Here is a 57,246-nt window from a genome sequence, read left to right on the forward strand (position 1 = left end):
TGGGTTTTGCGTACAAGCCTGCGGCTGAGATCGCATCAGGATCATATGAAGAGCTCTTTCTGAGGGCGAAACACGCCGCAGAAGTCTTAGAAACAAAGCCGTCTGCGGCGAAAGCAATTGTCGGGCTGGTCGATTTTCCTAACCCTCGCATCTCAAATGTCTGGCAGATGTATGAAAAATTCAACCAGTCCGGATTATCAGGACTGTCTGAAGGCCAGATGTCCAAACACAAGGTCTCTCGCGAACGCGCGATTAAATATGCCAGCGAACTGCTCGATGATCTTCGATTAAGCGAAACTACGCGCGCTGACGTGCTTCGATATCGCCAATGGTGGACAGATAAAATTGCGACGGAGAAGCTTAAAGCGTACAGCGCCAACCGCAGCTTTAGTGACTTGAAAGGCATGCTGTCTGTCATCGACGATGCGCTTCAAACTAACTTTCGCGCACCATGGTCGGGGATTCGCCTAAAAGAAACTAACGCCACAAAACTGGATAAGCGGCCGCCGTTTTCGGTCGAATGGGTGCAAGATCGCTTATTACAGTCAGGAGCGCTTGACGATATCAATCAAGACGCGCGGCTCATTATATATACGATGATTGAAACAGGGATGCGTCTAGGGGAGGTGTGTAACCTTCGTTCCGAGGACATTCGGCTAAACGATGAAGTGCCTCATGTTGAGGTCGCTGAACGCGAAGACAGGCGACAGAAGACCGATTACTCGGTGCGTCGTATCCCTTTGGTAGGAGTTGCACTCTGGGCAATGAAGCAAGCTCCGGATGGGTTCGCTCGTTACGCTGACAAGTCAGATTCAGCGTCGGCTGCTATCAACAAGTTTTTGAGGTCAAAAGATTTATTCCCGTCACCGAAGCACACGATCTATTCGCTCCGACATACCTTCCAGGATCGAATTGAGAACGTGGGCGCTTCCGATCGCATGCAAGCGGATCTAATGGGGCATGAATTCGGACGCCCTAAATACGGCGATGGCGCCGAGATGAAGCGGCGCCGTGATCTGCTGGAGTCCATTAAGTTGAAATGGGAAGGCTAGGCCGCGCGAAGTATCGCCTGAGCTCGAGCTAGAGCGCTGTCTCGGCTTGTAGCGGCTGTAAGCTCAGCTTCCGCGCGCTCTAACAAAGGAATGGCCGCGTCTCCGAATTTTACGACGAGCTTAGCTGTATTCCGAACGCATTCTTCGTATTCGGCCATGCTGAAAGTCTGGCTCATGCTTGGTGCCGAGTAAATATAATCGGAACGAGGGCTGATTTAATCGTCAAAGGATGGAACATTCGATTCCTGTCCACGTTATTGCGGCAAATTCCCCTCCTAAGGATATGGAAATGTGGCCCGTAAACAGCACGATTCATAATTTTTACTACCTCTCAGAACAGTCGAATGGTCTTTGGGCCGTAAAGGAAACCGTCAGTCAGAATCCGGTTTCACTCAATGGGCAGCTATGCTGCTCGCTTAAGAAGCGCGATGCCGAAGAACTGATTGAGTACCTCAACGGATTGGATGAGGCGCTAGCGGCTTAGTGGGCTATGGCGATGATCTACCCTTTCCAAATTGATTTGTTTCGGTTTCGTTCCTGTTGTAATTGCCGCCTGACAGGGGAGCCACATGCACATCCACAGTACGAACCGAACGATTGGCGACTGTATCCGCTCCCGCCGTCGGTTCGATCCATACGAGTTGCGCGCCCTTGATACGGGCGTTGAGGCAGTTGGGGAGTTTTTGCAGTCCATACAGAAAACCGACCTTGCGGAATGCGACGAGTTAGAAGCGCGCATGCTGGTGAAGGCCGCATGGGAAGGCTGCGGGCGAGGGATGCGGGAAGCTTTGAAAGCTGCGCCGTTTTGAAGGGAACAAGATGAAGCACGACAATGATAATAGCCTCGGTCTCGTCGTCCTATTGTGCAATCTAACAGATGCGATGTCTCAACCGTGGGTGGATGGGGCTTCGCATTCTTTACGGACGCGTCAATATCGATCCCGGCCCAGATGACCTCTACGAAATCCCCGATTTAGGCGCTCCTGTTTATGGAAGATTGCGGGAAGGTATCAAGATGGTGCTTAACGCTATGATCTTCTCTAAGAAACCACTTAGTCGGATGCCCAAGGGGACACGTCAGCTCTTTCCGAAGGGGGCAACAATCGGAAGCATTACGTCAGCGATTGAGAACCGACACCCTGCCATAAGGCATCTCTTCTATAAAGGCATTGGTCACCGTGACCAGTTCACCGAAAGTCAGATCATGGTGGATTTGCTGTTACGGCTGATGGACGAAGGTGTCGTCGCCTTGCAGCTTCATGACGCCGTATTGGTTGCAGAGAGCAAGGCCCGGAAGACGGAGGTAGTGATGCTGGAAACTTTCATGACGCATGTCGGTATCGCCGGAAAGGTCACCCGCGAATAGAGTATTGCCCCCGAAGTTTCTCGCAGGTGGACCGCTTGGCAGACCTTTCATCCTTACCGAAATCATACAACAGGTTCATGTATTAAGAGGGAAAGGTTGTCCAAGCTTGTTTCTTGACCGTTCCTGTAATCTGTATGGTCTTCAACAATCAGAATGGCGAAGCCATCAGCAAGGATGACAACTTAGGCGATCCTCTGGTTGCACGTTAAGCCAACTTCGCAGGAACCTTGCATGTGGACAGTTCGCAGGAACCTTGCATGTGGACAGGGGGTCAGCCTAAGGTGATAACCTATGGTATTGATCTACTCTGAGGAGGAGGATCATTGAGCCTTAAGAGCAACCTAAGCTAACATGTACAGCTACAACGTTCAGGTGAACCTAAGGTACAGCAGTTGAAGGCGAGGGGATAAGTCATCTGACGGCAGGTCTTCAATGCTCCATCTGATCGGGCACGTGGCAGTGCGTGGGATCACCTTATATCTAGAACGGATGCTGCCATGCGCAGGGTTCGAAGGGATTAGGAGGAGGATTACCTCACCTTGGCAATGTGTTCTTCTACAGATACCTTCGAATATCCGAGAAGAAATCCATCTATCCGTTCGCGGTCTAACCTATCGAAAACCCCTTCTATGTTGCCTGCCCAAGAGAGCCGAGAAATAAGGTCCTTGAGCTTGCAACGCCATTCCTCGGAAGGCAAGCAATAGGTGCGCAACTCGAAAGCCAGCTCTTCGTTACGTGTGACGAATTTCTTAATTTTCCCACTGTCGACATAGGGTTGAAATTCAGCATCTCCTACGAGTTCAGAAGGAACGGCATCGTCTGCAAGAAAGCTGGCCATAGGCTTCGCACCGGCAAGCATCAATTCCAACTCTCGACCGTTGTGTGACCCTGGCTTGTCCAGATCAATTTTCTCATTCTGCATTGTATCACCCTTAATCAGCTCGATCACCTATGACAGCCAGCCTCGCAAGACGGAGCACCGCCGCCGCCCCCACTGAAACTCGGAGGGATGTACCCCCCTCGGTCATTATCCCATACTCAGTTGTTAATTCCAAAGTTCCGGTCAAAGCAATCCTGACAAATCGTATTCCCGTGCCCGTCCATGAACGTGCCGCCCGTAGGAGCACCACAGTCTGCACTTGTGCAATTCCAAGTGGGGGACCGTTTGTCATCGGCCGCGTAAGCGTGCCATAAGGCTGGCATAAATGATAAAGCTATTACTACCAAAATCCTGAAATAATACATGAATTCTCTCCTCATATTTGTACTGTAGACGAGGTGAAGAGTGGTCAAAATCGCAGTTCATTGGGTGCAATAAGCTGTTGGATAGACTGCTGATGTCCCTGAGGGCGTATCAATCCTTGTCCTCTGCTCCATCTTGGGACTGAACGTTTCGTGGCTGGATACCCGGATTGTAATCGTGGTGGAACGGCGATGGCATCAGCGCAGCATCCTCGTCAGGTTCTATAGCTGCAGGTGAATTCCTCACGGGTGCTTTCAGCTTCGCAGCACAGATCTTCGATCGTCTTGACATCGAAGTACTGCTGTCGAGCGAGAACGTCGACGATTTCGAAAAGAAAATGTTCACGATCCGCGTGGAAGAGCGACTGGCGTTCTCTGTCTATCGTCCAGAGTCATTCGCGACCGGCGACGTCGAAGGCGCTTAATTGAGGGTGGGGAGACATTCGCCCGAAAGGCCGGGATGCAGGAACAGACCTCGCAGATCATGCGCGCCGTCGAAAGCGTTACACACCGCATCGACGGGCTTACCGAGCGCATGGATTGTGTGTTTGAACAGAAGACGACGCGGGCGAGGGGTAGGGCAGTAACGCGACAGGGTGGAAACAAACTGGCGCGAACGCGAAACGATTGCAAAACCCGGCTATGTCGGTTTTCAAAATGCGCTTATGAGTTCGCGTTGTGGATGGTGAGCGATCGATTGTGGGAGTGTGTTTGTGATCCCTGATGTGATTTCTTTGCTCTCTTCTTTTTCGCAACTGGCTGAACAATAGTTTGTTCATATTCCATCCGAGCATTTCTAAGCCGGAGAGTCTTTGCAATTCGAGCGTCCATCTCGACCTGTTGTATGGCGCGCGCAGTGCGATCTATTCTGGCTGCGATTGATTCTTTAACAGATGAGGTTGGCTTAAAGAGTGTCTCTTTGGTGAAGATTGGTTGCGTTTCAATTGACATAAATGAATTCCCTTAAAAATAAAAAAGGTCAGGCAACGCCTGACCTTAAAAGTAATCTTCTTTCAACAGTGCCAGTACATCCGTGGTCAAAGCAAAGAAGAGAACCTATTTATGCAGCCTGCAGGTTGCACGCAGACATTTTGCCCGACTTCATGTCGCGCTCCAAATCATAGCCAATCTTCTGGCCTTCGACGATTTCGCGCATTCCGGCGCGCTCGACAGCAGATATGTGAACAAACGCATGGAGGCCGCCATTATCAGGCTGAATGAAGCCGAAGCCCTTGGTGGAATCGAACCATTTAACTGTGCCAGTGGTCATAAAGAACCCTTTCATAGCAATAAAGATAGCAGCACGCATTTGCGTGACGCAAAGTGATAACGATTTTTAAAAGGGGGTTCGTTCAGGGCGCGATGCTAAACGCGCAATAAGCAAAACACATCAAAAAATATCGATAAACAATACATAAATAGTTATTTTGATTTTGTCAAATTGTATATATTTTTTTTATTTAAAATGGGAATCTTAGATAGCTTTTTTACCATATTTATTTAATATTTATTTTAATAATTACAGCAGCCGAACTCTCGAAACGGTCGGTTGACTGAATTATTCGTCAGTGGGCGAAATAGGGAATTTCAGGCGCTATTTCGGCACAAACTTGTTGACGCCCCTTTCACTTCCACCACAATGACAAATTGCGGGCCACCAACCCGCAAACAAACCAACACGAGGAGACTGTATGTCTGAACAGTCACAGAGCACGGCGGCGCGCGTAAACACGGGTGGGCATGCAAATCCATTCCTTACTTGGCAAAATCCTCAAGGGTTCAATATTGCCAGCCTGCATGAAGGCCTGACAATACGTGATCATTTGCTGGGCAAGCACTGACTGGCCTTATTGGCGGATCGCACCATGAGATGGCGACCGTCGCAGAGATGGACAATACAACAATCATCAAGGTAGCTTCCTCGCTGGCTTACGCTTACGCCGACGCCATGATCGCTGCCAGAGGTGAGGCGAGAAGAAGCAGAAGAAAAAGCCACACGTGCAACTGTTGAGGGGCGGCATGGCAACATCAGGTTACGTGAGATCTATGTGGATGTTGATGTGCCAAATACAGACAATCCAGATGAAGTGGGTTGGAAGGTCGGAAGCAAGATAGTGTTCACGGCTGACAAGTTCTATTTCGGCGATGAGCCATGGCCTCATACTATTCCTCGCACTAATCATCCTGCCGACCTCGTCATAATCGAAACTCCATACAGTGGCGACGTGGAAGCAAACACAGCCTATGCTAGAGCTGAGACATGGATGGCGTGGATGGCGGTGCTCATAGTTATAGGATCAATTCTTGCGGAATGGTTCGGCGTCCCAACTGAATTTACTATACTAGCGGCACTGATCGGTATGGTGATTTGGGCACCTTTTTATTGGAGGTCGATACTATGGACAGGATCGACGAGACCACCGATCAGTTTGATGCTCGTGTGACCGGATACTGTTTAACTGTGATCGCTGCAATTGTCGTTTTGTGCGCTATTGGAGACCTAATAAAATGAACCAATTCCACGTCGGCCAAAAAGTGGTCTGCATCGATTCAGTCGTTGGGTTTGAGCAATACCTCGAGGTAAAGGAAGGCGAGATTTACGAGATCGAGTGGATCGGACCGTTCGAGCATTATACTCATGGCTCCTACATCGGAGTACGGCTTAAAGGCGTTGATCGTGGAACGTGCCCTCAGTTTGGTTATGAAAACCCGCCTTTTGCCGCGAGACGCTTCCGGCCGCTTGTGGAAGATAAGTTGTCAGCGTTGCGCGGCTTGCTTGCTGGCGGGCCAGTGACTGAGAAGTTTGAAGGACCAAAGCGGAAGGTGGAGGAGGGTGTGTGATGGTGCCAGATGCAAGAATTGACCGTGAGACACTCCCAGGTGATCTGGATAACTAGTCTCTATGAAGCAGATTATGCCGAAGCCGGTGCACTTGACTGATCTCGGCCTTTGATCCAATAGCGCGATCAAATCAGACGGCGGCTCGACCAGCTATTACGAGCTCCCGAAGGCGGCGAGCGAGCTAAACGATCTTATTGAACACAAAGGCATGTCCTTTGCGCTCGGCAACATCTTTAAGGCTTGCTATCGTTTCGGAGAGAAGGACGCCGCCAGCCGGCTGTATGATCTGAACAAGAACATATTCTTTGCTGAGAGATTGGAGGCGATCGAACTGCGCTCGAATGATCAACACTGGACAGCATAGACTAAACTCTAAATAATCTTTATCGCACGTTAACGTTAATCGCATTTACTAAGTTGGCTGGCTAATCCAATCCGTACCGATCCCTCCCGCCAGCTAAAGCCCAAAAAAACCGCTCAGATCAATCACTGGACGGGCTTTTGTATTAGCGCAATAGAAAAACCCCGCCGAAGCGGGGCCATCTTAAACGGATTACTTTTTCGGCGGACCGACGCGATCGAGCAGCTTGTAAACGATCTCAGCACAGTCGTCTGTTGACTGATCTTCAGCGCACTTCACATCTACCTTAAATCCCTTATCCTCAACGCGGATGTGTGCTGACTTTTCGGGAGGAGGCGGACCTCTATGTGGCGGAGGTGGTGGTGGCGTACCCGGCGCTTCGGCAGATGAAGGTGCCGGTGGCTTAGGCGGCTCCTGCGCAAGTGCAGAGCTTGAAATCATAGCGAGTGCAGCTGCAGCAATAAGGACGATCTTCATTGCATTACTCCTAGCAGTGTTTGCGCAGAAGAAACATGCGGACGAACCTTTGGTTCCTAGGCAGGTTGATCATATTTTTATGATTGATGCCTGCAACAGAAAAGCCCCGGCACGTCTTCAACGTCACGGGGCTGCGCATGCGCTTGGACCCAGCTTCCTGACACGATGCGTGGCAAAAATTTTATCAAAATGAATTTTCATTGAAAAGTGTGTTTTGTTCGTTCGTGCCTATCCCACGTTCGCCTATATGAATAGCGGTAGCGGCTTCGACGAGGGCCTCGGCCGCTTCCAACCTATCCAATCCTGCCGTTTTTGGCTTCGTCTAAGGCCTCGACCAGCAAATGCGAAATACGAAATACGACATATGCCTTATGGCACTGTAACTGAGTTTGCGGTCATCTGCCTTTTGGATCGTGCATGACGCTTGCACGGTCGATTTTGTTTTCAGCTTAATGACTGGCTAGGCCAGTAGAGGAGGGCATAATGAAAATCGTTGCCATTTTAGCAATCGGATCAATCATGGCATCGGGGGCTGCGTTCGCAGCAGCTCCGGTCACTTCGGATAGCAAGCAAACCGTCACGCAGGATCGAGCATCTGGGCCGGTACTCGCTGGCGGGCCAGGCAGAATGCTTTCCCCATCCATCCCTCGTGGTGGCAAAGGGATTTACATAAGATAAGCGTCTGAAGTCTGCCTCGTTTTTGCGTGGCAGACTTTCCACCTTACCGCCGTCCAGCCAACGCGTCTTCGCCAAGCTGCCGGTGTTCGTAGCAGAACCAAAGCTGGCCATACTTTGTCTTGTAGCCGTAGCTGACGAACTGAACAATATCATATTCTCAGCTGAGCGATTGAAGGCGATCGAACTGTGTGCAAAGAATCCAGGTCCGAGGCTTAGATGACATTTTAAGTAGTTTTAGCTGCACATTGGCCTTGATTGCATTTACTAGGCCCGCTGGCTGATCAAATCCGTACGGCTTCCTCCCGCCGGCGAAGAACCAAAAAAAACGCTCCGATCTATTACTGGGTGGTTTTTATCCGCGCGATGATAAAAACGCCGAAGATTGGGAATACCGAACGGATTACTTTTTTGGCGGCCCTACGCGACCAAGCAGCTTGTAGACAATCTAAGCACAGTCGTTTGTCGACTCGTCTTCAGCGCACTTCACGCCTAACTTAAAGCCCTTATCCTCAACGCGAATGTATGTATGCGGTGGTGGCATACTCGGCACTTCGGCTGAAGGAGGTGATGGTGGTTTAGGCGACTCCTGCGCGAGCGCAGATCTGGAAATAATAGTGAGTGCAGCGGCAGCAATAAGAACGATCTACATTGCATTAATTCTAGCGGTTTCTGCGCGACCGAAACATGCAGACCAAAATTTAGGTTCCGCGGCGGAACTATCATTTTGGGTTCGAAATCTACAAAAAAATCCCCGCTTTGGCGGGGCTCTCTATTTCAAGCAATCGGTTATTCCATTTCCGGAATTTCACCAAATTGGAAATCAATGCGGCTTAGCGAACAATAATTCGTTCCCAGTTACCCTCGCCAAAAGGCTTGCCTCCATGACGCCGTATAAAAGCGCTCATCCGTCTTGCTGATGGAAAACTAAACACGCAAAAGTCAATTCCTGACTTACGTGCCATGCGGTGAGGCAGGAGTGCGCCAAGGCGCCCTGCGTCCCGGTGAACTTCACGCCGAGCGCACTTCAAGGCATAGGCTTCAGGAAGCGCTGCTTGAAAGTTCCTCATCACGCAGCCCTCAGAAAAGGGCTTGGCCGGCGTCCATGGGAGATTGCAAGGCTGGCATACTTTACTTCTTTGATTAGATATTCACGATCCTTGAGCAAAGATTCGATTGCCCCGCGCACGTCGCCCTTATGGTAGGCTAATACCAAATCAATCTCAGCGTCGTAGTTTTCCAAAACTCCATTCATGATGCTCTCCATAGCTCTATTTGTTCTTGTTATGTTCCATTTTCGATTAACAGTCAATAGGATTGATTCGCCACGGGCGAGGGAACCGCTTTCAATTCTAACTACCTGAAAGTATAACTCGTTGACTTTGAATGATTGATCGTTCGAGAAAATTTCAAGTATGTTTCCATCAAATCATGAATCTAATCTGATTATTCACCCCGCTTCGATTGTTTTTTGCGTTTGATTCCACCCAAAAGGCATCTTCGAGAATCTGGAGATCACTCTCCCTTCGGGAACCAGTTTGGCTCCTATGCATTGTTATTCTTGTCCGTAGAGGAGAGAAATATGCTGACAGCTGGTGTCATGTGGCTTTTCGGTGTCCCGCTAATCGTAGTGATCCTTATTTATTTTCTTGTGCTCCGAAGGCGGTAGTTAAATACATAACTGCAGGAACCATCAATCTATTGGGCATATTGGAAAAACAACGTGATGACCCATCGATGTTTTCTTCGTTTATGTTCCTAACATCGTTTGTTTTTTAGAATGGAGGAAGGCATGAGGCTCTCAGTAATTTCACTGGCGGCAGCGATGGCTATGTTTTCATTTGGTGCACAGGCCGCACCGGTTTCAATGCCAGAGCCAGCCAATCAAACGGGCTTGACCCACAGCGTCGATTATCGCTGCGGACCCGGGCGCGTGACGGACCGAAGAGGACGTTGTGTGCGTGTTCGGCGCCATGCCCCACCGCCACCTCGTTGGGATCGCGAACGACCATCTCGCGATTGGAGAGGTAAGCGCCATTATCGGTCTGAGAGGCATTATCGCGGAAGGGACAATCGTCACTTCTGGCCCAGAAAGCGCGAATCTCATAACTAATCTTAATGTGCGATTTATAATCTAAAACGGCTCTGTCAATTCAAGAATTGACAGAGCTTTTTCTTGCGCTTGACTTATAATTGGATCGCTTCATTAATATAAGAAGGCTCAATAGGGTGTATTTTATGAAAAGAGCGCTTCTAGCCGCGATAATCACTGTATCTGCCACTCCAGTTCTGGCAGATAAAATCTACGATAAATGCATCAGTAAATCAGACGGGAGCAATAGTGCCTGGTCGCAGTGTGGTGGCGACTGGCTGAAGCGTGCCGATGATAAGCTGAATGCGACGTGGAAAAAAGCGTACAGTAAGGCTGACGGACAATCCAAAACCGATTTGCTTGCAGAACAGCGTCTATGGAACAGTTATAAGGAATCGTCGTGTAATCTTTATGCGAACGGAGACTGGGGTAGGGAAGGTCAAATTCTCAACTATCCCAACTGTCGGGCAAGCGTGATTGAAACGCGCACTAAGCAATTGCAGGAATACAACGCCTTCATGGCCGGTCAGTAATCAGGCAAGCAGTTCCCGGTCGACGCTTCTATGGCAGGAAACTCGTCTTTTGAGACGATGGCGATAGGCTTTAATAAAGCAACCATAGCCATTTCGGCTTGTGATCCTGGGGCTTGGAATGAAAACCCTGATGGCAGATAAGCGTCGTCCAAGATGTCAGGGCGACGTCCGATACACTACAAGCCAATCAATCGGAAGAAGGCAATCATGCGACTTGGCTGACGGCCTCTGCTGATCTTCCGGCTCCTTCTATTTTACGATGAACCAGCTTGCTCGGCGTCCGCGCATATCGGAATCTTCCGTTGGCGGACGCTGCTTATTTTTTCTCATTGTTGTCATGCCTCCGCGAACGCCGAAAATGAACGGGCTCAATCGGCAGACCTATCTAGGCGAGATGCTCGGAATTTTTCACATTAATTGAACCAAATCGGAATACCTGCGTTCTTAATCTATCATTAACCATGACGGAGTTTGCTATGCTGTTATATTCGAAGATTGAAACAGGTATTGCAGCGGCGTTTCTCGTTCTTATTCCCCTGATGCTCTATATGGCATGACGAGATGAGACGTTTGTTACTCGGGCGGCATTAAAGATTATAATCTTTTTTGCCGCCATTTTATGTTTCGATCACATTGATTTTATTTAATGTTTGGAAAGCCCTTCATTCATCTCTTGTTCACTCCGGCGGCGATAAATTCGGTCCAACACAAAAGGAGTGTCCCATGATTAAGAAAGCCTTTCTCGCCGCCATTGCTCTCTCGTTCGCTGGAGCGCCTCTTGCACAAGCTCAAGATTATCATCAACCACGTAAGCCTGGATACAATCGCGTAGAGCCATCCCGTCCGTCGCATGGGAAGGAATTCCAGCGTCATGACCGCCGTGATCAGGGCCACAAACGGTGGTCGCGTGGCGAGCGCTACGGTGACTGGCGCCGTCATCAGGAAATCCGCGACTACAAGCGTTATGGCCTGCGCAAACCAGGTCGCGGTCAGCATTGGGTAAAGGTTGATAACCAATACCTACTCATCACAGCTGCAACCGGCCTTATCGCAGGGATTCTCGCTGCTCGGTAGGCTTCGCGAAAATCGAGATATTCTAAGCTTGAAGGCGGCATCAGCCGCCTTTTTGCATTTTCAGCATTTCAATCTGGATAAGCAAATACGCGATAAAACAAGGAACGGGGAAGAAAGCACTGCTTGCCCAAATAATCCCGAGTCTGCAATGTAAGGTCGCGTGACACCCCCGTCACATATGCAGGCACGACGCGCAGATACTAACGCGTTAAGCGGAGAATTCTATATGAGCGGCTTTCTTGCCCTTCTGGATGACGTTGCAGCTATCGCAAAAATTGCTGCGGCTTCGGTCGATGATATATCCGCAAATGCTGCGAAAGCTGGCAGCAAAACCATTGGCGTCCTGATCGACGACGCTGCTGTTACACCGAATTATGTTGTTGGGATAGCTGCTGCGCGTGAATTGCCAATGATAGGCAAAATCGCGATAGGTAGTCTTCGAAATAAAGGCCTGCTTATACCGGTACTCTTGGCGCTGGATTATTTTTTGCCGATCGCCATCACCGCGCTTTTAATGATCGGTGGCGCTTATCTTTGCTTCGAAGGCGCAGAGAAAGTCTGGCACAAACTATTCCCAAGCAAGGACGATCATGAGGATGGAGGTTCAAAAGAAAAAGATCCAACTGCATTGGAAGAAAAGCGCGTTGCAGGTGCAATCAAGACCGATCTCATCCTATCCGCTGAAATCATGACACTAGCGCTTTCCATGATTGAAACTAATTCAATCTGGATCGAGCTTTTTACGCTGATTGTTGTCGGCATTATGATCACGGTTTTGGTCTATGGCGTCGTTGCTGTCATCGTAAAGCTTGATGATTTCGGCGTCCTAATGGCTAGGAAAGGACGGCTTTCGGTGACACGCGCATTGGGCCGATGGACAGTCCGCGCCGTACCTCAGCTCCTGCTTCTTCTCACCATAATTGGAACAGCCGCAATGTTATGGGTGGGCGGCAATATCTTTATTCATGGCCTTCATGAACTTGGCGTCCATCAGCCATTTGCATGGATTTCCGAAACAGCCGGCAATCTGGCTGCGTTCGTGTCGGCCGGCCTCTCGGGAACTGTTAACTGGTTCGCCACGGCCTTTGCTGATGGTGTCTTCGGCTTTGCTCTCGGTTCAGCAATAGTGATTATTATAGCCAAAGTTGTAGAACCACTTTGGAATACCGTTGGCCAAAAATCCTGATTATGCAGAATGGGCGAGGAACGGAACTTCCTCGCCCATTGTTATCTTAGATCATGCCACCATTGGCACGCAGAACCTGTCCATTTATCCAGCGACCATCTTCGCCGACAAGGAAATCCACTAAAGATGCGATGTCCTCCGGAGTTCCAAGGCGCTCCAACGGGTTCATTTTTGCCATCCGCTCAATCAGTTCGTCAGATTTGCCATTTAAAAACAAATCAGTTGCCGTCGGTCCCGGTGCAACCGCGTTCACTGTGATATTTCGACCGCGCAATTCCTTGGCAAGTATTCCTGTGAGGGTTTCGACTGCAGCCTTGGTTGCTGCATAAACACCATAGTTTTCAAGCTTCAGACCAACCACACTTGTTGAGAAGTTGACGATACGACCACCATCACGCAAGCGCTGGGCAGCCTCTCTCATCGTGTAAATGCTGCCCTTCAGATTAATCGCAATCTGGCTATCAATGACTGAGTCATCGCCGTCCTTTACGGAAGCAAGTTTCATAATACCAGCATTGTTGACCAACACATCAACTCCACCAAAGGCGGATTCGGCACTTTCAAACATATGCTTAACGGCCGCAGCAACGCTCACGTCTGCTTGATGAGCGACGGCCCGACCGCCTGACTGGATAATTTCTGCGACTAATTTTTCAGCAGCATTTTTGTTACCAGCATAATTCACGATTACGGTAAAGCCATCAGAGGCTAACCGACGTGCGATAGCAGCCCCGATACCACGCGATGCGCCCGTAACGATTGAAACTTTGTCCTTGTTTGCTGACATGAGCCTAATTTCCTTAAGATACGCGTTTAAAAAATCCATCAGATTGCGGCGCATTGCGAATGCGCTTTTCACCTTTGAGACGAAACATAGCGCTTCTATAATTCCGAATAATCATCCATAATTCGGCATCACTATCCGAAAATGGCGAATAGTATCATGGACCGATTTGATGCCATGCGGGTTTTTACTCGTGTAGCGGAACGACGCAGTTTCACGCTCGCAGCAGAAGATTTAGGCCTGCCGCGCTCAACTGTAACAGATGCAATTAAGCAGCTAGAGAAACGTCTGGGTGTATGCCTTCTACAGCGAACTACGCGCCACGTTAGTCCAACACTAGACGGTGAGGCCTATTACCGCCGCTGCATTTCTATCCTTGAGGAGCTGGAAGACGCGGAGGGTGCGTTTGCCGGTGCAAAGCCTAAGGGTCTATTGCGTATCGATGTGCATGGAACATTAGCCCGGCATTTCCTGATGCCTGCATTGCCGCGTTTCTTTCAAACATACCCCGATATCGAAATTTATATGAGCGAAGGTGATCGCTTTGTCGATCTTGTTCGCGAAGGCATCGATTGTGTTCTGAGGGCAGGCGTTCTGCAGGACAGTGATATGATCGCTCGTCGTGTCGCTTTATTGAAAGAGGTCACATTGGCTTCCCCGACCTATCTCGAGCGTCACGGTATGCCCGCACATCCAGACGAGCTAACAAATGGCCATCACATGGTCGGTTTTCATTCGACATCGACAGGCGGGTTGCTCCCGCTTGAATTTACCGTCGCAGGCAGGGTGGTGGAGTTTGGTCTGCCCGCGCCAATGTCAGTTAATGCTGCTGAAAGTTACGTATCAGCCGCTTGTCTTGGTCTCGGACTTATTCAGGTTCCCATTTATCACGTACAGAAATCGCTTGAAGCTGGTGAATTGCTTGAGGTTCTAGCTGATTTTCCTCCAAAACCGACACCAGTATCTTTGCTCTATAGGCGAGAGAGGCAGCTTTCTCCGCGCGTGCGTGTTTTCATGGACTGGTTGCAACGTGAGTTCAAAGAAGCGCAGGCCTCTGACACAGACCTTGCATTCGTGCAGTCTTAGCGTATGTCAGTGTCCGGGGATGTTTTGAAACATGGTGCGATTGCAATCATTCATGCGAAATATGCGATATGCAGCAATCCGAAGAGGATTGGATGCAATTGCATTTTCCGGTCTGGGTAAGTTGTTTCCATCCAGCGGTGGGCGAGGTGTAATCTTTACTTTGCATCATATCGGCGCGGATAAAACTGATGAGTTTCGCCCAAACTCCATTTTATCGGTTACACCTGAGTTTCTGACAGATACAATCGATATTGCGTTTGCTGCCGGTCTTGTGCCTGTTCATCTGCACGATCTTCCCGCGTTACTTTCAAATAAGTCAGATAATCGAAAATTCGTAGCTTTCACTTTTGATGACGGCTATCGCAACAACGCTGAGATTGCTGCTCCGATCTTCCACAAATTCGGAATCCCCTACACGGTTTTTCCGACGATGGGCTTTGTCGATCGCACCCACACAATCTGGTGGGAAACGACGGAAGCACTCTTGAGAAAGACAACGGAGATTAGCTTCGACTTTGGTAGAGGGCCTGAGACCTTATGCACCAAAACGGTCGCGCAAAAATATGTGGCTTTTGACCGACTAGCCGCTTTCGTTCGCACTTTCGATGAAGACGAAGCTGTCCGCCAAATTGATGATCTAGCCGTTAGCCAATGCGATATTGATCCGCGAGCCATCGTTGATAGCTTGGTTATGAATCAGACCGAACTTAAAGCACTGGCTACTGATCCGCTCGCTCATATTGGCGGACACACGATCACGCATGTCAATCTTCGGCGCGTAAGCGAAGAACGCCTCACAAATGAAATAAAGGCATCTCAAGCCGCAATAGAGCAGGTCGTGGGCTATCGGCCAAAATCGTTTTCCTATCCATACGGCTGGTGTTCCGCGGTTGGAGAACGTGAAATCGAGATGGTCGCAAAAGCTGGCTTTCAGGTAGCGGTCACAACACAGCCAGCGGTCCTCCAACATTCTGACGCGTTGAGACCGACGGCCATAAAACGAATATCGCTAAATGGCGATTTTCAAAAGCAACGCTACGTCAAAGCTTTGATCTCAGGTCTTGCCTTCAAGTTTTTATAAGTTCGGGTGGGACTCGAGCAGTTCCATGCATAATGCTTTGCTGGCCGCTGAAATATCGGGATTGAAAACTAGCCAATAGCCTTTTTTGCTCTTGAGGGTGACGTCGCAAGCCGGAACGAGTTGCCCTCGCTTGATCGCACCATCAATCAGACCGGCCCAACCAAGAGCCACGCCCTGTTCCGCAATTGCTGCTTCGAGCACCAAATTATAGGTATTAAACACCAAACCGTAATTTCCGTCCTCAATTTCCTCACCAATAGAGTCAAGCCAGGTCTGCCAAGTGTACCATCGATCACCTTGGAGAGTATCGAGGTGCAAAAGTGCTGTCGAACTTAAACCTTTTCCATTCGGAAATGGGCCATTACGTTCCAGAAAGCCGGGAGAGCAGACCGGCACAACGGATTCCCCGACAAAAGAGACAGCATCTTTGGGAAAATCCTCGCGCGATCCGAACAGAACAGAGATGTCCGCCTCCCTATGATCGAGAGGCTGCAGCATCGAAGACGCTGTAATGCGAACGTCAACATCGGGATACTTTGGTCGAAAATTTGCAACACGCGGCATCAACCAGAAGGCAGCAAAGCCATAATCCGTAGCAATCCGAAGCCCCGGCATGCGCTGTTTACGCTTGATCTGCTGGATAGCCTCGTCGATTCCATTCAACCCTTGCCGCACAGCCTCATAAAGTATGCGTCCTTCGGCCAAGATTTCGACCCCGCGCGCCCGTCTGGCGAAGAGTGAGACGCCCAGACGTTCCTCCATGCGTTTTATTTGATAGCTAACAGCAGGTTGCGTCATCCCCAATTCACGCGCTGCAAGGGTCAGATTTTCCAACCGCCCCACCGCTTCAAAAACACCAAGACTGCCAACATCCCAAGATGGAGAAACCATAAACACCCTTTATATCTGCAATAAAAAATGAATGTCTTTTCCCTTATCCTTAAAGATGTTTTCCTTAAAGGCAGAATGCAAGACATAACGAAATTTGATTTTACCGAGCGGGTTTCGTTAAAGCCAAACAGGGGAAAAGAATGCGCTATCTCAAATTGACGGCATTAGCATTGGCAGCGTTCACGGGGCTTACGGGCGCGGCTGCTGCAGCAGATCCTGCTGCATGTGAAACTATCCGTCTTTCCGATCCAGGCTGGACCGACATTACATCCACAAACGCCATCGCAAGCGTACTGTTGGATGGGCTGGGCTATAAGGCCGATGTAAAAACCATGTCGGTACCGATTGGATATGAAGCCCTCAAGACCAGCAACATCGATGTATTCCTCGGCAACTGGATGCCAGCACAGCAGAAGTTCCGTGACGATCTCGATAAAGCAAAGGCTTCTGAAGTTCTGGTCAAAAATCTTGAAGGCGCCAAATTCACTCTCGCTGTGCCGGATTATGTAGCAAAAGAGGGCGTAAAAGACTTTGCCGACCTGTCAGCTCATGCTGACAAATTTGGCAAAGAGATTTACGGTATTGAGCCAGGCGCTCCGGCAAACCAGAATATCCAAAAAATCATCGAAGATAAGAAATTCAAGCTGGATGGCTGGAATATTGTGGAATCGAGTGAGCAGGCCATGCTTGCGCAGGTCGATCGTCGAAATAAAGACAAGCAATGGGTGGTCTTCCTTGCTTGGGCACCACATCCAATGAACACCAAACTTAATATAGAATATCTGTCGGGCGGTGACGATTATTTCGGCCCCAACTTTGGTGGCGCAGAGGTTTACACGCTTTCGCGTACCGGTTGGGCTGCGCAATGTCCAAATGCTGCGAACTTGTTTAAAAATCTCGTCTTCACGGTCGATATCGAGAATGAATTGATGGATAAAATCCTGAACGAAGGAGCGGAAGGTCCAGCTGCAGCTACTGCTTGGTTGAAAGCCAACCCAGAACATATCGACAAGTGGCTGGAAGGTGTGACGACCTTTAAAGGTGAGCCGGGTGCCGCAGCAGTGAAAGCCAAATTCGGTCTATAACCTGCACTGAACATGCTTTTAGGCGGGCGTTCTCGACGCCCGCCATTCTGCATTTTGATTTATTTCCATTTACGGTCTTAGCCAAATGAAAAAACCGAACATCCTCGTTCTGATGGCCGATCAGTTGAACGGAACGTTCTTCCCCGACGGACCTGCTGATTTTCTGCATACGCCCCACCTGCGCAAGTTAGCTGAGCGCTCGGCACGCTTTGCAAATTGCTATACAGCAAGCCCACTCTGCGCACCCGCACGCGCATCCTTCATGTCAGGACAGCTGCCTTCCCGAACAGGCGTCTATGACAATGCTGCTGAGTTTTCGTCAGAAATACCCACCTATGCGCATCATTTGCGCAATGCGGGCTACCAAACAGCATTATCTGGCAAGATGCATTTTGTCGGACCGGACCAGCTGCATGGTTTTGAACAACGTCTGACCACAGATATTTATCCTGCCGATTTTGGCTGGACGCCAGATTACCGTAAGCCGGGTGAGCGTATTGACTGGTGGTATCATAATCTCGGTTCGATCACGGGAGCCGGTTCTGCCGAGATCACCAATCAGCTCGAATATGATGACGAGGTTGCATATCAAGCCGAAGCGAAACTTTATGACCTTGCTCGCGGCCACGATGATCGCCCATGGTGCCTGACTGTAAGTTTCACCCACCCGCACGATCCTTATGTAGCCCGCAAGCGCTTCTATGATCTCTACGCAGATATTCCAGAGCTTGATCCGAAGATCGCACCTTTGCCTGAAGGTGAAATCGATCCCCACAGTGAGCGCCTGCTGCGCGCTTGCAAGGCTGAAGACTATGATCTCACGTCCAAGGAGGTAAGGGCTGCCCGCCAGGCCTATTTTGCAAATATCTCCTATGTAGATGAGAAGATTGGCAATTTGCTTGATGCAATAGAGCGATGTGGGATGAGCGACAATACATTGATCGTCTTTACATCCGATCATGGTGATATGCTCGGTGAGCGTGGTCTTTGGTTCAAAATGAACTTCTTTGAAGGCTCAGCGCGCGTGCCGTTGATGATCGCAGCACCCCAGCTAAAACCGGGTTTAGTCGAACAGGCGGTATCGACCCTTGATGTTTTGCCAACTTTGTCTGACCTCGCAGGCATTGACCTAAACGGTATTATGCCATGGACTGACGGCGTTTCGCTCCTCGGTGTTGCATCCGGTGCTAGTTTAAGAGGTGCAGTTCCTATGGAATATGCAGCAGAAGGAACAGTCGCACCGATGGTTTCACTTCGAGAAGGGAACTGGAAGATAAACCTCTGCAGAGTGGATCCGCCACAGCTATTCAATCTTGCCCGTGATCCTGATGAGTTGGAAAATCTGGCTACTTCTGCAAAACATAAAGACGTGTTTGAACGCCTTGTCGATGCAGCCGAGAAGCGTTGGAACCTTGAATTGTATGATAGCCAGGTGCGAGCCAGTCAGGCGCGGCGCCATGTGGTTTATCCTGCTCTTCGCAACGGCGCTTACTATCCTTGGGACTACCAACCTCTGCAGAAGGCATCAGAACGCTATATGCGCAATCATATGGATTTGAATGTTCTTGAAGAAAATCAGAGGTTTCCGCGTTAGATTTGATAAAAAGGCTGATCAAAGATCAGCCTTTTTTAATTAGCTAAGAATGTCAGAAAGACGCTTTTGTTCTTTCTCAGTCCCGTCAAGATTGAGACCCGTGAGAAAGTCTAGAATGTGTGTTTACATCAATGCAGACGCCTCATTGGATCTATGTCGTTATATCGCAACAACGAGCGCGTTATGCGTATGGCTGCAACAAGTCGTTTCCCAACGTTGCCAGTACAGAGCAATAATCAGAGAACAACTTGGTAAAAGCTCGGCTACAAAGCCCGCCAGGATAGAATGCCCCCGCAATCTCAACAAGATCGAGAAGGCCAAGTGCCTTTGCAGCTTCAATATCACTATCGCGCTGGCTCAGCAGATCGAACTCATTGGCCGCCACGAGTGCAACCCGCCATACACCTCTGTTTTCTCTGACATATTTATAAATCTCCGGCCCGGACTGATAATTGGCAATCATACTAAGTCCGGCAAAGTATGCAGGTGTCAACAATATTAATCCTCATCATGAAGAATACAGAGGAAGGTCGGTTACAATGGATATTAGTAATAAATAAAATAGTTTATTTTTAGAGACTTACGCTGAATCCTGCACGTAGAAAAGTAAAACAAAACAGGCGTGTGATGCTACAAAAATGCAGACGCACTTGATATCTAAAAGGCATCGATGATTCGTCGACTTAACCAAAGTTCAATTAGTTTTGCTCATCGAATGTCTTAATAGCTATTGAATGTAAAACGAATAGCGGTCACGTTTGCCACCCGTCTTCAATTAAAAGAGATGCCATGTCCGTCCAGCGCGCAAGTTTCTACATTCTTCTAGCTCTGGTCACTATAGCCTTCGCATGGCTGCTCATTCCGTATTATTCGGCTGTTCTCTGGGGAGTAATCCTCGCGCTTATCTTTTTTCCAGTACAGCAACGCCTTGTCCGACTGTTGCGTGGTCGCAGAAACATAGCAGCTTTTCTGTCGGTACTCATGTGTATCTGCCTTGTCATCATCCCGACACTGCTGATTTTTGGATCGCTTGTTCAGGAGGGAAACTCTCTCTATCAGCGTCTGAGTACGCGTGAATTTGATCTAAACAGCTACATTACGCGCATATTGGCGGCGCTTCCCGATACATTGGAAGAGTGGATGGTGCGCTTTGAACTCGGCACTTTCGCAGAATGGCGCACGCGTATTACCGGCGGTATTCTTCAAGGCAGTCAGATTTTTGCGAGCCGCCTTGTAAGTTTTGGTCAGAATACTCTGCAGTTTTTAATCAGCTTTGGCATCATGATCTACCTGCTTTTTTTCCTGTTCCGCGATGGCGCGGAACTGGGTGAGAAGATCCGTCAGGCAATCCCTCTCAGCGAAGATTACAAGAACCAGTTCGTCGAGAAGTTTGCTGCCGTCATTCGCGCCACCGTAAAAGGTAATATTATTATCGCACTCGTTCAGGGGACGATTGGCGGGGTTACGTTCTGGCTCCTTGGTATTGAGGCCGCGTTGCTGTGGGGTGTGATGATGACGATCTTCTCACTGCTCCCAGTTGTCGGCGCTTCCCTTGTGTGGGGACCTGCAGCCATATGGTTTGCAGTCAACGGTATGTGGGTCCAGACAATCATTCTGATACTGGTTGGCGTTTTGATAATTGGCCTGATCGACAATCTCTTGCGTCCGCCATTGGTTGGCAAAGGCACGCGTATGCCCGATTTTGTCGTGCTCATCTCGACGATCGGCGGCATTTCCCTGGTAGGGATCAATGGATTTGTCGTCGGCCCGATGATTGCAGCAATGTTCATTGCTGCCTGGTCGCTTCTAGCTCAAGAGCAAAACACGAAAATCCAGCCTCTGTCAGAATCAGATTAAAAATCTCAAACAATGCCGGGCTTAAAAACAAGAACGCCCACTGCACTGGGAGGAGGAGTGTGCAGCGGGCTGATCTGAAAAGCGCGACTGGGAGGAGGAGTGCCGCGCTTAGGGTTCAGTTTCTGGGAGGAGGAGTGAAACTGAACAAGCCCAAAATAGGTGCTAGGCTTGGCACTTACAAGAGGCGATACCGCAATGCAGTTATGCATTTACGAATAGCTTAAATAAAGAAACCGCCCCGCAGCGATATACGCGCTGGGGCGGCTCTATACTCCTCCAAGTGCGGCCGACAATAACGGCACTTAATCAAAAAGCAACCCCTTTATACGTACTTTCATTTTCAGTATTTACTGAAATTATTGCATGTAAAACCAACACTATTAAATAGCCATCAAGCTGTAACGGCAGCCACTTCGTCAATCATCATGTAATAAGAAATTTTTTAATAACCCTGTAAAAACTTACACGCCTGAGACTCACCTTTTAACTTTAACTAGTCGTGAAGGTGTTCAATTCTTTAATCGATTAAAGCGCTGCAATGCTTCACATTTCACAACCGTACGCATAGCCATGGCCACCATTATATAATTAAAGTTGACTCATTCCATCAGGATTAATATAGCCTCCCAATTAATATGAGTCTTTTTATCATCTTAATGGCATGGCGGTGAAAGCCAATACGGGGGTTGCAATGAAAATGAAGTCGAAGCGCGGCGGTTATCTGTTGGAAACGACGGTTTTAAGCGGGGCGATTGGTTTGAGTTTGTTGGCAGCAATGCCTGCTTTTGGACAAAATCTGAGACAAATCGCGACAGTTCAGAATCAGAAGGCGACGGAAGAAGCACAGCCAGCTCAAAAGAAAGAGCAAGCTCTTCAACTAGACACCATCACTATTTCGCCGACAATCCAGAACCAGGCTGCGATTGATGCAATGGCCTCGACCAGTGTCATTACACAACAGCAGCTCGATCGTATTCAGGCAACAACACCGGCCGACCTTTTCCGTTCGACACCGGGCGTACACGCATCTCTGAATGGCGATGACCCTGCAACATCCATTAACATTCGCGGCCTTCAGGAATATGGTCGGGTTGCGGTAACGATAGACGGTGCTCGTCAGGACTATTGGCGCGTCGGGCATGGCTCGGGTTCATTCTATATCGACCCTGAAATGCTTAAGCAGGTAACGGTCATCCGAGGACCGGTATCCAATGCATATGGTTCTGGTGGCATTGGCGGTCTCGTTGCTTTCGAAACCAAAGATGCAGGCGATTTCCTGCGCGATGATGAAACATGGGCGCTGAGCGAAAAGCTACGCTATGAAAGCAACGGCAATGGCTGGATGACCAGCACCGTCGGCGCCTATCGCTTCAACCCGAATTTCGATGTCATCGGTAATATCAACTATCGCGACAGTGATGCCTATAAGAATGGCGACGGCGATGTCGTGCGCTGGACTGGCGAACGCGTTGTCAGCGGGCTTGGCAAGATCACAATCCGTCCTGCAGATGGGCACGAAATAAAGCTTGGTTTCCAGCGTCAAAAATATAATGACATCATGACCGGCAGCAGTGGTTCCACTTCGAGCACGCTATCGCGTTATAATGCCGAAACCATCGTCAGCACTTACACGGGTAATTACACTTATAAGCCGGACGACAACCCATTCTGGGATCTGTCGGTCAACGCCTATTACAGTGATACGGATAACGATCAATATCAGGTCTGGCCGAAAGCCAATATCGGCAAGACGCGTTATTATGATGTCTCGACGGCAGGTTTCCGCGCTTACAACAGCTCACGTTTTGAAACCGGCGCTATGAGCCATACGCTCACCTATGGCGTGGATTACTATAAGATGCGTGGTGAATCCGACACCGACAACTTCGGTAATGGTGAACAGCAGGCCTATGGTGGCGTTGTTCAGTGGCAGGGCGATTATCAGAAGTGGCTCGAACTGATTGGCGCTTTGCGTTATGACGGATACCGTCTCGATGGCACGACCAAGGCAACGAATATTCTGCCCTCGGAAGAGGTCAACGTCGACGGCAATCGCGTTTCGCCACGCTTCAGCGTCGGTGTAACACCATGGGACGGCGTTCAGTTTTACGGTCTCTATTCCCAAGGTTATCGCGTTCCTCATATGCAGGATATGTTCAGGCAAAACGGCGCACATGGCTCGGGATATGAACCAAATCTGCTTCTCAAGCCCGAAGTCGCAACCTCCTATGAATTTGGGGTGAACTTGCGCCAAGACGGTATTCTGGATGCAGGCGATCAGGTTCGTGCCAAGCTCAATCTATTCCATACAGACGTCAAGAACTACATCAACACTGTGAAAACCGGGAACGTAACAACATCTGAAAACGTCGGCGCTGCACGCTTGCAGGGTATTGAGCTGGAAGGCACTTATGACAATTGGTGGGGCTATGTGAACCTGGCTGCTTCTTACACGGATGCCGAAATGAAAGACGGCGTTTACAAAGGAGAAAGCCTGAGCAACACGCCGCTCAACAATTTCAGTGCAACGCTTGGCCTCAAGGCATTTGAAGAGAAGCTCGTTTATGGTGTCGAATATCAGAGCGTCGGCAAGGTCAATCGCGCACTGACAACCGGTGGCGTCAAGGTTTACCCGCGTGTCGATCTCGTTAATGCCTTTGCCAACTGGCAAGTCACCGACAATGTGAAGCTCGACTTGGGCGTCGATAACCTCTTCAACAAAGCCTATACCGACGCCCAGACTGGTTGGGCGACGAGTACGGATATTGAGCAGGCAAAGGGGCGAACCTTCAAGATCGCTATCACAGGTCGCATTGGTGGCTGATCATGGGGCAGGCGAGGCTACAAATTGCTTCGTCTGCCAATCACTCATCTGAACGATAAAAGTTTTCCCGAATTCTCAAGTTTATGATAGTGAGATTCCAGAAAACATAGATTGAGAAAAGCCGTGTCCAAGATGTCATCAGCACTGACCTCCAAGCTGACAAGCCATTCCCATATTCGCCTTCTGAAAGGCGAAGCCTATCTGCCGAACATCATTGATCGGCTCAACTCTTATCAGGCGCAATATAACAGTCACGAAAGCCGCCACGAGTTCACTTATGAATTCGGTCGGATCGAGATTGATGCTGCTGATAGTGGCTATCGCGCTTCCTTGCTTGCAGAAGAAGACATCGGTCTGCATCGCCTTAAAGATCTCGCAGCCGTTGCCATCAAACTCTACACCAAGGAAGAAGCGCCGGAGATCGTTTGGCAAGGCGATCGTGCTGGTGAACAGGTTTTGCCGCAGTTCCGGTTGATGCGGGTAATTTCTACAAGTCTGTTGACGCCGCATATGCTGCGCGTGCGGCTAGCTGGTGAGGACTTGAAACGTTTTTCCCTCTTTGGGGCGATGCATATTCGTCTGCTGCTTCCCACGGAAGAAGTGCCACAGCCTATCTGGCCCATCATGGGACCAAATGGCTTGCCATTTTGGCCGGATGAACAACGCAGACCCGATTCGCGCGCTTATACAATTCGGGCTCTTGATATCGACGCTGGATGGCTTGAAATCGACTTCTATCTCCATGAAATAGAAGGCCTTGCCTGCAAATGGGCGAAAGGCGCGAAGATTGGCGATACGATTGGTCTGATGGGACCAGTCGGACGTCCGTTGCGCCGTGCAAGCCGTTATCTTATGGGCGCAGATGCAACTGGCTTGCCTGCTATTGGTCGAATGCTTGAAGAGTTTTCCTCAGACGTAACAGGTCGCGTCATCATTGCCGTCGATAGCGAAAAAGACGTTCAGCCTCTGCAGCACCCAAAAGGTATTTCTGTCGACTGGGTTATCGATGCGGATCAAAAGCGTGCGGGCGAAACGCTGACGCAAATTTTGTGCGAAGCTGAGTGGCCCGAAGGACCAGACAGTTTTGGCTGGTTTGCGGGTGAGGCTGATCAGGCTAAGATTGTTCGCCAACATTGGCGTCAGACACTGGGTAAAAGCCGCGAGGAAACGCTTGTTGCCGGTTACTGGCACAAGGATGCGGTTGGTTTTATGGCTGGGTAGGCCGAAAAAGCTGATTCCCAAAGAATGCTGACCCAAGAAGTCATAATAGCCTTCCACTCACGATAGGAATGCGCTAGGCACCCTACTAATTGTGAATGGAAGGAGCCATGCCATGGCGGATTTGTTGAAGCGCTTCGGCACATATTACCGCCCGCATCGCGGGTTGTTCATGCTGGATTTTTCGAGCGCCGTGGCAGCTGGTCTTTTGGAACTGGCCTTTCCAATTGCCGTAACTCTGTTCATCGATAGGCTTCTGCCCACTGGCCAGCTCGGCATTATTGCTCTGGCTGCAGTTGGGCTGCTTGCGATTTATGTCTTTAATGCCATTCTGCAAGTCATTGTGACCTATTGGGGTCACATGCTCGGCATCAAAATCGAAACCGAGATGCGTCGCAAGGCATTCGACCACCTGCAGAAGCTTTCATTTGGGTTCTTCGACAATCAAAAAACCGGACACTTGGTTGCGAGACTGACAAAGGATCTCGAAGAAATTGGGGAGGTCGCCCATCACGGACCGGAAGATCTCTTTATCGCTATAATGACGCTCATCGGCGCGTTTTGCCTGATGATGTGGGTTCATGTTCCACTTGCACTTATAACAGCTGTGATCGTACCGCTTTGCGCTTATGTGACGCTCCGTTATGGCGGACGGATGACCGCAACGTGGCACGCTCTCTATCGTCGTGTTGGTGACTTCAATGCCCGTATCGAAGAGAATGTCGGTGGCATTCGTGTGGTTCAAGCCTTCACGAACGAAGACCATGAACGCAAGCTGTTTGCTGAAAGCAATGAAAACTATCAGAAGACTAAGCTCGCTGCCTATAAGATCATGGCTGCTTCAATGTCATTGTCTTATCTATCAATGCGCTTCGTTCAGGTTGTGGTTATGCTGGCGGGTGCATGGTTTGTTGTGCAAGGCGATCTAACGGCTGGCGGTTTTGTTGGTTTCCTTCTGCTGGTCAACGTGTTCTTTCGCCCGATCGACAAGATCAACTCGGTCATTGAAACCTATCCGAAAGGTATTGCGGGCTTTCAGCGATACATCCAGTTTCTCGATACCCGCCCGGATATTGCTGATCGTCCGACAGCAAAATCGGTTGCGCGCCTCAAAGGCGACATCGAATATCGCGATGTGAAGTTTGGCTATAATTCCGAACGCCCGATTTTTGATGGTCTGAACATGAGCATCAACGCAGGTGAAACCATTGCTTTTGTTGGCTCCTCTGGGGCAGGCAAGACGACGATATGTTCACTGCTGCCGCGATTTTATGAAGTGACAGGCGGTGCCGTTCTCGTCGATGGCATTGACATTCGCGACATGACGCTGAAGTCGCTGCGCTCCAATATAGGCATTGTAAGCCAGGATGTTTTCCTGTTTGCAGGTACAATCCGCGAGAATATCGCCTATGGTCGCCTTGATGCGACGGATGAAGAAGTTGCCGATGCCGCTCGTCGCGCACGTCTCGACGCTGTAATTGCAGCTATGCCTGATGGCTACGATACGGTCATTGGCGAGCGCGGCGTCAAGCTCTCTGGAGGACAAAAGCAGCGTTTGGCAATTGCGCGTATTTTCCTGCGCAATCCACCAATCCTGATCCTTGATGAGGCAACTTCCGCGTTGGATACAGAAACTGAACGTGCAATTCAGCAATCGCTTTCAGAGCTTTCAGTGGGCCGTACAACGCTTGTGATCGCACACCGCCTGGCGACTATCGTCAATGCTGATCGTATCATGGTTGTCGAAGGCGGCCAGATCGTAGAGCAGGGCAGTCATTCGGAACTGTTGTCGGTTAAGAATGGTCGTTACAAGCGTCTTCATGCGGTACAGGCGGGTTCTACTAGCGATGGAATTCTTTCCGCGGCTGGATAAAGCTTGGACTTTGATCCGTTACAGTCATCGGGGGCTTGCTCTCGACGTGAATAGACCTATTGTTTCCTCACCAACCAGTCTTGAAACAAGCCATGCCCGATATCGAGATCAAACGTATTTATGACGAACCGCAGCCGAATGATGGTTTTCGGATTTTGGCCGATCGCGTTTGGCCACGCGGGATGACAAAAGAAAAAGCTGCAATTGATCTTTGGGCCAAAGACTTGGCCCCTTCAACAGAGCTTCGAAAGTGGTTCGACCATGATATTGCCAAGTGGCCTGAGTTTCAGGAAAAATATCGCGACGAGCTGAAAGCCAATCAAGCGGAAATTCAAGAAGCCCTCACAAAAGCCTCTGGTGCACGCCTCACTTTGCTTTTTGGTGCGAAAGATGTCGAGCACAATCAGGCGGTCGTATTACGTGACTTTCTAATGGAGCAATCCTGAATTATTTTATTAGAAAAGAAGCTTATCTATTTATAAAAGCGCAAATAAATAGCGCCCACGATGAATAAATAGTGGGCGCTAATATATATAAAGCTCAACCTTTTTGGGGCTTATCCGACCTTTACCACTTGGTATGGACTTTGAGCAAAGCCTTACGGCCTTCGCCATAGCCACAAACATAAACGCCCTGGCAGCCAGCTACATAGTCTTTGTCGAAAAGATTTGTGACGTTGAGATCAATGCCCCAATTGTCCTTTTCATAGCCGAGCTTCAGGTCGGCCAAAGTCACGGCAGGCACCTTAAGCGTGTTCTGGGCATCGGCATAAGAAGAGCCGACATAGCGAATACCGCCTCCAAGCTTGACGCCTTCAAGTACGCCTTCCGGAACTTTATATTCCACGAATACGGAGGCCTGCTGTTCTGGCAGAAGATATGGGCGCTTGCCGATGAGCGATGTGTCGTCGTCGTCTTTCACTGTCAGATCATAAGCCGTCAACGCTCCCGTCAGCCTCCATGATTCATTGATATTGGCCTGTACCTCGAACTCAAAGCCCCGGGAGTTTACGCGTCCCAGCTGGCTCTTGTTACCGAATGGGCCGGTCACGACATTTTCTTTGGTGAGATCAAAGAATGATGCAGTGATGAGACCGTCGAAAAGTTCGGGGCGATATTTTACGCCGACTTCGTACTGAATACCGGTTTCAGGTTTGGCTGGCGTAATGACGATGTTCGGGGCATCGCCAATTCGATATAGCTCATCCAGCACCGGGTTGAAGAATGATGAGACGCTCACATAGGGCGTGAGACCATTTTCAAACTCGTAGCCAATACCTGCGCGACCTGAGAAGCGATCATTATGGTCCTTGTAGTGCGGCAAGCCCTTCGCGTTTGTCGTCACATAATCATAACGACCATTCAGCGTAACGATCCAGCCGTCGCCAAATTCCATACGATCCTGTGCATAGATACCAAACTGGTTCCGGCTCAGATCCTGATCGATATATGGATCGCGCATCGTAGGCTGCGTAGCGCCATATACCGGATCAAAGGGGTTGATTAGCGTGCCATCACCAGACTGCTGCATCTGGTCGATACCAAAATAACGATACTCAGCACCAAATAGAAGATTGTGAGTCAAGGCGCCAGTTATAACTGTGCCTTCGAGCTGGTTGTCTGCCTGAAATGTATTGATTGTCGTATCGTGCTTGAAATTGATGCGTGACACATATGGATTTCCAGGCGTAGGTTGCGCAAGGAAACCATCATATCCGAATGCGTAAAGGCTATGTTCCTTCACATGCGCATAGCCGTAACGAACATTCTGGCGAACAGTCCAATCATTGTCGAACTGGTGTTCGAACTCATAACCGATTTGCACCTGCTCGCGGTTATAATCATCCAGGCCCGGCTCTGTCAGATTGGTCTTGCGCGAAATCTTACCGAATTCGGTTGGAACAACGGTGCCATAATAGGGTAGGAAGCCACCGCCATCATGTGTCAGATCAAGATGGCTATAGCTCGCCAAAATAGTAAGGCTGGTCGATTCATCCGGCTTGTATTGAATACTCGGCGAAATGACGCCCCGGAATTCCTTGGAATAATCCGTGTAGTTGTCGCCGCCCTGAATCTTGCCGTTAATACGGTAATTAACGGTATCTGTTGCCTTATCGCCGATATCGAAGCCAAGGTAGCCATTGCCGTAGCTGTTAATGCCAGCCTCAAGATAACGCGTGCGCTCGCCATCAGGACGTTTGCTGATATAGTTGACGATACCGCCGGGGTTGGAGCCGCCATAAAGCGCCGAAGAAGCCCCCCGTAGAACTTCAATACGCTCAAGTCCGAAGTCATCGATCAGGAAGCCACCGAAGCCATAGCTGAAGTTCTGCAAACCATCGAGATAGGTGCCGTACTGGGTTGCTTCAAAGCCGCGAATATATATCCAGTTTGTATCGTTATCGACGCCAAACGGCTGCCCCATGACCCCAGCGGTATAACGCAGCGCTTCATCGATTTTCTGTGCGCCTGTCGCATTCATCTGGTCACGACCAACAACTGCAACAGACTGCGGGATCTTTTCAATCGCAACACTATCTTTGGAGCCTGTTGTTGTAGCTTGGGGAACAAAGCCCTGAACAGGTGCAGTTCCATCGGAAGGCTTACCGTCGCCAGTCTGTACGACCACCGTATCAAGACGGATTGAAGTGTTGGCGTCCTGTGCCGCAGCAGGCATCAGCGAAATTGGCAAAACGGCTAGAGCCGTTCCGCTGGCAAGCAGCACCTTAAGCGTCAGCTTCATTGATCTCGTCATGTAATCAGCCCCTCAAATAATCTGGAGAGTGCTTGCTTCAAACGAATGGCTTTTCTGATCGCAAGAAGCTGCTGGCACTATAATTGCGCCGATCGTTCGACGCAGCAAATTAATATGAGTGTTTACATCAGGATATGGCGTGAAGATTGATCGTTATTACGCCTAATTGAATGATATTTCGCTAATATACTGGGCCTCTATCAGGCCTGCAAACGCAGCCAGGCTGCAGGCGTAGTCCCTGTCAACTTCTTGAATACGCGCGTAAAATGCGCCTGATCCGAAAACCCGGTAATCATGGCAATATGCGGCAATGATGCACGGGGCTGCAAAAGAAACCCCTGCGCACGCTCAATACGTCGCTTCATTTGCCATGCATGAGGGGAGATTCCGGTCGAAGCTTTGAATGCGCTGCAGAAATAAGATTCTGAAAGCTCAGCCAGCGATGCGAGCTCCTGAAGACGGATGATCCGGTGATAATTATCTTCGATGAAATCTGTAACGCGGCGCAACTGCCATGGTGACAGTTTGCTACTTCGCGATGGAACATCCCGGCGGACATCGAACAATTCGCTGACAAGCGCGTTGATAAGACCTTCACCATAAAGATCGTGAAGCGGTTCGGGTGAAAGGCATTCATCCGCCAACAAGGATCCGATCTGCTGAATCTTTGAGTTTGAGAAGAGGAGACGAGGACGCTCCAAATTACTTTTACTTAGCGCACCTCCAAGTCGTTGTTGAAGGACAGTCGTATCCAGATGCAGGTCGAGATGTCGTAGTTTTCCGGGTCGCGTGACACGGCTCCAGATCGTCATTCCTGCCGGAATATAGCAAAGTCGTGGCTGTTCGGTGTTTTGCACGATTGTGCGATCATTTTGCTCAGGCCGGATCGCAAGTTCCCCACGACTTTCAAGCACCAGAAAAAGCCGCGGTGCCTGCGAGACATACTCACCCCGCGCTCCAGGACCACATTCGACCGTCCACACATCTGCAATCGCGCCATTCCAGACACGATAATGAAGATCGTCCAGCAAACGGACGTCCTCAATGCGGCTTGTCATATGCGGATGGAAGCCCAATAGCATTTTCCTGATTAAGCAATTTTAATATGTATATCTTCGTCAGGTTTTGCTATCAACCGGCGAAATGCTGCTTAAATGCAGAGCTGCTATCCGAAAACGGGATAAATTGATGACGTCCGCATTGTTTGAACTTGAGAATGTCAGCTTCGCTGTACCAGGGCGCACTTTGCTGCAGCCCCTGACAATGTCGATCCAAGCGGCAAGCCTAACAGCGCTCATTGGTCATAACGGATCGGGCAAGTCCACCTTGCTGAAAATTCTGGCGCGACAGCATCCGGCATCAGGCGGGATGGTGCGCTTTGCAGGCAAGCCATTGAATGAGTGGGGCGACCGTGAGTTTGCTCGCAAGCTCGCCTATCTGCCTCAGCAAACAGCTTCGGCATCCGGCATGCTAGTAAAAGAGTTGGTAGCGCTTGGTCGATACCCATGGCATGGCGCTCTTGGTCGCTTCGGAACCGTTGACCGCCAAAAGGTTGAAGAAGCCATCGATCTCACAGGAATCGCACCTTTCGCCGACCGTATGGTCGATACGCTTTCAGGGGGCGAACGGCAGCGCGTATGGCTTGCCATGCTGGTTGCACAAGATGCCGAATGCCTGTTGCTCGACGAACCAACATCAGCTTTGGATATCGCGCATCAGATTGAAGTGCTTTCACTTGTGCAGAAACTATCGCACGACAAAAAACTAAGTGTGTTTGTTGTCCTTCACGACGTCAACATGGCTTCCCGTTTCTGTGACGCAGTGTTTGCGCTGCATAGCGGTCGTCTTATCGCGCAGTCGACGCCAACCGGTATTATGGTGCCAGAACAGCTCGAAGAGATTTACGGCATTCCGATGGATGTCATGCGGCATGCGTCGACAGGACATTTGATTGCCGCACCGAGATAATCAGCTAAATATTCAAGCTTCGGACTTGTAGTCTGCACGGTTTATCCCGTGTCGTTGCATTTTGTCATAGAATGTTTTGCGCGGAATACCGAGAGATTCCAGTGTCTGCTGAACATCGCCTTTATGCTCTGCGAGGGTTTCACGGATCAGTGAAGCTTCGTAACGCTCAAGCCGTTTTGGCAGCGTAGCTTGATCGTCCAGAACAGGAACTGTCTTCACAGGTGTCATAACACCAAGAGAAAATCGCTCGGCAAAATGCACGAGTTCTCGAACATTGCCAGGCCAGTTGTGTTCCATCAGATGGCGATGTGTAGCGGCATCGAGAACTGGAATGTCCCGATTAAAACGTCGAGCTGCGCGCGCCAAAAAATGTGAGAAGAGCAGGGGAATATCTTCACGCCTTTCCCGTAGTGGTGGAATCGTCAGCGTAACCACGTTCAGCCGATAATAAAGGTCTTCGCGAAAATCACCCCGTTGCTGAGGATCGCCGAGATCGATCTTTGCAGCCGCTACAACACGAAGATTGACCGGACGGACTTCATTGGTACCAAGAGGCGTGATCTCACGCATTTCCAGAACCCGCAGAAGTTTCACCTGAGTTGCCGCAGGCATACTTTCGATTTCATCAAGAAAGAGAGTACCGCCACTCGCGTGTTCGATGCGCCCGACGCGCTTTTTCTGCGCTCCAGTGAAAGCTCCTGCCTCATGACCGAACAGCTCGCTTTCAATGACGGTTTCAGGTAGAGCACCGCAATTAAGCGCAACGAAGTTTCCTTTTTTTCTGCGGCCCCAATCATGCAGTAACTGAGCGACGACTTCTTTGCCGCTGCCGGTTTCTCCTGCAATGAGCACATCGACATCCGTATCAGCGATATCTCGGATCGTGCGGCGCAGATTTTCAATTGCTGGCGTCTGGCCGATCAGTGGCATGTCGTTCTGTGCTTCATCCGCCAAATGGCGTAGGCTGCGATTTTCCAGAACAAGTTTTCGGCGCTCACCCGCACGCAACACACTATGAACCAGTCTGTCGGTTGCAAAAGGCTTGGCGATAAAGTCGTAGGCACCATTCTGAATGGCCCGGACGGCCATTGGAATGTCGCCATGACCAGTAATCAAGATGACCGGTAAATCGGCGTCGATTTCGCGGATTCGGGCAAAAAGCTCCAAGCCGTCGATCTGCGGCATACGCACATCTGTAACGATCACACCTTCGAATGAGGAGTTGATTGCATTTAGCGCCTCGCTGGCGCTGCCAAAATCCAGCACTTCATAACCCGCCAGCTCCAATGTTTGTCTGGTTGCTCGGCGTAATGCTTTGTCGTCATCGACGAGTATGACCGGAATATTCATCATGCTTTCTTAAATTCCACACGGAATAGAGTGCCATTCGCACTGCTTTTTACTGAAATCTTGCTACCATAATCGGTTAGAATTTCCTTGGCGATCACCAGTCCAAGCCCAAGGCCTCTTTCCTTGGATGTATTGAATGGCGTGAATAGATTATCGAGAATATGCTGCGGAATGCCCGGACCATTATCAGAAACCGTGAGTAAAACACTCTCCGAAAGAGCTTTTGTTCGGACTTCTATGCGTCCATCATCTCCTTTGTTTTCAACTGCTTCCAGCGCATTCTGAAACAGATTTATGAGAACCTGCTCAAGTCTGATCGAATGACCGAAAACACAAAGATCTGGCGCGGGAAGCTCGATATCTAGCTGATCCATACTTCCTGAAAAGCGACTGCGCAAAAGGACAATTGCCCCTGAAATCACCTGAGCTAGCGGCACTCGTTCTGAAGCACGATGTCCTTTACGTGCAAAGGCGCGAAGATCACCGGTGATCGTACCAATACGTTCGGTAAGAGCGGCGATTTCCGAAAGGTTTTCCGCCGCATCATCCAGTCGTTTGCGATCAAGAAACGTCCGTGCATTATCGGCATAAGCGCGGATTGTCGCGACGGGCTGGTTGATTTCATGTGCAACGCCAGCAGCAACTTGTCCCATAATCGCCAAGCGGTTTGCATGTACCAGATCCTGCTGTACGCCTTGCAACATGCCTTCGGTTTTATGGTGCTCGTTTATCTCGGACTCCAGTCGGTCGCGCGCTGCAATGAGATCAAGCGTTCGCTCCGCTACACGTTGTTCGAGTTCAATTTGTCGGCGTTGCGCATCGGCAATACGTGCAACAACACGCTGGCGGCGGCGTAGCAGAATACCGGCCAGAGTAGCAATACTCGCCAAAATAATGAAAGCGATAAGGCGTGCCTCACGTATTGCCGCGTCTACAGGCTGCCTGATCGGCGCGAGGCTATACATTAGCCAAGGTGTGCTTGGAACGTGCGAGCGGATTGCCAGAAAATCTGTGCTCCTTGCCGACCCCGGCAGAATAGCATCAACTAGCACCATATCGTCTCCCGCCACAGGCTTTAGCGAAAGCGGCAGAGGTTTAAGAGGCGCGTCACCAAACTGTAGACTGTTGCGAATGGTTTCAACTATTTGAGACCGAAGCTCACCAATGGTCATAAACCGCCATGAGGGGATGGTGGTGATCAGCACTATACTTCGATTATCTGTAACGAAAGTCGGGCGGCCAGTTTCATTCCAATCGCTTTCCAGCTGATCGAACGACAGTTTCACCACAACAACACCAAGTGGCCCATTTGGCCCATCCACACGACGCGAAATATAAAGGCCAGGCCGCAAGCTGACATTACCAAGCGCAAAATATTCGGCATTCGTGTTCTTCAAAGCGTCGTTGAAATAAGGCCTGAACTTATAATCATTACCGACAAAGCTGTCCGGCTCGCGCCAGTTACTAGCGGAGATTGCATAGCCATGAAGACCAACAAGATAGATCACCGCTGCTTGTGTGCCTTCAGCAAGCGCCTCTAGCTTTCGGTTGAGCTGATCGATGGCCACAGCACTCGGCATTGCAAGCGCGTCGGCAAGCTCTTTGTCTTTGGAAAGAACCAGAGGCAGCGCTCGTTGTTTCTCAAGAACGGTTCGCAGGAGGGCCGTATTCAGATTTGCATCGATCCGGGTCTGCTCACCCAGTGAAAGCAATGCGCGATCACGCGCAGCATCGCCCACAATCCAGAAAGCGAGTGCAAAAACAACTGCACAAAATGCGCCAAATACCCACCATGTCCGGCGGTTATTGGTGGGAGGCGGATTTGCTTCAATTGTAGAAACAGACGCTTCTTTCATGGCGTCAATTGTGCATTATTTCACACTGCATGAAAAGCAATATGTGCGATAATTCGCACAATTAAGCAGAAATTCGTCCCAATTAATTGCTAATATATAATTTTTTCAGACACTTAAATCCAAAGGCGGGAACTGGCACGCAGCTTGCAGATCATTTTGTCAACAGCAGCGGAAGCTGTTGAACGACAGGCGAATGGCTCGGGAGGCCGGATGAGATCCGGACTGAGCCGAATGGAGGACATCATGATTTCCGTACAGTCAGGCGCTGTGGCCGAGCCACGCCGTCCAATTCCTTTATATAAACACCTCTACGTGCAGGTTCTGGTAGCCATTGCTGCCGGTATTCTTCTCGGCCATTTTTACCCAGAGCTTGGCACGCAGCTAAAGCCGTTAGGTGACGCTTTCATCAAGCTGGTGAAGATGATCATTGCGCCGGTAATTTTCCTGACCGTCGCGACCGGTATCGCTGGCATGACTGACATGAAGAAGGTGGGACGCGTGGCCGGTAAAGCCATGATCTATTTCCTCGCGTTTTCGACGCTCGCTTTGATCATTGGCCTCATCGTTGCCAATGTTGTGCAGCCGGGCGCCGGAATGCACATCGATCCTTCCTCGCTCGATCCGAAGGCGGTTGCAAACTACGCCGAAAAAGCTCATGAACAGACGATTACCGGCTTTCTGAGCAACATAATCCCAACCACCATCGTTGGAGCCTTCGCGTCTGGCGATATCCTTCAGGTTCTTTTCTTCTCGGTCCTGTTTGGTATTTCGCTCGCCATGGTTGGCGATAAAGGCAAGCCAGTCACCGACTTCCTACAAATGCTCACAGCACCTGTCTTCAAGCTGGTTTCGATCCTGATGAAGGCGGCTCCGATTGGTGCCTTCGGTGCCATGGCTTTCACTATCGGCAAATATGGTATCGGCTCGATTGCCAATCTGGCCTTGCTGATCGCGACGTTCTACATCACAGCTCTGCTATTTGTTCTGTTCGTGCTTGGCGCGGTCGCACGCTATAACGGCTTCTCAATCGTGGCGCTCATTCGCTACATTAAAGAAGAGCTCCTGCTTGTGCTTGGCACTTCATCGTCAGAAGCTGCTTTGCCGAGCCTTATGGACAAGATGGAAAAAGCGGGCTGTAAGCGCTCGGTCGTGGGCCTTGTCATTCCAACTGGCTATTCGTTCAACCTTGATGGCACGAATATCTATATGACGCTTGCCGCACTGTTCATCGCACAGGCAACGGATATCCCGCTTTCGCTTAGTGATCAGATCCTGCTGCTTCTCGTAGCAATGCTTAGCTCGAAGGGCGCCGCTGGTATCACAGGCGCAGGCTTCATCACGCTTGCTGCAACTCTTTCGGTTGTTCCGGCAGTACCAGTCGCAGGTATGGCGTTGATCCTTGGCATTGATCGCTTCATGTCGGAATGCCGTGCATTGACCAATCTCGTCGGCAATGCCGTTGCAACCATCGTTGTTGCGCGTTGGGAAAACGAACTCGACACCGACATGCTGGCTGCAGCGATGAAGGGCGATGTGCTCGACGTTCAGGGCACACCGGTTCTCGAACCGGCGGAATAACTGGGCTGATCTACTTTCTCAGGCAACCGGAACGGCCCGCTTTTGGCGGGCCGTTTTGTTTATTTGTTATGTTCGGCAGCCCTGCCCTGAGTGATGAGGCGCGCACTGTGCTGCCCGGATATAAATGTCCAGAGCCAACTCCAGGCAACCGCTGCGCGACTACGCGTGCCGATCAGGAAGAAGATATGGGCGATGCCCCATACCCACCAGGCAATTGTGCCTTTAAGCCTGATCCGCCCCATATCAACCACGGCAGCACCTCGACCAATAGTCGCAAGATTGCCCTGATGGCGGTAACGAAACGGCGCTGGAGCAATACTACCCGAAACGCGACTGCGAACAACCTTTGCAATATAAGCGCCTTGCTGTTTTGCGGCGGGCGCAATACCCGGGACGGGCTTTCCGTCAGGTCCCTCAACCAAGGCTGTATCGCCAATCGCAAAGATATTCTCGTGCCCCGGCACCGTAAGATCGGAAAGCACGCGAACGCGGCCCGCTCGATCGCTTTCCGCTCCAAGCCATGAAGCTGCAGGCGATGCAGCGACACCTGCAGCCCAGATAGCTGTTTTGCAGGGAATAAACTCTTCGCCAACGGTGACGCCATCTTCGGTGATCTCCTTGACTGGTATGCCGAGGCGCACTTCTACGCCGATCTTCTGAAGAGCATTTTGAGCGTAAGTCGATAGGTCTTCTGGAAATGCAGCCAAAATGCGTGGCCCTGCCTCCACAAGCAGCACACGCGCCTCACGCGTATCTATATTGCGGAACTCAGGCCACATTGTCTGCTTGGCCAGCTCTGCGATAATGCCTGCCAGCTCAACGCCAGTTGGTCCCCCACCAACTACCGAGAAAGTAAGCAGTGCCTGCCGTCTCTCCGGATCTGTTTCGCGCTCTGCGCGTTCGAAAGCCAGAAGCAAGCGGCGGCGAATGGTCGTAGCGTCCTCCAGCGCTTTAAGACCGGGTGCCAGCTTTTCCCATTGATCATTGCCGAAATAGGCGTGCCGTGCGCCGGTGGCCAAGACGAGCGTGTCATAGTCAATCTTCGTGCCGTCTTCTAGCCGCACCTGTTTTGCGGATGCATCGACGCCCACGACAGTGCCAAGCAATGTCGTCACTTCCTTACGATCACGGAAAAGATGGCGAATCGGCCAGGCAATTTCCGACGTAGCAAGGATCGTTGTAGCAACTTGATAAAGCAGCGGCTGAAAAAGATGATGATTGCGTTGATCGACAAGGGTTATGCGAACATTCGCACCTTTAAGATCATGAATTAATTGCAGGCCTCCGAAGCCTGCACCAACGACGAGGATATGGGGGGTATCCGGTCCGTTCATTGAAGTTATACCACCTAAGGTTGGCGTGAACCCGAGTCACGCTTTTCGTACGATAGTTGCACTTCGCAAACTAACGTTATCAGGCAGATGGTAAAGAGCCTAACGGCAAAGTGACATTAATTCTTGACGAAATACTTCAAGATTATTGTCATCGAATGTGCTTTCGAGTTTCGCATGGGCTGATGTCCAAATAGGAACAGCTGATGCGAGAACCGTTTGTCCTTCAGAGGTAAGCAAAAGAAGGCGTTGGCGGCGATCGTCGGGATTTATGATAATCTCCACCCAGCCATTGCGCTGCAAAGGCTTCAATGCTGCGGTGAGGGTAGTTTGATCCATAGCCAATAGTTCCGCCACCGGCTTCATAGGCGGCGGGCTAGGGCGGTTTAATGCCATCAGAAGCGAAAACTGGCCATTGTTGAGACCAGAAGAGCGGAGTTCCTCATCAAAATAGCGGGCAAGCGCACGTGCTGCACGCTGAACATGCAAACAAAGACAGGAATCACGCACAAGAAGCGTGGTTTCAAATGGAACAGCGCGACTATCTGGCATTGCTTAGTAATGTTGATATCAATCTATTTCGTCAAGACAGATAGTGAGCAGCTTCATTAACCCGCATCCGAAAACTGTTAAACGGTTTTCAGACAAAGATGCGCATTAAACAGACGCCTAGAGCAAGAATTTGATCCAATCGCACCAATGTTCCGAGATCCGAAGTTTTCAGGCGCAATCTGAATTACCGCTTAAAAATCATCACCATGATGCATGTGACGAAGGTAAGCGAAAGCAGTTCCGGCCAGAACCGGCAGAATGACAAGCGCCATCCAAAATATAATGTTGCTCATTTCTCCCTCCCTTTACCAACAGTTTACCATACAGGCGGATAAAAGAAAAACGCGTAATGCGAAGGCTTGTTCCACGGATGCAAAAGACCGTTCTTTTCGTCTTGAGGACGCACTTTAAACCGCAGCAACTTTGCGCGTTAAATTGTTAGAATAAAATTCCATCACAGCCGAGTTACATGCATTCAAAGACTATTGCCAGGATGCCGGAGTTTGAGTAGAAGTAGCACCACATCAAGAGTTGGGGCGACGCCCAACGCCAACCTGCCTTTCCGGGCAAGGTGGTACTTCCTAAAATGGAAGGATGTGGCCAACCGGCAAATATACGGATCAAGCCACACGCGTCTGCTCTGACATAACGAAGGACTGACGCGACATGCCTATTAAAATTCCTGACGATCTGCCCGCAACCAGTGTCCTCGAAGCAGAAGGCGTTATGGTCATGCGTGAGGCAGATGCTGTTCGTCAGGATATCAGGCCGTTGAAAATCGGCCTTCTCAATCTCATGCCAAATAAGGTCACCACGGAGACGCAGATTGCGCGTCTTCTGGGTTCAACTCCGTTGCAGCTGGAATTGACGCTTGTTCGCATTACCAATCACGTAGCGCGTCATACACCTGCAGATCACATGCTTTCTTTCTATCGACCTTGGGAAGAGGTGCGGGACGAACGTTTCGACGGCTTTGTGATCACCGGTGCACCAGTCGAGCGTATGGCGTTTGAAGACGTGACATATTGGGACGAAATGCAGCGTGTCTTCGATTGGACGCAGACCCATGTTCATCGGTCGCTCAATATCTGCTGGGCAGCGCAAGCGGCCGTACATCATTTCCATAACATGAGCAAATATGATCTACCCGCTAAAGCGTCAGGCGTTTACAGCCAGCAAAACCTCGCTCCAGCATCGCCTTACCTCCGCGGGTTTTCAGACGACTTTGCAATTCCCGTTTCCCGCTGGACAGAAGTACGAAAAGACGACATCCCAGCGGATAGCGATCTGAAGGTTCTCGTCGATAGCCCTGAAAGTGGCCTTTGCTTGCTGGAAGACCCAAAGCACCGAGCGCTTCATATGTTCAATCACGTTGAATACGATACAACGTCGCTTGCTGATGAATATTTCCGTGATATCCAGCTGCAACCAGATACACCCGTGCCAGCCAACTATTTCCCGAACAACGATGCAAGCCGCAAGCCACAGAACTGCTGGCGAGGCCATGCACATCTACTTTTCGGTAACTGGATCAATGAGATGTATCAATCGACGCCATATGATCTGTCAAAGATTGGCAAGTCTGATTGAACCTACGAGAATTAATAAATCGCTATAAAACAGAATATTAGAGCGCTAATCTAATTTATCAGATCAGCGCTCTCTCGATTTTTACACTCGCAGATTAGCTTGCGAAGCGTCCGATCCACTGGTGCCACTGGTCTTCACTTCCGTGAAAGACATTGAGATCAATCTTGCCGTTTACGCCCTGCGACAAGCCTGAGCCAGAATACTGCCAGAAAACCCAGCGACGCCCCGGATAGACCTTGGATGGATGTTGCGCCACAGCACGCAGCCAGAACGGATAATCTGTGAACGCACCCTTCAAATTATCATCGTAAAAATCCGGTGCGGTGTAGATAACCGGACGCTTGCCATAATGGCGCTCAAGCGCATCCATGAAGACCTGCATCTTTTCTCGCACTTGAGCTGGCGATGGACGACGCTTGCAAGACGAGTCGCCGTTCCATTCAACGTCGATGACCGGCGGCAACGCATCTGGATCAACCGGCACGTTGCGAATGAACCAATCAGCCTGCTGACTGGCCACGCGGCACCAATAGAAGAAGTGATACGCACCACGCTTCAGCCCTGCAGCTTTGGCCTCACGCCAGTTCTTACGGAACATTGGATCAAGATGATCGCCACCATCGGTCGCTTTGATATAGGCAAAATTTGCTCCGTTCTGTCGCAACGTTGCCCAGTCAATGTCTCCCTGCCAACGCGAGACATCCACGCCATGCACTGCATGTCTGCGCGGCGAAACACTACCAAAATTGATCGGTTTCGCATCGCGGAAGCGCTGGCTATAGACCTTATTGCGCGTTTGGCGATCTAGGCGAACAGATGGGTAAGCCGCGACTTCCGGCTTGGGAACCGAGATTGGAGCCTCCACATGCTGCTCTGGGCGCTGCGTCAATGGTGCAGGCGGCTCGTTTTTAAATGGGCCAGCATCAGGAACGGGACCAGCCCAGGCAAGAACTTCATCATGGGGTGCGGATGGCATCGATTGCGGTGCTCTCGCCACGTCTGTCAAAGGCGCAGAAGGTCTGACAACCGAGCTGGTCAATTCCGCAGACGGCTGAGACATGACACTGTCGATGCCGGAGCTAGACGTGCAACCCGCCAAAGCGGTGCAGGCAAGGGCAATTGCTGACACAACCGAAAAACGCATGATACCCATACACAAAAATCAGGCGCTCCACAACCAAACCAAAACTGGCTGCAGAAAAGCCATCGACCAACACCCGCAACGCTCCTCCCGAGCTATTTGCTAACCAAAGATTACTGCCAAAAGCTGAATCCAAAGTTTACGAAATGCTTAAGAGACCTGACAATGATGATTTCTGTCTTTTGTTGCGCAGATAACTTTTACGGCCTGTTTCAGGCACGCTTCGCTGGAAGATCAAAATCTTGCGGAAAGAATTGTCCTGCATATGGCTTCGGCTTGACGCTCTCAACCTGAAGCATCAGCTCAGCGATCTTTTCGGGGCTTGAAATACCGCATTCATAAATTTGGATAATTTCCCGCGACATCTCATCCTTTTGCGGAGAAGTAATCGGGCAGCGACCAAGAACTTCGCACGTCTTGAGATAAGCCGCCTGCAACTGTTCGAGCTCAGCGGGTTTGAAACGCTTAAAATAATAGTCTCTCGAAAACGGCATATTGTTTCATTCGCAGTTTGGTCGTGATTGACCGGATTTCATAACCTGTGATGATACTTTTCAAAGCATGTCTTTAGTAAGACTGAACACGTTACTATCATACTTAGGGATAGTTTACATTCAGTAACTGTTTTCAACTACGCACGATTTCTACTCGCGCTGCGATAGCAGCGATTTTTTCAGGATCGTATTCGCCGGATTCATAGATTCTGATGATCGCACGGGCGAGTTCATTTTTCGCCTCATGGGTTGTCGGGCAGCGGTCTAACATGGCACAGCTGCGGTGATAGGCGGCTTGCAGAACTTGCAAGTCATCGGGATTGAACGTCCCGCGGTATTCGCTGCCCCGAAATGGCATTTTTTCTCTCCCCAGCCTGCTGATTGAAGCTCGATTTTAAGAGGAAAGCAACTGCATTTTGATGGCGAGGTGATATACCAGATTTCGGAGGAGAGCGGCCGACTTCAAACCTTAACAAGGCAGGGCGTGGTCGCTATAAACTAAAGTAAAAGCTGAATTAAAAAGGATAAGATAGTGAAAATCGGCGTCGTTACCATCTCAGACCGCGCAAGCCGCGGAGAATATGAAGATTTGAGCGGCCCTGCTATCGAAAACTGGCTAAAAACCGCGATTGTAACACCATTTGAAATTGTTAAACGCGTTATCCCAGATGGCTTGGAATCCGTGCGCGATACGCTGATCGAACTTGCGGATAATATTGGTTGCGATTTGGTTCTTACCACAGGCGGAACCGGCCCGAGCCCCCGCGATGAAACACCAGAAGCGATGAAAGCTGTGCTGCATAAGGAATTACCCGGTTTTGGCGAACAAATGCGTCGAGCAAGTCTTGAACAGACGCCAACCGCCATTCTTTCGCGTCAGACTGCCGGCAGTCGTGGAAAAAGCTTCATTCTCAATCTTCCCGGTAAACCAACCTCGATCGCCATGACATTGCATGCCGTCTTTCCTGCTGTTCCATATTGCCTTGATTTGATTGGCGCAGGTTACATAGAGACCAATCAGTCCGTTGTTATAGCGCATCGTCCGAAATAAGTCCTGCGGTCTTGCTTTCAGTGCGTCAATGCAAATGCGCAACCCAGCTTTGCGCATTTGCATGAATTGCACACTTGCATTTCCCTGATTTGAAGCTGAGTATTGGTGAAAAAGAAGGGGACCTAAGTGAAGCCATTCGACGAGATGCTCAACCATGGCGGGAGTGTTCGCCAACCTTACGAATTTCTCAAGCAGTGGTTAGACCAGCAGGATCAGCATAAACTTCAGCAAAAAACACATGATGCGGAAAGTGTTTTTCGAAAGACCGGCATCACGTTTGCGGTCTATGGCGATCAGGACGCTGCGGAACGCCTTATTCCGTTCGATATCATTCCGCGTATCATTTCCGGTCAGGAATGGCGAAGACTTTCGCAAGGTATTGAACAGCGCGTGATGGCGCTCAATGCCTTCCTCGATGATATTTATCATCGCCAAGAGATTGTCCGGGCAGGGCGCATCCCGAAGGAACTCATCACGAATAACGAGGCATTTCTGCCTGAGATGATCGGATTCCGTCCGCCTGGCAATGTTTATACACATATCATCGGTGTCGATATCGTCCGGACTGGTGAGAACCAGTTTTACGTGCTGGAAGACAATGCGCGCACGCCCTCCGGGGTTTCCTACATGTTAGAAAACCGTGAAACCATGATGCAGCTATTTCCTGAGCTGTTTCAGAACGTGAAGGTTCGTCCGGTCGAGAACTATCCGCAATTGCTGCGGCAGTCATTGGCAAGCGTTGCACCGCCCGGAACGCAAGGCGTGCCCACCGTTGCAGTCCTCACACCTGGTATTTACAACTCAGCCTATTTCGAACACGCGTTTCTTGCCGATCAGATGGGTGTCGAGCTTGTCGAGGGTAGTGATCTTCGTGTGGTGGATGGTCGTGTCGCCATGCGGACAACAAAGGGTTATCGGACGATAGACGTACTTTACAGGCGCGTTGATGATGACTTCCTCGATCCGTTAACGTTCCGTCCGGATTCAACTCTTGGGGTCGCGGGCATCATGGATGTCTATCGTGCTGGCAATATAACAATTGCCAATGCTCCTGGGACAGGGATCGCAGATGACAAGGCGATTTATTCCTATATGCCCGAAATCATTGAATTCTATACGGGTCGTAAAGCGATCCTTGAAAATGTACCCACATGGCGTTGTTCGGAACCTGAAAGTCTTGCCTACGTACTGGATAACTTGGCAGACCTCGTGGTGAAGGAAGTGCACGGCTCCGGCGGTTACGGAATGTTGGTGGGGCCTGCGGCAACTAAAACCGAGCGCAAGGCGTTTGCGGAAAAACTGATGGCACGTCCACGCAACTATATCGCACAGCCAACGTTGGCCCTCTCAACAACGCCAATCTTTACCGAAAGTGGCCTGGCTCCACGTCACGTCGATTTGCGTCCTTTCGTTCTGGTGTCAGACCGTATCCGGATCACGCCTGGCGGGCTGACACGGGTTGCACTCAAAGAAGGTTCGCTTGTCGTGAATTCCAGCCAGGGTGGCGGCACCAAGGATACTTGGGTACTCGACGATTAAAACACATAGCACGCAGCAACTGACACTAAGATCAGAGCGTGAAAAGGGGAATGATTTTATGCTTCTTGGCCGTACGGCAAATGGGCTTTACTGGATGTTTCGCTATATTGAGCGTGCTGAAAACATGGCGCGCCTGGTTGACGCCGGATTACGCATGGCATTGACTAAAACATCGGATGCGCCGGAAGAGTGGTCTTCTGTGGTCGTGTCTGCGGGTGCAAGCCAGACATTTTCAGCCAAATATCGCGCTTATAATGCAGCAAACGTCGCAGACTTTCTGCTGCGGGACATGGACAACCCTTCCAGCGTGATGTCTTGTATGGAAACCGCACGTTCAAATGGCCGTATGGTACGCACAGCGCTTACACGGGAAGCTTGGGAAAGCGTCAATGAAGCCTGGATGACGCTGAAGAAATCTCTCTGCAAACCGTTAAAGGAAGCCGACCTTCCACCGTTGCTCGATCAGATCAAGCGGGAAACCGCACTGATACGCGGTGCTTTTCACGGCACGATGCTGCGCAATGAAATCTTTGATTTCGCGGGACTTGGCACATTTATCGAGCGTGCGGACAACACTGCGCGCATTCTCGATGTCAAATACTACGTGCTTCTACCCGCCGTCTCTTATGTCGGCACCACACTCGACAACTATCAATGGGAATCCATTCTGCGCTCTGTTTCAGCGCATCGATCTTACCGCTGGGTTTATGACGGTGACTATCGTCCTTCCCATGTTGCCGATTATCTGATCTTGAATGGCCGTATGCCCCGTTCGCTCAATCATTGCTACCAATGCATCACAGGTCATCTCGGTTTTCTTGGCAAAGACTATGGCGAGAGTGCTGCCTGCCAAGCGACTGCGGATCAAATCTATGATAGCTTGCAAAATCAGGACATCAGCGGGATATTTGATGTCGGTCTGCACGAGTTTCTGACTGAGTTTATTGCGCGCAATAACCGTCTCGGCAATGAAGTCGCCGAAACCTATAATTTTTATTGAGGTGTCCGTTTGCTGCTCAATATCCGGCACGTTTCACATTATCGCTATGACAATCCGGTTCCCTATGCGGTGCAGCGCCTGCGTTTGCGCCCACCGACACTACCGGGGCAACTTGTCAAACATTGGGAGCTGAAAATAGAAGGCGGCGAGCCTGAAGTCTCCTATATCGACGGTTTCGGTAATAAAACCGACCTCGTGCAGCACGCGCGGAACATCAACGAGATCATTATTACAGCCACCGGCAGCGTCGAGGTTGAGGATCGCGTCGGAGTGCTTGGCCCGGTCTATGGTTATGCTCCGCTCTGGCTTTTTGAGCGAGAAACAATGCTGACCGAACCCGGAGAGCGCATTCGAGCTCTCGCTGGCGGTCTGGGCAAAGAGCAGGAACGTCTCGCATTGCTGCACGAACTGATGAATGCAGTTCATGCAGCGGTCGCCTATATGCCCGGCACCACCAGTGTCGCTACAAATGCAGAAAGTGCGCTTGAGGCAGGCAAAGGCGTTTGTCAGGATCACAGCCACATCTTTTTATCTGCGGCTCGCTTACTCGGAATCCCTGCGCGCTATGTATCCGGTTACTTACTGATGGAGGGTATCGAGGAACAAACTGCGAGCCATGCGTGGGCAGAAGCACACATTGATGGTCTTGGCTGGGTTGGGTTCGATGCCGCAAACAATGCCTGTCCCAATGATCGCTATGTACGGATCGCAACCGGCCTCGATTACCGGGATGCCGCACCGATTTCGGGGGTAAGGCTTGGAGGATCGGTTGAAAGCCTTGCGGTACACATCAATGTAGGGCAGTGATTATTTCACCGTATGATTTGCCTGCCGGAAACTGTTGATGACCTATTGCGTTGGAATGAAAATTGATCGCGGCCTTGTGTTTATGTCTGATACCCGGACGAACGCAGGCCTCGATAATATTTCGAAATTCTCAAAGATGCGGAGCTGGACCAAGTCAGGCGAACGCGTGATCGTGCTTCTTTCGGCGGGCAATCTCGCCACGACGCAAGCTGTTGCGAGCCTGCTTGAAGAGCGTACGAAGGCACCGGACGAGCGCAATCCTTCGATATTCGAAGCGCCATCCATGTTTCAAGTTGCCCGCCTCATTGGCGATACGGTCAAGGAAGTCATCGCAAATTCGGCCACTGGCGGACAGAATGCGGATGCATTCGGTGCCTCCTTTATTCTGGGTGGTCAGATTAAGGGCGGTCAACCGCGCCTTTTTTATATCTATCCTGAAGGCAACTTCATCGAGAGTTCAGATGATACGCCGTTTTTCCAGATTGGCGAAAATAAATATGGCAAACCCATTTTAGTGAGAGCCTATCAGCAGGAAATGAGCTTTGAGGATGCAGTAAAACTGCTGCTGGTTTCGTTCGATTCAACACTTAAAGCTAATCTTTCCGTTGGGCTGCCACTCGATATGCAAATCTATGAAACGGACAATCTCAAGCTCGGTGAGCATCGCCGCTTTGAAGCAACAGATCGATACTATCAGACAGTTTCTGAAAGTTGGTCCGAAGCGCTAAAATCGGCACTCGAACAATTACCCGCATTCAGCTTCGAGAAATAAAGAGAAAGCCGGGTGATCTATCACCCGGCTTTCTTAGTTTCAGTCCTTTGTCACTGTTGCAACATAATTGGCGTCCGCCACCATGTTGAAATTGTGAATGTTGGAAGATGTAACGGCCGTTTCGATCTGCTGATAGATCACGGTGATCGGGCTGTCTTCCTGAAATTTCTTCTGAAGATCGTGGTACATTGTTTCGCGTTTGGCCGTATCGCGTTCTTCTGCAGCGGCCATTGTTTCAGCTGTCAACTCAGGAATATCCCAAGAGGCCTGCCAAGCCGTGGTTCGCAAGTTTACCTCATCACCGTTATTCGGGTTGTTGGTAAAGGTGACTGCATTTGTGTGCGGGTCCCAATAGTCTGGGCCCCAGATGCCAAGCGCCATCTGATGCTTGCGCGCACGAACCTTGGTTGTCGTGAGCTTACCATCGCCCTGCAAGATTTCGACATTCACCCCGGCTTTTGCCATAGTCTGCTGGATGTTTTCTGCAATGCCGACGTAAGGCTGTGTGTTGCGAACATCAAGCGTGATGTTGATACCATCCTTTAGTCCCGCTTTTTCAAGTAGTTCTTTCGCTTTCGCAACATCATACTTGAACGGCTTGTCGTCGGTCGCACCAAACATGCCTAGCGGCAGGAATGACTGATGCGTACGGCCAATACCCTTGATCAGCGTGGCTTCAATCGTATCGTAATCAATCAGATACTTCAGTGCTTGACGCACTTCCGGCTTGGCCAGTTCTGGCATATTCTGGTTTGCGCTCAAGTAATAAATGCGGCCCTTCGGAGCGTTGATGACGCTGAACTTGCTGTCCTTGCCAAGCTCCTCGATGTCGCCCGGTTCAAGATTGCGTGCAATATCAATATCACCCGCCTGAAGCAGCAGGCGTTGCGACATGCCTTCCTTCACATGACGATAGATGACGCGCTTCATCGCAGGCTTCAAGTCTGCATAATTGTCGTTGCGCTCGAGCAGCAGCACCTCATTGGCGCGCCATTGCTTGACGGAAAACGGGCCGGAACCAGCATAACCGTTCTTCAGCCATCCATAACCAAAATCCGTTTCATATGGATTGGTATCGGTCTTTTCGATTTTCTGTTCGTGTTCCTTCACCAGTTTACTGTCAACGATCGACGCAACACTGGAGGTCAGGCAGTTGAGAACGAAGCTTGGTGCAAAGGCCTTGCCAGTGGTGAAAACAAAAGTCTTGTCGTCAACCGCAACCACATTCTGATCGACATTTTCCCGCGTGATACCGAACTGACTCAATATGAATGCCGGGCTCATGTCGAGCTTGATCGCGCGTTGAATAGAGTAAGCGGCATCCTGCGCAGTAATCGGATTGCCTGAGGCAAATTTCAAACCGCCTCGAATTTTGAAGGTGATCGACTTACCGTCGTCAGAAAATGTCCAGCTCTCAGCAATCTGCGGAATGATCTTTGTCGGATCTTTGGTGTCGGTCGTCACCAGGCGCTCATAAGTGCTGGTGAGCATTTCCGATGTTGTGATTTCAAAAATTTCTGCGGGATCAAGCGATATGACATCATCGATGCTCATCGCGATCACAAGCGTGTCCGCAGGCGTGGCAGCTTCAACAGCCTTAGTCGAGGCCGAGAGGCAAAGCGCAAAGGCAAATGCTGCCGGAATGCTCGCGCGCATCATTCGTGTCGCGACAGCATTCCTATTCAAGCTGAAAAAGGAGGTTTTAGTGTTGGCTTTCATGCGGTGTCCCTCTGGAGATCAGAGCCTATCAAGGCAAATGATCGTCAATGCTCATTGCGTATCCGTCGCGTCTCCCCAGACAGCGACTCTCAAGCACGCGCGAGTATTAGATTCCGTTTTTTGAGGGGGCACAATGGTGGGAATAATTTAGCCGCAAAATAAAAACGGCTGGAAAATCCAGCCGTTTATCTGATGCTTTGGAAGAAATTATCCGAAGACTTTGAAGCGTTCGGCGTCGTCCATGAATACCTTTTCGCCGAACGGCTGTTCGTTCGAACCGAAAGGCATCTGCGCGCGCAGTTTCCACGAAGCTGGAATGTTCCAGGTCTTGGCAACTTCTGCATCAATCAGCGGATTGTAGTGCTGAAGGCTTGCACCGATACCTGCATTGGCAAGAGCGGACCAAACCGAAAGCTGAGCCATCCCGCCAGCCTGTTCAGACCAGACTGGGAAATTGTCTGCATAAAGCGCGAAATTTTCCTGAAGGCCCTTAACGACGTTCTGGTCTTCAAAGAACAGAACTGTACCCGCACCAGCTGCGAAGCTGTCGAGCTTGGCTTCAGTCTGAGCAAATGCGTCCGCAGGAACGATCTTGTGAAGCACTTCCTTGGCGATATTCCAAACCTTGTCGCTTTCGGCTCCAAACAGCACAACTGCGCGCGAGCTCTGGGAGTTGAACGACGATGGCGAATGCTTGATGGCTTCGCGGATCAGTTCGGCGACTGAGTCCTGGGAGAGGGGAAGCGTCTTGCCAAGAGCATACTGTGTGCGGCGCTTCTTAAGGGATTCTATATAACTGTTGCTCATCATCAATGTCCTGTTGTTCTGCGATTCTTTGCTGCGAACCAATCGCAGCGAGTGGGAAAACTTGTTGCAAATATTGTGATTTTCATACGAGTCGCCAGCCCGTGTTTCTGAAACACACTGTCAACGAATAGGGATGGACAGTCGTATCATTGTCATCCTTTGGTGAACCAAAGTTGCTACGTTTTGGCTGTCTTCAGGATTTTTTCTTTCCCGCCGGTTTAAAATCTGATCAAATTAGTAGGAAACAAGGGAATGCCCAAAATAACGGGTCGATGGATGCGATATCCGTAAACCAACGACGGGCAATGAGGTCACGATAATTTGAAGTCAATTATTATTATAGGTGGTGGAGCGAGCGGTGTTTTGATGGCCGCGCAATTGCTTGGACAATCGTCAGATACAAGCGTCCGCATATTCGAGCGATCAGGTGATGTCGGGACAGGGATCGCCTATTCAACACAAAACCCCAACCATCTTTTAAATGTTCGCGCCAGTAATATGAGCGCTATTCCGGATAAGCCGGATCACTTTTTAAACTGGCTTACAACCAACACCGAAACGCTCAGTGCAAGCGAATGGCAGCCACAATCTTTTGCACCGCGCGCATTTTACAGACTTTATCTCCAAAACTTACTGCAGCCATATCTGACGAATGAACAGCAGCGTCTTTTCATCGAGAGTTCGGAAGTTTCAGATGTCGCGATTGAAAGCGGCCGTCCGCTAGTGACGAGCTCATCAGGTGAGCGTTTTCCTGCCGATGCCGTTATCATCGCGACAGGAAACGAAGCCGCAATTGCAACATCCGGAAATCATGTAACGGAATATTGGTCCAGCAATGGATATTTCGACATTCCGTCGAATGATCCAGTCGCTATTCTTGGCACCGGATTATCCATGGTCGATAGCGTGATTTCGCTGCTCGATAGTGGGCATAAAGCTGCGATCCATGCGATTTCCCGACGCGGACTGTTACCAGCACGCCACGCACCGGCGGATGCTATGTCGATAAACGCAGAACAACTTCCCGTCGCTGATGGCTTGCCCGCTCTGCTGCGTGATGTTCGGCATATGATTGATCAGCGGGAAAACGAAGGGAAAAGCTGGCGCGACGTTATTGACGGATTGCGACCGCACACGAAAAATATCTGGTCTAGATTGCCGATCAGGCAACGCCAGAGTTTTTTGCGTCACTTGCGACCGTGGTGGGATGTGCATCGCCATCGAATGGCGCCCTCCATAGCAGATCGCATTGAAGCTGCACGACAGTCAGGGCAACTAACAATCATTGCTGCACACCTCGTTTCAGTCAAAAACCAGGCAGAGCACATTTCCATTCTTTACCGACAACGTCGCGGGCTAGCGATAGAACAGCTTAATGCAGCGAAAATCATCGATTGCCGTGGCGGTAGTTCCCGTTTTTCGACCACGCGCAACTCTGCGCTGATCAGCCTGATGGAAAATGGCTTGGCGAAACCGGACGCGATTGATCTCGGCCTTGACGTCACTGCGGATCTGCAAGTTCTCAATGCTCGGGGCGAGCCATCAGCGCCGATCTTTGCCATTGGACCTGTAACCAAGGGTACATATTGGGAAGTGACCGCTGTACCTGATATTCGAGTGCAGGCTGCCCATCTGGCGAAAGTCCTTCTTGAAGGTTAGGAAACAGTCATAAATCTCGATGATCCCCGCAACCGGCACTTGTCATTTAGGTGCAAAGTTTGCGCGGCAATATGTCCGAGAAAAAGACGATATGTGGAAAATCAATACCGAAGACGCGGTGTTCTTGGCTGTTTGCAGACTAAAATGATTCAAATCATTGCGATAAGCCATTGAAAGCTATTGCCATAATAGCCGCTAGCCCGTCATAATAATGACATCGGAATATATGATTCCACTCGGACAACTTCCGGAGCGTTTCTGTTGCTGTTTTCTTGAGCGGTGCCGGCTTCGGATCAACCCAAGAATTCGGCTAGGAGGCCTTTAGCGTATGACGATGGACGGCAGAATGCTTTTTTTGCTAGTCCTTCTTCCCTTTCTTGGCAGCGCTATAACAGGTCTATTCAGAGGCGTTGATCGTACAGGATCAGCTTGGTTCACCGCAGCGATCGCGATGGTTGCATTCGTCATAACGGCGAGCCTTTATCCTATCGTTTCAGATGGAGGGGTCATTCGAGGCACGATCGAGTGGCTTCCTGCTTACGGCCTCAACATCACGTTGCGAATGGATGGATTTGCATGGCTCTTTGCCATGTTGATTACCGGCATTGGCTTGCTTGTCGTCATTTACGCACGCTATTATATGTCGCCGGAAGACCCGGTCCCGCGTTTCTTTTCTTTCCTGCTATCCTTTATGGGCGCGATGCTCGGCGTGGTGCTTTCGGGTAATATCATTCTTCTCGCAGTCTTCTGGGAACTGACAAGTATTTTCTCATTCCTGCTCATCGGCTACTGGTATCAGAATGCCAGTGCCCGCGATGGTGCACGTATGGCACTCACCGTTACAGGGATCGGCGGCTTCTGTCTGCTCGCAGGCGTGCTGCTGTTAGGTCATATCGTTGGAAGCTACGATCTAGACAAGGTTCTTGAAGCCGGAAATGTTGTTCGCACGCACCCGCTTTATGTGGTTGCACTTGTTCTCATACTCCTGGCCGCATTCACAAAAAGCGCGCAGTTCCCGTTCCATTTCTGGCTGCCAAATGCGATGGCCGCCCCAACGCCAGTTTCGGCCTATCTGCATTCCGCGACAATGGTGAAAGCAGGTGTATTCCTGCTTGCGCGTTTGTGGCCGGTTTTTGCTGGCACTGAAGAATGGTTTTGGATTCTGGGTCTAGCTGGCTTGACCACGTTGTTGATCGCGAGCTTCTTCGCTGTATTTCAGCAGGATCTCAAAGGTTTGCTTGCCTATTCGACCATCAGCAATCTTGGTCTCATTACAGCGCTTTTGAGCCTTGGTAGTCCGCTTGCTGCTGTGGCTGCAATCTTCCACATGGTCAACCATGCGATCTTTAAAGCATCGCTATTCATGGCGGCTGGCATTATCGATCATGAAACCGGCACGCGCGACATGCGAAAGCTTAGTGGTCTCGCTCGAGCGATGCCCTATACGGCCACACTGGCAATGGTAGCCAGTGCGTCGATGGCCGGCGTTCCATTGCTTAATGGCTTTATTTCTAAGGAAATGTTTTTCGCCGAAGCCGTTGAAACACACATGGCTTCGTGGCTCGACACGATCACGCCTTACGTTGCAACAGTGGCGGGCATTTTCACAGTCGCCTATTCGATCCGCTTCATCTATTCGACCTTCTTTGGGCCACCGCCCCACGACTTGCCAAAAGAACCGCATGAGCCGCCGCATTGGATGCGCCGCCCAATCGAATTGCTGGTTCTGCTTTGCCTGTTGATTGGCATCATTCCAGCACTGTCTATCGGCCCGTTTTTACACTCAGCCGTTCTATCCGTGCTTGGCGATGCTACACCGCAATATAGTCTTTCGGTCTGGCATGGCTTCAACCTGCCATTGATGATGAGCTTTGTTGCGATGATCGGCGGTATCATCGTGTTCTGGGCGTTGAAGAATTATCTTGCGACAAGTGAAGATGGTCCTCCATTGTTTCGCCACTTGCAGGGACAGCGTATTTTCGAACGCGTGCTTGTGACGCTTTCGTGGAACTGGGCCCGTAAGGCTGAAAGCTTCTTCAGTACAAGACGTCTGCAGCCGCAACTGCGTATTGTTGTTGCTGTTGCACTGGTCGCAGCCGCGTGGCCAATTCTCGAAGACGGTATCCATTCCGGAATGCTGGGTACTCAACCTGTCGACCCAATCTTCGCAGGTCTATGGATATTGGGTGGGGCCTGCGCGATTGGCGCGGCCTATCAGGCAAAGTATCATCGCCTGGCCGCACTTATACTCCTCGGCGGCGCTGGGCTGATAACCTGCATCACCTTCGTCTGGCTTTCTGCGCCGGATCTTGCGGTCACGCAGCTGCTCGTAGAAATCGTCACGACAGTTCTTCTTCTGCTTGGGCTTCGCTGGCTGCCAAAGCGTTGGGAAGATCCAGATCCGATCCCCGTCAAGTTTGGTCCGCGTCTACGCCGCTATCGTGACTTTGCGTTGGCGATTGGCAGCGGGGTTGGTGTGTTCATCATTTCCTATGCAATGATGACCCGCCCATCGCCCTTGAGTATCGGTGATTATTTCTTACAGAACGCCTATTCAGGCGGTGGCGGCAAGAACGTGGTCAACGTTACTCTGGTTGATTTCCGCGCCTTTGATACTTTTGGTGAAATTGCCGTTCTCGGTATTGTGGGTCTCACCATCTTTGCATTGCTGCGTCGTTTCCGCCCTGCACCGGACAGCACGGGTTCAACCGCACAACAGAAGATTCAAGATGCATATGATGAGGCGATGGAAGACCGCGAGAAGGGCGAAACGCTCACCGATTATCTTGCAGTGCCGTCAGTAATCATGCAGTGGCTTTTCCCGGTCATTATAGTGCTTGCAGTTCATCTGATCATGCGTGGTCATGATCTGCCGGGTGGCGGGTTTGCTGCGGGTATAACTTTGGCAATCGCGTTTATCCTGCAATATCTTGCGGCTGGTACGCGCTGGGTGGAAGATCACCTACGTATCCTGCCGGTACGCTGGATCGGCATGGGTTTACTTGTTTCTGCCGCGACAGGAGCGGGAGCATGGATATTCGGTTACCCGTTCCTGACATCTTATTTCCAGTATGCCGACATTCCAAATATCGGGAAAATGCCGATTGCGAGTGCACTTCTGTTTGATATCGGGGTATTTGCTCTGGTTGTGGGTGCCACAGTACTGATGTTGATCGCGCTGGCTCACCAATCCATCCGTAAACACCGTGTCGAAAAACTAGCCGCTGCGAAGGAGGAGAACTGATGGAACTTGTTCTCGCTATAGCAATCGGCGTTCTTATGTCCTCAGGCGTTTGGCTTATTCTGCGTCCACGTACATTCCAGGTGGCCATAGGTCTGGCGCTCGTATCCTATGCGGTCAATCTTTTCATCTTTTCGATGGGCCGCTTACGGACCAATGCGCCACCAGTGCTTGACTCCGGTATCAATGTTCAGGCAGCTCAATATACAGACCCGGTGCCACAAGCACTGGTGTTGACTGCTATCGTAATCGGCTTTGCAATGACCGCACTTTTCCTTGTCGTTTTGCTCGCATCGCGCGGAATGACACGTACCGACCATGTCGACGGCAAGGAGAATTGATGATGGATTGGAAATCACACCTCATCGTCGCTCCCATTCTCCTGCCACTGGTAACGGCCGCATTGCTGCTGATGTTCGACGAACGCAAGCGCAAGCTGAAGATGGCCATCAACTCGATCTCAATAATAGGTCTGATTGCCATCGCTATCACATTGCTGGGCGTTGCAAGCGATAAAGCGCCGGCAGCCGATGTTTATCTGATCGGTAACTGGCCAGCTCCATTTGGCATTGTACTCGTTCTTGACAGGCTTGCTGCGCTGATGCTGGTGTTGACAAGTGTGCTTGCCATGGCCGCACTCAGTTTTGCACTAGCGCATTGGTACAAGGCCAGTCCGAATTTCCATACGATTTTCCAGCTATTGCTGATGGGTCTGAACGGCGCCTTCCTGACAGGCGATCTATTCAACCTGTTCGTCTTCTTCGAAGTCATGCTGGCAGCGTCCTATGGGTTGGCGTTGCATGGCTCTGGTCCTGCACGCGTGAAAGCCGGTATGCATTATATTGCCGTCAATCTGGTTGCATCGTCATTGTTCCTGATCGGCGTCAGTCTGATTTATGGTGTCACCGGAACGCTGAATATGGCCGACCTTGCGCAGAAGGTTGCACAGGTTACGCCAGAAGATCGTATGCTGTTGGAGGCAGGCGCTGCCATCCTTGCCGTTGCCTTCCTGGTGAAGGCGGGTATGTGGCCACTCAATTTCTGGCTTGTCCCCGCATACACGGCTGCGGCTGCTCCAATCGCTGCTATTTTTGCCATTATGAGTAAGGTGGGCATTTATGTCCTACTGCGTCTTTCGCCGCTCATGTTCGGTATCGGAGCAGGGGACTCATACGGTTTCGGCAGTGACTGGCTTTATTACGGCGGCATGATCACACTGGCCTTTGGTCTGATCGGCGTTGTAGCTTCGCAGGCCATGGGACGTCTTGCAAGCTATAGCATTCTGGTCTCTTCAGGGACGCTGCTGGCTGCTATTGGCAGCGGCAATACCGCTATGACCGGCGCTGCACTGTTTTACATGGTCAGCTCAACATTGACGATTGCAGCATTCTTCCTGCTGATCGAACTGGTCGAACGCGGACAGGATGCGGCTGCCAACGTTCTCGCTGTTACTATGGAAGCCTATGGCGACGATGAAGAAGAGGACGATGAAGAGGAAGTTGGCGTGGTCCTGCCTGCAACGCTTGCTATCCTCGGAACTTGTTTTGCCATCGTGGCAATTCTGCTGATCGGCCTGCCGCCATTCTCTGGTTTTATTGCCAAGTTCCTCATACTCGCAGCCGTGTTCAACGGCGACGGAACAGCCCCAACACTGGCAATGCCTGTCAGCCCGGCAAGCTGGGCGCTAATCGCGCTTATTCTTCTATCTGGTCTGTCGGCTTTGATTGCGATGACCCGTACCGGCATACGCACCTTCTGGGCGTCACTTGAGGGTAATGTCCCGCGCGTTCTCGTTCGCGAAGTTGTGCCAATAGCAGGTCTTCTGGCCGCGTGTTTAGCGCTCACAATCGCAGCTGGCCCAGCCATGCAATATATGGATGCAACCGCCCGATCGTTGCATAGTCCAAAGGATTATATCGATAGCGTCCTGAATGCACCTCGTGTGGGCCGTGAGAAAGTGGAGGTAAAATGAGAAAAATTCTACCTTTCCCGCTGCTTTTCGTTTCACTGATCCTCTTTTGGCTTCTGTTGAACGGGTTTACACGCGCGCAGCTAATTCTTGGCGTCTTAGTTGCTCTTCTTTCCTGTCATGCCATGACAGCACTTCAGCCACAGAAGAACCACTTGCGGTCCATACCAACCATGATCTGGCTGTTTGGTGCTGTCAGCCTCGATATTCTCACATCGAACCTTGCCGTAGTGAAACTGATCTTGTCACCACGAAAGGAGCGTCATCCAGGCTTCGTTGTAATTCCGCTCGATCTGGAGAACAGAACTGCGCTTGCAGTGCTTGCATGCATTATCACGACCACGCCTGGCACTGCTTGGGTCGATTACAACGTCGCACGTAAAGCTTTGACGATTCATGTTTTGGATCTGGAAGATGCAAAGGCTTGGCGAACAACGATCAAGCAACGTTATGAGCGGCCACTTATTCGCGTATTCGGAGCAAGAGACGTCGTAAAAGAGGAGCAATCAGCATGAGCGCAGTAATTCTTTTCTGGTCGCTGCTCGCAGCACAAGTGATGCTGATTGGAGCAATGGGCTGTGCTGTCTACCGCCTGCTTATAGGTCCGCGTGCGCAGGACCGCGTGCTTGCTACCGACGCGCTTTATCTCAATGCTCTTCTTCTTCTGCTCACATTTGGTATGCGGACTGGCAGCGTTATCTATTTTGAAGCCGCGCTGATTATTTCGCTACTCGGATTTGTTGCAACGGTCGCTCTTGCCAAATTCCTGATGCGCGGGGAGGTGATCGAATGATCGGAGCCGCTGATCTGCCCGTCTGGGCTGCAATCATTATTTCATTTTTTCTTGTCGCTGGTTCTTTCCTGACACTCGTCGGA

The 57,246-nt window shown here is 50.4% G+C and carries 54 protein-coding genes, 1 pseudogene and 1 riboswitch (2 of these 56 only partly in view); of the genes and pseudogenes, 36 read left to right on the forward strand and 19 right to left on the reverse strand.

Going from position 1 to position 57,246, the window contains the following annotated elements; genetic code table 11:
* From QSJ70_RS05065 to QSJ70_RS05080, 4 genes are all read left to right on the forward strand, one after another.
* On the forward strand, positions 1 to 1,052 hold the 3' portion of the coding sequence (locus QSJ70_RS05065) for a site-specific integrase (protein ID WP_285535042.1). It extends 70 nt beyond the left edge of the window; 1,052 of the gene's 1,122 nt are visible here — the last part of the coding sequence; its start codon lies off the left edge, out of view; its stop codon occupies positions 1,050 to 1,052.
* A gap of 289 nt (positions 1,053 to 1,341) precedes the next feature.
* Complete coding sequence (locus QSJ70_RS05070; RefSeq protein WP_215778964.1) at positions 1,342 to 1,536, forward strand: hypothetical protein; 195 nt, start codon at positions 1,342 to 1,344, stop codon at positions 1,534 to 1,536.
* A gap of 85 nt (positions 1,537 to 1,621) precedes the next feature.
* On the forward strand, positions 1,622 to 1,861 hold the full coding sequence (locus tag QSJ70_RS05075) for a DUF6511 domain-containing protein (protein ID WP_285535043.1): 240 nt from the start codon (positions 1,622 to 1,624) through the stop codon (positions 1,859 to 1,861).
* A 68-nt stretch (positions 1,862 to 1,929) separates the two neighbouring features.
* Positions 1,930 to 2,418 carry a hypothetical protein gene (locus QSJ70_RS05080; RefSeq protein WP_285535044.1) on the forward strand — a complete coding sequence of 163 codons (489 nt, stop codon included), beginning with the start codon at positions 1,930 to 1,932 and terminating at the stop codon, positions 2,416 to 2,418.
* Positions 2,419 to 2,947: 529 nt separating this feature from the next.
* On the opposite strand, the gene QSJ70_RS05085 is transcribed toward QSJ70_RS05080, so the two are convergent.
* Positions 2,948 to 3,367 carry a hemin receptor gene (locus tag QSJ70_RS05085; protein ID WP_252349109.1) on the reverse strand — a complete coding sequence of 140 codons (420 nt, stop codon included), beginning with the start codon at positions 3,365 to 3,367 and terminating at the stop codon, positions 2,948 to 2,950.
* Between the two features lie 517 nt (positions 3,368 to 3,884).
* Between QSJ70_RS05085 and QSJ70_RS05090 the strand changes: the two genes are divergently transcribed.
* Positions 3,885 to 4,085, forward strand: a complete 201-nt coding sequence (locus QSJ70_RS05090; RefSeq protein WP_502871663.1) for a phage major capsid family protein — start codon at positions 3,885 to 3,887, stop codon at positions 4,083 to 4,085.
* 238 nt (positions 4,086 to 4,323) lie between these two features.
* Here QSJ70_RS05090 and QSJ70_RS05095 read toward each other — a convergent pair whose 3' ends face one another.
* Both QSJ70_RS05095 and QSJ70_RS05100 read right to left on the reverse strand, forming a co-directional pair.
* Positions 4,324 to 4,611 carry a hypothetical protein gene (locus tag QSJ70_RS05095; protein ID WP_215778959.1) on the reverse strand — a complete coding sequence of 96 codons (288 nt, stop codon included), beginning with the start codon at positions 4,609 to 4,611 and terminating at the stop codon, positions 4,324 to 4,326.
* A 109-nt stretch (positions 4,612 to 4,720) separates the two neighbouring features.
* Positions 4,721 to 4,930 carry a cold-shock protein gene (locus tag QSJ70_RS05100; RefSeq protein ID WP_215778957.1) on the reverse strand — a complete coding sequence of 70 codons (210 nt, stop codon included), beginning with the start codon at positions 4,928 to 4,930 and terminating at the stop codon, positions 4,721 to 4,723.
* 421 nt (positions 4,931 to 5,351) lie between these two features.
* Here QSJ70_RS05100 and QSJ70_RS05105 point away from each other — a divergent pair, with 421 nt between their 5' ends.
* Positions 5,352 to 5,501, forward strand: a complete 150-nt coding sequence (locus QSJ70_RS05105; protein ID WP_285535045.1) for a hypothetical protein — start codon at positions 5,352 to 5,354, stop codon at positions 5,499 to 5,501.
* A 667-nt stretch (positions 5,502 to 6,168) separates the two neighbouring features.
* Positions 6,169 to 6,501, forward strand: a complete 333-nt coding sequence (locus QSJ70_RS05110; RefSeq protein ID WP_215778952.1) for a hypothetical protein — start codon at positions 6,169 to 6,171, stop codon at positions 6,499 to 6,501.
* 553 nt (positions 6,502 to 7,054) lie between these two features.
* Here the strand turns inward: QSJ70_RS05110 and QSJ70_RS05115 are convergent.
* Positions 7,055 to 7,339: a hypothetical protein gene (locus QSJ70_RS05115; RefSeq protein WP_215778950.1), complete on the reverse strand. Its 285-nt coding sequence runs from the start codon at positions 7,337 to 7,339 to the stop codon at positions 7,055 to 7,057.
* Positions 7,340 to 7,822: 483 nt separating this feature from the next.
* On the opposite strand from QSJ70_RS05115, the gene QSJ70_RS05120 reads away from it, so the two are divergent.
* Together QSJ70_RS05120 and QSJ70_RS05125 are read left to right on the forward strand one after the other, a co-directional pair.
* A complete protein-coding gene (locus tag QSJ70_RS05120) occupies positions 7,823 to 8,017 on the forward strand; it encodes a hypothetical protein (protein WP_215778948.1) in 195 nt (64 codons plus the stop codon).
* A gap of 614 nt (positions 8,018 to 8,631) precedes the next feature.
* Complete coding sequence (locus QSJ70_RS05125) at positions 8,632 to 8,934, forward strand: hypothetical protein (protein WP_285535046.1); 303 nt, start codon at positions 8,632 to 8,634, stop codon at positions 8,932 to 8,934.
* Between the two features lie 149 nt (positions 8,935 to 9,083).
* Here QSJ70_RS05125 and QSJ70_RS05130 read toward each other — a convergent pair whose 3' ends face one another.
* Complete coding sequence (locus QSJ70_RS05130) at positions 9,084 to 9,269, reverse strand: hypothetical protein (RefSeq protein WP_285535047.1); 186 nt, start codon at positions 9,267 to 9,269, stop codon at positions 9,084 to 9,086.
* 983 nt (positions 9,270 to 10,252) lie between these two features.
* On the opposite strand from QSJ70_RS05130, the gene QSJ70_RS05135 reads away from it, so the two are divergent.
* The 3 genes from QSJ70_RS05135 (at position 10,253) to QSJ70_RS05145 (ending at position 12,899) form a co-directional block, all read left to right on the forward strand.
* A complete protein-coding gene (locus QSJ70_RS05135) occupies positions 10,253 to 10,639 on the forward strand; it encodes a lysozyme inhibitor LprI family protein (protein WP_215778945.1) in 387 nt (128 codons plus the stop codon).
* A gap of 723 nt (positions 10,640 to 11,362) precedes the next feature.
* Positions 11,363 to 11,713: an RcnB family protein gene (locus tag QSJ70_RS05140; RefSeq protein WP_215778943.1), complete on the forward strand. Its 351-nt coding sequence runs from the start codon at positions 11,363 to 11,365 to the stop codon at positions 11,711 to 11,713.
* Positions 11,714 to 11,939: 226 nt separating this feature from the next.
* Entirely contained in the window at positions 11,940 to 12,899 is a 960-nt protein-coding gene (locus QSJ70_RS05145; protein ID WP_215778942.1) for a DUF808 domain-containing protein, read from the forward strand.
* Positions 12,900 to 12,945: 46 nt separating this feature from the next.
* Here the strand turns inward: QSJ70_RS05145 and QSJ70_RS05150 are convergent, their stop codons facing one another.
* Positions 12,946 to 13,686, reverse strand: a complete 741-nt coding sequence (locus QSJ70_RS05150) for an SDR family oxidoreductase (protein WP_285535048.1) — start codon at positions 13,684 to 13,686, stop codon at positions 12,946 to 12,948.
* A 156-nt stretch (positions 13,687 to 13,842) separates the two neighbouring features.
* Here QSJ70_RS05150 and QSJ70_RS05155 point away from each other — a divergent pair, with 156 nt between their 5' ends.
* Positions 13,843 to 14,769, forward strand: a complete 927-nt coding sequence (locus QSJ70_RS05155; RefSeq protein WP_215778938.1) for a LysR family transcriptional regulator — start codon at positions 13,843 to 13,845, stop codon at positions 14,767 to 14,769.
* A gap of 52 nt (positions 14,770 to 14,821) precedes the next feature.
* On the forward strand, positions 14,822 to 15,850 hold the full coding sequence (locus QSJ70_RS05160; protein WP_352230989.1) for a polysaccharide deacetylase family protein: 1,029 nt from the start codon (positions 14,822 to 14,824) through the stop codon (positions 15,848 to 15,850).
* Here QSJ70_RS05160 and QSJ70_RS05165 read toward each other — a convergent pair.
* Complete coding sequence (locus QSJ70_RS05165) at positions 15,845 to 16,741, reverse strand: LysR substrate-binding domain-containing protein (RefSeq protein WP_285535049.1); 897 nt, start codon at positions 16,739 to 16,741, stop codon at positions 15,845 to 15,847. The two genes, QSJ70_RS05160 and QSJ70_RS05165, sit on opposite strands and share 6 nt — an antisense overlap.
* Positions 16,742 to 16,881: 140 nt before the next feature.
* Here QSJ70_RS05165 and choX point away from each other — a divergent pair, with 140 nt between their 5' ends.
* Both choX and betC read left to right on the forward strand, forming a co-directional pair.
* A complete protein-coding gene (choX, locus tag QSJ70_RS05170; protein ID WP_285535050.1) occupies positions 16,882 to 17,826 on the forward strand; it encodes a choline ABC transporter substrate-binding protein in 945 nt (314 codons plus the stop codon).
* An 85-nt stretch (positions 17,827 to 17,911) separates the two neighbouring features.
* Positions 17,912 to 19,420 carry a choline-sulfatase gene (gene betC / locus QSJ70_RS05175; protein WP_285535051.1) on the forward strand — a complete coding sequence of 503 codons (1,509 nt, stop codon included), beginning with the start codon at positions 17,912 to 17,914 and terminating at the stop codon, positions 19,418 to 19,420.
* Positions 19,421 to 19,459: 39 nt separating this feature from the next.
* On the opposite strand, the pseudogene QSJ70_RS27665 reads toward betC, so the two are convergent.
* Positions 19,460 to 19,741: pseudogene (locus QSJ70_RS27665) on the reverse strand (GntR family transcriptional regulator); the annotation flags it as partial.
* Between the two features lie 468 nt (positions 19,742 to 20,209).
* Here QSJ70_RS27665 and QSJ70_RS05185 point away from each other — a divergent pair.
* The 5 genes from QSJ70_RS05185 (at position 20,210) to QSJ70_RS05205 (ending at position 27,638) form a co-directional block, all read left to right on the forward strand.
* Positions 20,210 to 21,277 (forward strand): AI-2E family transporter, encoded by a 1,068-nt coding sequence (locus QSJ70_RS05185; RefSeq protein ID WP_285535053.1) that lies wholly within the window; start codon positions 20,210 to 20,212, stop codon positions 21,275 to 21,277.
* A 691-nt stretch (positions 21,278 to 21,968) separates the two neighbouring features.
* Positions 21,969 to 24,101 carry a TonB-dependent hemoglobin/transferrin/lactoferrin family receptor gene (locus QSJ70_RS05190; RefSeq protein ID WP_285535054.1) on the forward strand — a complete coding sequence of 711 codons (2,133 nt, stop codon included), beginning with the start codon at positions 21,969 to 21,971 and terminating at the stop codon, positions 24,099 to 24,101.
* Positions 24,102 to 24,233: 132 nt separating this feature from the next.
* On the forward strand, positions 24,234 to 25,322 hold the full coding sequence (locus QSJ70_RS05195) for a siderophore-interacting protein (protein ID WP_285535099.1): 1,089 nt from the start codon (positions 24,234 to 24,236) through the stop codon (positions 25,320 to 25,322).
* A 112-nt stretch (positions 25,323 to 25,434) separates the two neighbouring features.
* Positions 25,435 to 27,192, forward strand: coding sequence for an ABC transporter ATP-binding protein (locus QSJ70_RS05200; RefSeq protein WP_285535055.1), 1,758 nt, complete (start codon positions 25,435 to 25,437; stop codon positions 27,190 to 27,192).
* A 92-nt stretch (positions 27,193 to 27,284) separates the two neighbouring features.
* Positions 27,285 to 27,638, forward strand: a complete 354-nt coding sequence (locus QSJ70_RS05205; RefSeq protein WP_285535056.1) for a DUF488 domain-containing protein — start codon at positions 27,285 to 27,287, stop codon at positions 27,636 to 27,638.
* Between the two features lie 121 nt (positions 27,639 to 27,759).
* Here the strand turns inward: QSJ70_RS05205 and QSJ70_RS05210 are convergent, their stop codons facing one another.
* Positions 27,760 to 29,946, reverse strand: a complete 2,187-nt coding sequence (locus QSJ70_RS05210; RefSeq protein ID WP_285535057.1) for a TonB-dependent siderophore receptor — start codon at positions 29,944 to 29,946, stop codon at positions 27,760 to 27,762.
* Between the two features lie 200 nt (positions 29,947 to 30,146).
* A complete protein-coding gene (locus QSJ70_RS05215; RefSeq protein ID WP_285535058.1) occupies positions 30,147 to 31,022 on the reverse strand; it encodes a helix-turn-helix transcriptional regulator in 876 nt (291 codons plus the stop codon).
* A 112-nt stretch (positions 31,023 to 31,134) separates the two neighbouring features.
* Here QSJ70_RS05215 and QSJ70_RS05220 point away from each other — a divergent pair, with 112 nt between their 5' ends.
* Positions 31,135 to 31,914, forward strand: a complete 780-nt coding sequence (locus tag QSJ70_RS05220) for an ATP-binding cassette domain-containing protein (RefSeq protein WP_285535059.1) — start codon at positions 31,135 to 31,137, stop codon at positions 31,912 to 31,914.
* Positions 31,915 to 31,926: 12 nt separating this feature from the next.
* Here QSJ70_RS05220 and QSJ70_RS05225 read toward each other — a convergent pair whose 3' ends face one another.
* Positions 31,927 to 33,267, reverse strand: a complete 1,341-nt coding sequence (locus tag QSJ70_RS05225; RefSeq protein ID WP_285535060.1) for a sigma-54-dependent transcriptional regulator — start codon at positions 33,265 to 33,267, stop codon at positions 31,927 to 31,929.
* A complete protein-coding gene (locus QSJ70_RS05230) occupies positions 33,264 to 35,120 on the reverse strand; it encodes a sensor histidine kinase (protein WP_285535061.1) in 1,857 nt (618 codons plus the stop codon). Before QSJ70_RS05230 ends, QSJ70_RS05225 begins: the two co-directional genes overlap by 4 nt.
* Positions 35,121 to 35,363: 243 nt before the next feature.
* Between QSJ70_RS05230 and QSJ70_RS05235 the strand changes: the two genes are divergently transcribed.
* Positions 35,364 to 36,698, forward strand: a complete 1,335-nt coding sequence (locus QSJ70_RS05235; RefSeq protein WP_285535062.1) for a dicarboxylate/amino acid:cation symporter — start codon at positions 35,364 to 35,366, stop codon at positions 36,696 to 36,698.
* A 59-nt stretch (positions 36,699 to 36,757) separates the two neighbouring features.
* Here the strand turns inward: QSJ70_RS05235 and QSJ70_RS05240 are convergent, their stop codons facing one another.
* Positions 36,758 to 38,032, reverse strand: a complete 1,275-nt coding sequence (locus QSJ70_RS05240) for an NAD(P)/FAD-dependent oxidoreductase (protein ID WP_285535063.1) — start codon at positions 38,030 to 38,032, stop codon at positions 36,758 to 36,760.
* Positions 38,033 to 38,131: 99 nt separating this feature from the next.
* A complete protein-coding gene (locus QSJ70_RS05245; protein WP_285535064.1) occupies positions 38,132 to 38,581 on the reverse strand; it encodes a MarR family winged helix-turn-helix transcriptional regulator in 450 nt (149 codons plus the stop codon).
* A gap of 516 nt (positions 38,582 to 39,097) precedes the next feature.
* A riboswitch (SAM-I-IV-variant riboswitch) is annotated at positions 39,098 to 39,206 on the forward strand.
* A gap of 41 nt (positions 39,207 to 39,247) precedes the next feature.
* Here QSJ70_RS05245 and QSJ70_RS05250 point away from each other — a divergent pair.
* Positions 39,248 to 40,171, forward strand: a complete 924-nt coding sequence (locus QSJ70_RS05250) for a homoserine O-succinyltransferase (protein ID WP_285535065.1) — start codon at positions 39,248 to 39,250, stop codon at positions 40,169 to 40,171.
* A 94-nt stretch (positions 40,172 to 40,265) separates the two neighbouring features.
* On the opposite strand, the gene QSJ70_RS05255 is transcribed toward QSJ70_RS05250, so the two are convergent.
* The 3 genes from QSJ70_RS05255 to QSJ70_RS05265 all read right to left on the reverse strand — a co-directional run bounded on the left by QSJ70_RS05255 (position 40,266) and on the right by QSJ70_RS05265 (position 42,164).
* Complete coding sequence (locus tag QSJ70_RS05255; protein ID WP_215778905.1) at positions 40,266 to 41,315, reverse strand: GH25 family lysozyme; 1,050 nt, start codon at positions 41,313 to 41,315, stop codon at positions 40,266 to 40,268.
* Between the two features lie 209 nt (positions 41,316 to 41,524).
* Positions 41,525 to 41,806: a hypothetical protein gene (locus tag QSJ70_RS05260; RefSeq protein ID WP_215778903.1), complete on the reverse strand. Its 282-nt coding sequence runs from the start codon at positions 41,804 to 41,806 to the stop codon at positions 41,525 to 41,527.
* A 133-nt stretch (positions 41,807 to 41,939) separates the two neighbouring features.
* Positions 41,940 to 42,164 (reverse strand): hypothetical protein, encoded by a 225-nt coding sequence (locus QSJ70_RS05265; RefSeq protein WP_215778902.1) that lies wholly within the window; start codon positions 42,162 to 42,164, stop codon positions 41,940 to 41,942.
* Between the two features lie 174 nt (positions 42,165 to 42,338).
* On the opposite strand from QSJ70_RS05265, the gene mog reads away from it, so the two are divergent.
* The 5 genes from mog (at position 42,339) to QSJ70_RS05290 (ending at position 46,975) form a co-directional block, all read left to right on the forward strand.
* On the forward strand, positions 42,339 to 42,857 hold the full coding sequence (gene mog / locus QSJ70_RS05270; protein ID WP_215778901.1) for a molybdopterin adenylyltransferase: 519 nt from the start codon (positions 42,339 to 42,341) through the stop codon (positions 42,855 to 42,857).
* A gap of 126 nt (positions 42,858 to 42,983) precedes the next feature.
* Positions 42,984 to 44,396 carry a circularly permuted type 2 ATP-grasp protein gene (locus QSJ70_RS05275; RefSeq protein ID WP_285535066.1) on the forward strand — a complete coding sequence of 471 codons (1,413 nt, stop codon included), beginning with the start codon at positions 42,984 to 42,986 and terminating at the stop codon, positions 44,394 to 44,396.
* Between the two features lie 58 nt (positions 44,397 to 44,454).
* Positions 44,455 to 45,396 carry an alpha-E domain-containing protein gene (locus QSJ70_RS05280; RefSeq protein ID WP_215778899.1) on the forward strand — a complete coding sequence of 314 codons (942 nt, stop codon included), beginning with the start codon at positions 44,455 to 44,457 and terminating at the stop codon, positions 45,394 to 45,396.
* A gap of 9 nt (positions 45,397 to 45,405) precedes the next feature.
* Entirely contained in the window at positions 45,406 to 46,203 is a 798-nt protein-coding gene (locus QSJ70_RS05285) for a transglutaminase family protein (RefSeq protein WP_215778898.1), read from the forward strand.
* A 37-nt stretch (positions 46,204 to 46,240) separates the two neighbouring features.
* The gene (locus QSJ70_RS05290; protein WP_285535067.1) at positions 46,241 to 46,975 is read left to right on the forward strand and encodes a proteasome-type protease; all 735 of its coding nucleotides are present in this window, start codon (positions 46,241 to 46,243) and stop codon (positions 46,973 to 46,975) included.
* A 39-nt stretch (positions 46,976 to 47,014) separates the two neighbouring features.
* Here the strand turns inward: QSJ70_RS05290 and QSJ70_RS05295 are convergent, their stop codons facing one another.
* Complete coding sequence (locus QSJ70_RS05295) at positions 47,015 to 48,694, reverse strand: ABC transporter substrate-binding protein (protein WP_215778896.1); 1,680 nt, start codon at positions 48,692 to 48,694, stop codon at positions 47,015 to 47,017.
* Positions 48,695 to 48,901: 207 nt separating this feature from the next.
* Positions 48,902 to 49,501, reverse strand: a complete 600-nt coding sequence (locus tag QSJ70_RS05300; RefSeq protein WP_215779013.1) for a nitroreductase family protein — start codon at positions 49,499 to 49,501, stop codon at positions 48,902 to 48,904.
* A gap of 321 nt (positions 49,502 to 49,822) precedes the next feature.
* Here QSJ70_RS05300 and QSJ70_RS05305 point away from each other — a divergent pair, with 321 nt between their 5' ends.
* The 7 genes from QSJ70_RS05305 to mnhG form a co-directional block, all read left to right on the forward strand.
* Positions 49,823 to 51,160, forward strand: coding sequence for an FAD/NAD(P)-binding protein (locus QSJ70_RS05305; protein ID WP_285535068.1), 1,338 nt, complete (start codon positions 49,823 to 49,825; stop codon positions 51,158 to 51,160).
* Positions 51,161 to 51,488: 328 nt separating this feature from the next.
* The gene (locus QSJ70_RS05310; protein WP_215778893.1) at positions 51,489 to 54,404 is read left to right on the forward strand and encodes a monovalent cation/H+ antiporter subunit A; all 2,916 of its coding nucleotides are present in this window, start codon (positions 51,489 to 51,491) and stop codon (positions 54,402 to 54,404) included.
* Positions 54,404 to 54,742 (forward strand): Na+/H+ antiporter subunit C, encoded by a 339-nt coding sequence (locus QSJ70_RS05315; RefSeq protein ID WP_007879195.1) that lies wholly within the window; start codon positions 54,404 to 54,406, stop codon positions 54,740 to 54,742. Before QSJ70_RS05310 ends, QSJ70_RS05315 begins: the two co-directional genes overlap by 1 nt.
* A 2-nt stretch (positions 54,743 to 54,744) precedes the next feature.
* The gene (locus QSJ70_RS05320) at positions 54,745 to 56,373 is read left to right on the forward strand and encodes a monovalent cation/H+ antiporter subunit D (protein WP_285535100.1); all 1,629 of its coding nucleotides are present in this window, start codon (positions 54,745 to 54,747) and stop codon (positions 56,371 to 56,373) included.
* Complete coding sequence (locus QSJ70_RS05325; protein ID WP_215778892.1) at positions 56,370 to 56,885, forward strand: Na+/H+ antiporter subunit E; 516 nt, start codon at positions 56,370 to 56,372, stop codon at positions 56,883 to 56,885. Before QSJ70_RS05320 ends, QSJ70_RS05325 begins: the two co-directional genes overlap by 4 nt.
* Positions 56,882 to 57,163 (forward strand): K+/H+ antiporter subunit F, encoded by a 282-nt coding sequence (locus QSJ70_RS05330; RefSeq protein ID WP_215778890.1) that lies wholly within the window; start codon positions 56,882 to 56,884, stop codon positions 57,161 to 57,163. The genes QSJ70_RS05325 and QSJ70_RS05330 overlap by 4 nt, the downstream gene beginning before the upstream one ends.
* Positions 57,160 to 57,246, forward strand: the start of a protein-coding gene (mnhG, locus tag QSJ70_RS05335) for a monovalent cation/H(+) antiporter subunit G (protein WP_215778889.1). Its footprint extends 267 nt past the window's final position; 87 of the gene's 354 nt are visible here — the first part of the coding sequence; it begins with the start codon at positions 57,160 to 57,162; the stop codon falls past the right edge of the window. Before QSJ70_RS05330 ends, mnhG begins: the two co-directional genes overlap by 4 nt.

The sequence above is a fragment of the Brucella sp. NBRC 12950 genome, assembly GCF_030268145.1.
Classification (GTDB): domain Bacteria; phylum Pseudomonadota; class Alphaproteobacteria; order Rhizobiales; family Rhizobiaceae; genus Brucella.

Bases quoted from the DNA above. Each gene is read 5' to 3' on its own strand.
- QSJ70_RS05070 (WP_215778964.1), top strand. From the start codon at position 1,342: ATGTGGCCCGTAAACAGCACGATTCATAATTTTTACTACCTCTCAGAA.
- QSJ70_RS05075 (WP_285535043.1), top strand. From the start codon at position 1,622: ATGCACATCCACAGTACGAACCGAACGATTGGCGACTGTATCCGCTCC.
- QSJ70_RS05080 (WP_285535044.1), top strand. From the start codon at position 1,930: ATGCGATGTCTCAACCGTGGGTGGATGGGGCTTCGCATTCTTTACGGA.
- QSJ70_RS05095 (WP_215778959.1), bottom strand. From the start codon at position 4,611: ATGTCAATTGAAACGCAACCAATCTTCACCAAAGAGACACTCTTTAAG.
- QSJ70_RS05100 (WP_215778957.1), bottom strand. From the start codon at position 4,930: ATGACCACTGGCACAGTTAAATGGTTCGATTCCACCAAGGGCTTCGGC.
- QSJ70_RS05105 (WP_285535045.1), top strand. From the start codon at position 5,352: ATGTCTGAACAGTCACAGAGCACGGCGGCGCGCGTAAACACGGGTGGG.
- QSJ70_RS05110 (WP_215778952.1), top strand. From the start codon at position 6,169: ATGAACCAATTCCACGTCGGCCAAAAAGTGGTCTGCATCGATTCAGTC.
- QSJ70_RS05115 (WP_215778950.1), bottom strand. From the start codon at position 7,339: ATGAAGATCGTCCTTATTGCTGCAGCTGCACTCGCTATGATTTCAAGC.
- QSJ70_RS05120 (WP_215778948.1), top strand. From the start codon at position 7,823: ATGAAAATCGTTGCCATTTTAGCAATCGGATCAATCATGGCATCGGGG.
- QSJ70_RS05130 (WP_285535047.1), bottom strand. From the start codon at position 9,269: ATGAATGGAGTTTTGGAAAACTACGACGCTGAGATTGATTTGGTATTA.
- QSJ70_RS05135 (WP_215778945.1), top strand. From the start codon at position 10,253: ATGAAAAGAGCGCTTCTAGCCGCGATAATCACTGTATCTGCCACTCCA.
- QSJ70_RS05140 (WP_215778943.1), top strand. From the start codon at position 11,363: ATGATTAAGAAAGCCTTTCTCGCCGCCATTGCTCTCTCGTTCGCTGGA.
- QSJ70_RS05145 (WP_215778942.1), top strand. From the start codon at position 11,940: ATGAGCGGCTTTCTTGCCCTTCTGGATGACGTTGCAGCTATCGCAAAA.
- QSJ70_RS05150 (WP_285535048.1), bottom strand. From the start codon at position 13,686: ATGTCAGCAAACAAGGACAAAGTTTCAATCGTTACGGGCGCATCGCGT.
- QSJ70_RS05155 (WP_215778938.1), top strand. From the start codon at position 13,843: ATGGACCGATTTGATGCCATGCGGGTTTTTACTCGTGTAGCGGAACGA.
- QSJ70_RS05160 (WP_352230989.1), top strand. From the start codon at position 14,822: ATGCGAAATATGCGATATGCAGCAATCCGAAGAGGATTGGATGCAATT.
- QSJ70_RS05165 (WP_285535049.1), bottom strand. From the start codon at position 16,741: ATGGTTTCTCCATCTTGGGATGTTGGCAGTCTTGGTGTTTTTGAAGCG.
- choX (WP_285535050.1), top strand. From the start codon at position 16,882: ATGCGCTATCTCAAATTGACGGCATTAGCATTGGCAGCGTTCACGGGG.
- betC (WP_285535051.1), top strand. From the start codon at position 17,912: ATGAAAAAACCGAACATCCTCGTTCTGATGGCCGATCAGTTGAACGGA.
- QSJ70_RS05185 (WP_285535053.1), top strand. From the start codon at position 20,210: ATGTCCGTCCAGCGCGCAAGTTTCTACATTCTTCTAGCTCTGGTCACT.
- QSJ70_RS05190 (WP_285535054.1), top strand. From the start codon at position 21,969: ATGAAAATGAAGTCGAAGCGCGGCGGTTATCTGTTGGAAACGACGGTT.
- QSJ70_RS05195 (WP_285535099.1), top strand. From the start codon at position 24,234: ATGTCATCAGCACTGACCTCCAAGCTGACAAGCCATTCCCATATTCGC.
- QSJ70_RS05200 (WP_285535055.1), top strand. From the start codon at position 25,435: ATGGCGGATTTGTTGAAGCGCTTCGGCACATATTACCGCCCGCATCGC.
- QSJ70_RS05205 (WP_285535056.1), top strand. From the start codon at position 27,285: ATGCCCGATATCGAGATCAAACGTATTTATGACGAACCGCAGCCGAAT.
- QSJ70_RS05210 (WP_285535057.1), bottom strand. From the start codon at position 29,946: ATGACGAGATCAATGAAGCTGACGCTTAAGGTGCTGCTTGCCAGCGGA.
- QSJ70_RS05220 (WP_285535059.1), top strand. From the start codon at position 31,135: ATGACGTCCGCATTGTTTGAACTTGAGAATGTCAGCTTCGCTGTACCA.
- QSJ70_RS05225 (WP_285535060.1), bottom strand. From the start codon at position 33,267: ATGATGAATATTCCGGTCATACTCGTCGATGACGACAAAGCATTACGC.
- QSJ70_RS05230 (WP_285535061.1), bottom strand. From the start codon at position 35,120: ATGAAAGAAGCGTCTGTTTCTACAATTGAAGCAAATCCGCCTCCCACC.
- QSJ70_RS05235 (WP_285535062.1), top strand. From the start codon at position 35,364: ATGATTTCCGTACAGTCAGGCGCTGTGGCCGAGCCACGCCGTCCAATT.
- QSJ70_RS05240 (WP_285535063.1), bottom strand. From the start codon at position 38,032: ATGAACGGACCGGATACCCCCCATATCCTCGTCGTTGGTGCAGGCTTC.
- QSJ70_RS05245 (WP_285535064.1), bottom strand. From the start codon at position 38,581: ATGCCAGATAGTCGCGCTGTTCCATTTGAAACCACGCTTCTTGTGCGT.
- QSJ70_RS05250 (WP_285535065.1), top strand. From the start codon at position 39,248: ATGCCTATTAAAATTCCTGACGATCTGCCCGCAACCAGTGTCCTCGAA.
- QSJ70_RS05255 (WP_215778905.1), bottom strand. From the start codon at position 41,315: ATGCGTTTTTCGGTTGTGTCAGCAATTGCCCTTGCCTGCACCGCTTTG.
- QSJ70_RS05260 (WP_215778903.1), bottom strand. From the start codon at position 41,806: ATGCCGTTTTCGAGAGACTATTATTTTAAGCGTTTCAAACCCGCTGAG.
- QSJ70_RS05265 (WP_215778902.1), bottom strand. From the start codon at position 42,164: ATGCCATTTCGGGGCAGCGAATACCGCGGGACGTTCAATCCCGATGAC.
- QSJ70_RS05280 (WP_215778899.1), top strand. From the start codon at position 44,455: ATGCTTCTTGGCCGTACGGCAAATGGGCTTTACTGGATGTTTCGCTAT.
- QSJ70_RS05290 (WP_285535067.1), top strand. From the start codon at position 46,241: ATGACCTATTGCGTTGGAATGAAAATTGATCGCGGCCTTGTGTTTATG.
- QSJ70_RS05295 (WP_215778896.1), bottom strand. From the start codon at position 48,694: ATGAAAGCCAACACTAAAACCTCCTTTTTCAGCTTGAATAGGAATGCT.
- QSJ70_RS05300 (WP_215779013.1), bottom strand. From the start codon at position 49,501: ATGAGCAACAGTTATATAGAATCCCTTAAGAAGCGCCGCACACAGTAT.
- QSJ70_RS05310 (WP_215778893.1), top strand. From the start codon at position 51,489: ATGACGATGGACGGCAGAATGCTTTTTTTGCTAGTCCTTCTTCCCTTT.
- QSJ70_RS05315 (WP_007879195.1), top strand. From the start codon at position 54,404: ATGGAACTTGTTCTCGCTATAGCAATCGGCGTTCTTATGTCCTCAGGC.
- QSJ70_RS05320 (WP_285535100.1), top strand. From the start codon at position 54,745: ATGGATTGGAAATCACACCTCATCGTCGCTCCCATTCTCCTGCCACTG.
- QSJ70_RS05325 (WP_215778892.1), top strand. From the start codon at position 56,370: ATGAGAAAAATTCTACCTTTCCCGCTGCTTTTCGTTTCACTGATCCTC.
- QSJ70_RS05330 (WP_215778890.1), top strand. From the start codon at position 56,882: ATGAGCGCAGTAATTCTTTTCTGGTCGCTGCTCGCAGCACAAGTGATG.